We start from the raw sequence: 57,671 nt of genomic DNA, 5'->3' as shown, positions 1-57,671 counted from the left end.
CAATACCCTGATGCATGAACATGCGCAAAAGAGCGAACAGCGCGGCTACGCGGTGCTCTCCTACGTGTACGAGCACGAGAAGCGCGAGCTGGCGAGCCGGCTGATTGCCACCCAGCACCAGCACCACGATCTCTCCGTCGCCACGCTGCACGTGCACATCAGTCACGATGACTGCCTCGAGATTGCGGTACTGAAAGGGGAAATGGGCGAAGTGCAGCACTTCGCCGATGAGGTGATTGCCCAGCGCGGCGTGCGCCACGGGCATTTGCACTGCCTGACCGCGGAGGAGGAGCACGCCCACCCCTAGTCTCGCGCTCGGCGGGAACGCAACGGCGGATCGGTAAACAAAACCACCGCCGTTTATCAACGGTTGATAAACATGTTGAATTATCAATCGGGTTAACTATCTCTTTTCGTGAATAATGGCGCCTCATTTAACGATCTCGTTATGGCGAGGCTCCTGCACAAATATAAGTTACCGCCCTGCTGGTATCGAGAGAGACCACTCAGGGAAATACAGGCATCCATCGAATCAAGGTGTTGCCAAGGTAACTTCTGACGGCACTTACGCCGGACAGATACGTTGTGCAGTGCTAAAACCAGGACGTAGGGATCTGCCCGCAATCTGCCTGTGGTCATCCTGTCTTGTTCGCCCCTATGAGTGATTTTTTATAGGGAATTACACCATGTCATCCATCCAACACTGCGCCACCCATCCGGCTAACGCCGCCTTCGACGGCGATGCTATCGCCCAGTACATGCGTACCGACTTTATGACGCTGCCGGAGCAGCTTAGCGTTCATGAAGCGCGGGAGCGCTTTGTCTCCCAGCTCACCAGCGACGATATCCCAGGCCAGGTTTTCGTCGTCGCCGGCAGGAAGCTTCGCGGCAGCCTGTCGATTAAAAAACTGCTGCAGGAGAGCGATACCACTCAGCCCATTCGCTACTTAATGGACAGCTGCCTGTTCCGCGTAAAGCCCGATGATGAGCGCCAGCAGGTGGTGGCCGAACTGGGTGAACGCGGGCTCGACCTGGTGCCGGTGGTCGAAAAAGGCGAGCTGGTCGGCTGCCTGATGGAGAAGGAGATCGCCCATCTGCTGGAAGATGAGGTCACCGAAGACGCGCATCTGCAGGGCGCGACGCTGCCGCTGGAGAAGCCCTATCTGGAAATAAGCCCGTGGACGCTGTGGAAAAAGCGTTCGGTCTGGCTGCTGCTGCTGTTCGTTGCCGAAGCCTACACCAGCAGCGTTATCCAGCACTTTGAAGAGGCGCTGGAGTCGGCCATTGCGCTGGCCTTCTTTATCCCGCTGCTGATCGGCACCGGCGGCAACAGCGGCACGCAGATCACCTCCACGCTGGTGCGCTCCATGGCGCTGGGCGAAGTGCGGCTGCGCGATATGGGACGGGTTATCCGCAAAGAGGTCTCGACGTCGCTGCTGATCGCTCTCACGCTCGGGCTGGCGGGATGCCTGCGCGCCTGGATGATGGGCATCGGGATGGAAATCACCCTGATCGTCAGCCTGACTCTGGTGTGCATTACGCTATGGAGCGCGCTGGTATCGTCGGTGATCCCGATGGTGATTAAGCGCGTCGGTATCGACCCGGCGGTGGTCTCCGCGCCGTTTATCGCCACGCTGATCGACGGCACCGGGCTGATCATCTACTTCAAAATCGCCCAGTACTTTCTTGGTCTGAACTGATCGGCCAGAGTCAGCCTCCCGCAGCAGGAGGCTGACCTCATCTTACGCCTCTGCCAGCGCCTGCGCGCAGGCCCAGGCGGAGGCCCACGCCCACTGGAAGTTATAGCCGCCGAGCCAGCCGGTGACGTCCATCACTTCGCCGATAAAATAGAGCCCGGGCACTTTCCGCGCTTCCATCGTGCGGGAGGAGAGTTCGTTGGTATCCACGCCGCCGAGGGTCACCTCCGCCGTCCGGTAGCCCTCGGTGCCGTTGGGCTGCACGCGCCATGCGGTCAGCGTCTCCACCAGCGCCTCCTGCTCGCGGAGGTTGAGCTGCTTCAGCGTGACGTCCGGGATTTGCCCCAGTTGCTGCAGGCACTCGACCAGACGCTTCGGCAGCTGCATGGAAAGGGTATTTTTCAGGCTTTGATTCGGATGCTCTGCCCGCTGCTGGTTGAGGAAGTCGTCGAGACTGCAGTCCGGCAGCAGGTTGATGCTGACGAATTCTCCCGCCTGCCAGTAGCTGGAAATTTGCAGCACCGCCGGGCCGGAGAGCCCGCGATGGGTAAACAGCAGATTCTCGCGGAAAACCGTGCCGTCCTCGGCGGTAATGGTCGACGGCACCGACACGCCGGAGAGCACCTGCAGCTGCTCAAGCAGCGGTTTATGCAGGGTAAAAGGCACCAGCCCGGCGCGGGTCGGCAGCACCGTCAGGCCAAACTGTTCGGCCAGCTTGTAGCCGAACGGCGACGCGCCAAGGCCCGGCATCGACAGGCCGCCGGAGGCGACCACCAGCCTGTTCGCCGCCACCGTTTCGCCGTTAAGCTGCAGAGTGAAGCCCGCGTCGTCGCGCTCGACGCTCAGGATCTCCGTGCGCAGGCGGAGCTGCACGCCGCCCTTTTCACATTCGGCCAGCAGCAGGTTGACCACCTGTTCGGCAGAGTCGTCGCAGAACAGCTGGCCGAGCGTCTTCTCATGCCAGGCGATGCCGTGTTTACCCACCAGCTCGATAAAATCCCACTGGGTGTAGCGCGCCAGCGCCGACTTGCAAAAATGCGGGTTCTGGCTGAGATAGGCCGCCGGCTCGATATACATATTGGTAAAATTGCAGCGTCCGCCGCCGGACATCAGGATTTTACGGCCCGGCTTTTTACCATTATCCAGCAGCAGCACGCGCAGCCCCGCCTGGCCCGCCTGTGCTGCACAAAACATTCCCGCCGCTCCGGCGCCGATTACAATGGCATCAAACCTTTCCACACTGCTTTCCTCATGTCCCGATTGTCGGGAATTGTAAATTTTTCACGCTGGTCGCACCAGCGTGAAAAATTAAGTATTTATTTACATCATTGAAATATATAGGATTACTCCCAAGCGCGTCGCACCTGAAGAGCAAGGAAATCAAAAAAAGTCTATATTTCGCTTTGCCCGCGCCGCTAAAGTCACTGATAATGCGCCGCGTTCATGTCCTCAAAATGGCGTAACGTCCTATGCTACATTTATTTGCCGGTCTGGATTTACATACCGGGCTATTACTATTGCTTGCTTTAGCTTTCGTGCTGTTTTACGAAGCGATTAACGGTTTTCATGATACCGCAAACGCTGTTGCAACTGTGATCTACACGCGCGCAATGCGGTCGCAGCTTGCTGTGGCGATGGCGGCTCTCTTTAACTTTTTCGGCGTTCTGTTAGGTGGTCTTAGCGTAGCCTATGCCATTGTGCATATGTTGCCGACCGACCTGCTGCTTAACATGGGTTCTGCACATGGCCTCGCTATGGTGTTCTCCATGCTGCTGGCGGCCATTATCTGGAACCTCGGAACCTGGTACTTCGGCCTTCCGGCCTCCAGTTCGCACACGCTGATCGGCGCCATCATCGGGATTGGTTTAACCAATGCGTTGATGACCGGCACCTCGGTGGTTGACGCGCTGAATATCCCGAAAGTCATCGGTATTTTCGCCTCGCTGATCGTCTCGCCTATCGTGGGCCTGGTGGTGGCGGGCGGCCTGATTTTCATTCTGCGCCGCTACTGGAGCAATACCAAGAAACGCGCCCGTATCCACCTGACGCCTGCTGAACGTGAAAAGAAAGACGGCAAGAAAAAACCGCCGTTCTGGACCCGCATTGCGCTGATTCTGTCAGCCATCGGCGTGTCATTCTCGCACGGCGCGAACGACGGTCAGAAGGGCATTGGCCTGGTGATGCTGGTGCTTATCGGCGTAGCGCCGGCAGGGTTTGTGGTTAACATGAACGCCTCCGGCTACGAAATCACCCGTACCCGCGATGCGGTCAATAACGTGGAAACCTTCTTCGAACAGCGTCCTGAGCTGCTGAAGAAAGCGACCGGCGTTGACCAGCTGATTCCGTCACCGGAAGCCGGTGCGGTCGCCGCGGGCGAGTTCCACTGCCATCCGGCGAACACCGTCAACGCGCTTAGCCGCGTGAAAACGATGCTCACCGGAATCGAAAGCTACGACGCGCTCACTCTCGATCAGCGCAGCCAGATGCGCCGCATTATGCTGTGTATTTCCGACACCACCGACAAAGTCGCGAAGCTGCCGGAAGTGAATGGCGATGACAAGCGTCTGCTGAAGAAGCTTAAAACCGATATGCTGAGCACCATCGAGTACGCGCCAATCTGGATCATTATGGCGGTTGCGCTGGCGTTGGGTATCGGCACCATGATCGGCTGGCGCCGCGTGGCGACCACTATCGGCGAGAAGATCGGTAAGAAAGGCATGACCTACGCACAGGGTATGTCGGCCCAGATGACCGCGGCCGTATCGATTGGTCTGGCGAGCTACACCGGGATGCCGGTTTCCACCACCCACGTGCTCTCCTCCTCGGTGGCGGGGACGATGCTCGTTGACGGCGGCGGACTGCAGAAAAAAACCGTCACCAGTATTCTGATGGCGTGGGTTCTCACCCTCCCGGCGGCGATTCTGCTGTCAGGCGGGCTGTACTGGATAGCGCTGAAGCTTATCTAAGCGGCTAACGGCAGTGATATAACGGGTCAGGAAACTGGCCCGTTTTTTTTTGCGCTAGTGCCAGATAAGCAGCGCAATCATACTCACCACCACCAGGCCACACAGCGCGCTGGTCAAAATAAACTGCCGCCGCACCCGTTCACAGCGGCGAATAAACTCGTCGTCATGATGATCGCGGTAGCGCTGGCCGTAGATATACCAGACCAGCCTCATCTGTTTACCCGGCTGGCCGTGAGAGGTAAAAAACCCTCCGCCATCAACATATTGATACAGCAAGGGATCGCAACCACGTAGCACTACCAATAACGCACGCAACGATGAGAAGTAGCGTGCCATATTCACCACACAAACGATACACAGGGCCCAAAACAGCGCAATCGTGCTGATCATACTTCCTCCCCGGCGACCCGCCCTCGGAGACGTCTCCGGGGCTAGCGCTCCCCAATACCCGACCCATACAATAGAAGAGTGCGATACCAATCACGTTTATTTATTCGATCGGCTCATTAAATAGTGTAGGAGATCAGTTAATTTTTTTACCACAAGGTTAATCGTTATCAATACATAAGACGGATATATTTGTTTAACTATTTGGTGAACCAGGCGCATTGACGGCGCGCGAGGGGCGCTATAAGGTAGAAATATCTTCTACAATTAAGTCCTTAACGGACTGAACCCCCGCGAATTAGCACGCAGGACGCGGGCGAAGCGGCAGCGCTAGCTGTCTGGTCCAACGGTCATCGACAACTTATGGAAGGAGTAACACTATGGCTTACAAACATATTCTTATTGCAGTAGACCTCTCCCCGGAAAGCAAAGTGCTGGTAGAGAAAGCCGTTTCTATGGCACGTCCCTACAATGCCAAGGTTTCCCTGATCCACGTCGATGTGAATTACTCCGACCTCTACACCGGTCTTATCGACGTCAATCTGGGCGATATGCAGAAACGCATTTCTGAAGAGACCCACCACGCGCTGAGCGAACTCTCCGGCAACGCGGGCTATCCGATTACGGAAACCCTGAGCGGCAGCGGCGATCTCGGCCAGGTGCTGGTTGATGCCATTAAAAAATACGATATGGATCTGGTCGTCTGCGGCCACCATCAGGACTTCTGGAGCAAGCTGATGTCCTCCGCGCGCCAGCTGATCAACACCGTGCATGTCGATATGCTGATTGTCCCGCTGCGCGACGAAGAAGACGAATAACGCTTTCGCCTTTCTCAGCATCAGCCTGTCTGCGCCCGCTTATGCGGGCGTTTCTTTACCCGTCCGCGCCGCCATCTCCCGCCCGCTATTATCCCGACTATCCCGAACGGACCGTTATCGCCCGCCGGGATCAACCAGCAGTATATAAATCCACGCATTTAATATCAGTTAGTGTGATCAACCAATTATAAGAAAAAATATCTATATAATAATCTAATCATTAAGCCAATGGCCGCAGTATAGCGCGCCATCATACTTTTTCAGCGCGTTCTGGCATACGCGTTCATACTTTTTTCGGATAGCACTAAAAGGCGAAGGAATATGAAAACAACTGCACCTACGGGCCTGCTGCAGCAACCGCGGCCGTTCTTCATGATCTTTTTTGTAGAGTTATGGGAGCGATTTGGCTATTACGGCGTCCAGGGCATCCTGGCGGTTTTCTTTGTTAAACAGCTCGGATTCTCTCAGGAACAGGCGTTTATTACCTTCGGCGCATTTGCGGCGCTGGTCTACGGCCTGATCTCCATCGGCGGCTACGTCGGCGACCACCTGCTGGGCACCAAACGAACGCTGGTGCTGGGGGCAATTGTGCTGGCGCTCGGCTATTTCATGACCGGGCTGTCGCTCCTGAAACCCGATCTCATTTTTATCGCTCTGGGCACCATCGCCGTCGGCAACGGGCTGTTTAAGGCCAATCCCGCCAGCCTGCTGTCAAAGTGCTATCCCCCGGATGACGCCCGCCTCGACGGGGCGTTCACCCTGTTTTACATGTCGATTAACATCGGCTCCCTGCTGTCGCTATCGCTGGCGCCGGTGATTGCCGAGAAGTTCGGCTATGCCGTCACCTACAACCTGTGCGGGGCGGGGCTGATTATCGCTCTGCTGGTCTACTTCGCCTGCCGTGGGATGGTCAAAGATATCGGTTCGGAGCCCGACCATCGGCCGCTGGTGCTGCGCAACCTGCTGTACGTGCTGGTCGGTACGGTAGCGATGATTTTCCTCTGCGCCTGGCTGATGCATAACGTGGAAATTGCCAACCTGGTACTGATCGTCCTCTCTATCGTGGTGATTATTTTCTTCTTTCGCGAGGCCTTTAAGCTGGATAAAACCGGCCGCAACAGGATGTTTGTCGCCTTTATCCTGATGCTGGAAGCGGTGCTGTTCTACATCCTGTACGCGCAAATGCCCACATCGCTCAACTTTTTTGCCATCAACAACGTGCACCACCAGATCCTTGGCATCACCATTAATCCGGTCAGCTTCCAGGCGCTGAATCCGTTCTGGGTAGTGGTCGCCAGCCCGGTACTGGCGGCAATCTACACCCGCCTCGGCAACAAAGGTCGGGACCTGACCATGCCGATGAAGTTTACCCTTGGGATGTTTTTATGTTCGCTGGGCTTCCTGACCGCCGCCGCCGCCGGCATCTGGTTTGCCGACGCCCAGGGGCTCACCTCGCCGTGGTTTATCGTGCTGGTCTATCTGTTCCAGAGCCTCGGCGAGCTGCTGATTAGCGCGCTCGGCCTGGCGATGGTCGCCGCGCTGGTTCCCCAGCAGCTGATGGGCTTTATCCTCGGGATGTGGTTCCTGACGCAGGCGGCAGCCTTCCTGATGGGGGGATACGTGGCGACCTTCACCGCGGTGCCGGAAAATATCACCGACCCGCTGCAGACCCTGCCGATCTACACCGACGTGTTCGGCAAGATTGGCCTGGTGACCCTGGCGGTGGCGATCGTGATGGCGATTCTGGTGCCGTGGCTCAACCGTATGATTAATACCCCTGCCGACGGCAAATAGCGGCGGCTGGCTGAGGTTAACCCTTGCGAGCGTCAATCCACTCCTGCACTTCAATCACAAACTCATCCGGCGCTTTGCGGTACATCTTACGGGCGAGGTCCAAAATCGTATGCTGCCCGAGCGCCTCTTCCATGCGCTGCTGGGCCATGTCCATTACCGAGCGCACGCCACAAATGCCTTCACAGGCCCACTCCGGCGGCTGCTCGTCAAATACCGCCAGCCGCTGGCGAATTTCACGACACTCGAAAATACGCTTATCGCCATCAATGGCATTGACCACGTCCAGCACCGTGATGTGTTCGGCGGGCTTCGCCAGCTGAAAGCCGCCGCCCTTGCCCTCCATGCTGCGCACCAGCCCTGCCCGGGAGAGGCGGGTAAATATTTTGGCCAGATAGTCGTAGGGCACGCTTTGCAGCTCGGCGATTTCGCGCACGCTCATGTCGCGCGCGTCGCCCTTGCTGTCCACCATGCACATCAGACTATGGATGCCGTACTCAACGCCAGAACTGTAGAACGCCATTCTCTTATCTCAGCCAAAACAAATCTGAGTTATTGTAGCTTTTCCATCTCATCCATACCAGACAGATGCCGTATCAAGCGGCAGGATAAATAATTATTTTAATATTTATCATATGTATACAATCAAAACCCCGCTTTTCACTCTGGCAACAGCACAAATCACGTTGCACTTTATAACTACGACAAATAAAATCCGAGTAAATACATCGTAGCAAACAGTGAGTGAAAGCATAATGGCTAAAAAAATCCTGATCGTCGGCGCGGGCTTTTCCGGAATGTGGGCGGCGCTCAGCGCCGCACGCCTGGCGGATAAGCACCGCGACGAGACCGTGGAAATCACGGTAATTGCCCCGCAGCCCGAGCTGCGGGTACGTCCACGTTTCTATGAGGACGATGTGCCGACGCTGGTCGCCCCGCTACAGCCATTATTTGACGCCACCGGCGTCAGCTTCCTGCGCGGGAGCGTTGAGCGCATCGTGCCTGCCGCCAAAGAAGTGGCGTGGGTCGATGCCTCCGGTAACGCGCAGCGCGCGGGCTACGACCGGCTGATTCTCGCCAGCGGCAGCCGCGTTAACCGTACCCAGGTCGCCGGCGCCGAGGCTCACGCCTTCGACCTCGACCAGCTGGAAAGCGCTACCGTTCTGGAAAACCATCTGAAATCCCTGGCCCACGCCGCGGATAGCGTGGTGCGCAATACGGTCGTCGTCTGCGGCGGCGGCTTTACCGGCATCGAGATGGCGATGGAGCTTCCGGGCAAGCTGCGGGCCATCCTGGGCTCAAATGCTAAGACCAGAGTAGTCGTAGTTGAACGCGGCCCGCAGCCGGGCTCACGCTACAGCGACGCGCTGCGCGAGGTTATCGTTCAGGCCTCCGCAGAGCTCGGCGTTGAGTGGCTGGTGAACGCGGAGGTCGAAAGCATTGACGCATCCGGCGTGACGTTGAAAGACGGGCAGACTATCGCGTCGCAGACCGTTATCTGGACCGTCGGCGTACAGGCCAACGACCTGACGGCGCAGATTGACGCCCCGCGCGATCGCCAGGGCCGCCTGCACGTCAACGGCGATCTTCAGGTGATGGGTCATGATGCGATCTACGCCACCGGGGACGTGGCCTACGCCGCCACCGATGATAAGGGCAACCACGCGCTGATGACCTGCCAGCACGCGATTCTGCTGGGCAAATTTGCCGGCAACAACGCGGCGGCCAGCCTGCTGGAAGTGGCGCCGCTGCCCTATCGTCAGGAAAACTACGTCACCTGTCTGGACCTCGGCGCCTGGGGCGCGGTCTATACCGAAGGCTGGGACCAGCAGGTGAAGCTGACGCGGGAAGAGGCAAAAAAGGTGAAGATCGCGATAACCAGCGAGCTTATCTATCCTCCGAAGGCCGACAGAGCCATCGCCTTTGAGATTGCCGATCCGCTGGCACCGTTCGTCTAACCGCGCACAGGCCGCGCGATGCTTATCCGGGCTACGTAGTCCGGATAAGGCGCGTTGCGCTACCCTGCGGGATATTCGGCGAGAAGGGGTTATTCCGCCGTGCCGGCGTAAATATCAAACCGATGGCCCTTGGTGACCACCGCGTTCGGCGTGGCGACGTCCGCCAGCGGCGGCGCGTAGTCAGGCCGTTTGACCACCACCCGTTTAGTGGCCAGCCGGCGCGCCGGCTCCAGCAGGCCGTCGGCGTCTAAATCTGGCCCCACCAGCGACTGAAAGACGCGCATCTCTTTTTTCACCAGCGCGCTTTTCTGCTTGTGCGGGAACATCGGGTCGAGATAGACCACCTGCGGTCGCGGGGTAATATCGCTCAGCGCCGTCAGGCTTGAGGCGTGAATAAGCTGCAGGCGCTGCTGCAGCCACGGGCCAATTTCCGGGTCGGCATAGCCGCGGGCAAGGCCATCATCAAGCAGCGCCGCCACCACCGGGTTACGTTCCAGCATCCGCACGCGGCAGCCTACGCTGGCGAGCACAAACGCGTCGCGCCCCAGCCCCGCCGTGGCGTCCACCACGTCCGGCAGATAGTCGCCCTTAACGCCCACCGCTTTGGCCACCGCCTCGCCGCGTCCGCCGCCGAACCTGCGCCGATGGGCCATCGCCCCGCCGACAAAATCTACGAAGATGCCGCCAAGCTTCGGCTCGTCGCGCTTGCGCAATTCCAGATGCTCCGGCGTCATCGCCAGCGCCATCAGGTTGTCTTCGTCATGCTCCAGCCCCCAGCGGGCGGCCAGAACAGATAAGGCGCCGTCTCCGGCGCCCGTTTCATCAATTAAGCAGATTTTCACTTCCGCTTTACCCTAAATAATTCGCGTTGCCTCAGGACAACAAGGGAACAAATCCCCGGCAACGAACGCAGCGTACGTTCCCGGGGTGAGTGAGTGCAGTTGCCGCAGGGGCAGCCTGAAGTATGGCGGGTAAATTAGCCCTTAATCCCGTAGTGATCCAGCATCGCGTCCAGCTGCGGCTCACGGCCGCGGAAGCGTTTGAAGAGGATCATCGGCTCTTCAGAACCGCCGCGGCTCAGGATGTTATCGAGGAACGACTGGCCGGTTTCGCGGTTGAAAATCCCCTCTTCCTCAAAGCGGGAGAAGGCATCCGCCGCCAGCACGTCGGCCCACAGGTAGCTGTAGTAGCCCGCCGCGTAGCCGCCGGCAAAAATGTGGCTGAAGGCGTGCGGGAAGCGGCCCCACGACGGGCCAGGCACCACGGCGACCTGCTTTTTGATCTCCGCCAGCGTCTCGAGGATTTTCGCCCCTTGCTCCGGCTGATATTCCGCATGCAGGCGGAAGTCGAACAGGCCGAACTCCAGCTGGCGCAGAATAAACAGCGCGGCCTGGTAATTCTTCGCGGCGAGCATTTTTTCCAGCAGCGCCTGCGGCAGCGGTTCGCCGGTCTCGTAGTGGCCGGAGATAAACGCCAGCGCCTCCGGCTCCCAGCACCAGTTCTCCATAAACTGGCTCGGCAGCTCAACCGCATCCCACGGCACGCCGCTGATGCCGGACACGCCCGGGGTATCGATGCGGGTCAGCATGTGGTGCAGGCCGTGGCCGAATTCGTGGAACAGGGTGATCACTTCATCATGGGTGAACAGCGCCGGCTTGCCGCTAACCGGACGGTTAAAGTTGCAGGTCAGGTAGGCCACCGGTTTCTGCAGCGAGCCGTCCAGCTTGCGCATCTGGCCGACGCAGTCGTCCATCCACGCGCCGCCGCGCTTGTGCTCGCGGGCGTAGAGATCGAGATAGAAGCTGCCGCGCAGCTCGCCTGTATCGTCATACAGCTCGAAGAAGCGCACTTCCGGGTGCCAGACGTCGATATCGGTGCGCTCTTTGGCGCTGATGCCGTAAATGCGCTTAACCACTTCGAACAGGCCGTTAACGGCTCTGTTTTCCGGGAAATAGGGACGCAGCTGCTCATCGCTGATGCTGTAGAGATGCTGCTTCTGCTTTTCGCTGTAGTAAGCGATATCCCACGGCTGCAGCTCCTCAACGCCGAACTCCGTTTTGGCGAAGGCGCGCAGCTGGGCCAGCTCTTTCTCCCCCTGCGGACGGGCGCGTTTCGCCAGGTCGGTCAGGAAGTCGAGCACCTGCTGCGGGTTTTCCGCCATTTTGGTCGACAGCGATTTTGACGCGTAGCTGTCAAAGCCCAGCAGCTGCGCCAGCTCGTGGCGCAGGGCGAGGATCTCGGCCATCACCGGGCTGTTGTCCCATTTGCCGGCGTTCGGCCCCTGGTCAGAAGCGCGGGTGGAGTAGGCGCGATAGAGCTCTTCGCGCAGCGCCTGGTTGTCGCAGTAGGTCATCACCGGCAGGTAGCTCGGGATATCGAGAGTCAGCAGATAGCCTTCCTGCTCTTTAGCCTGCGCCTGGGCCTGAGCCGCGGCCAGCGCGCTCTCCGGCATCCCGGAGAGTTCGGCTTCGTCGGTGACCAGCTTGCTCCAGCCCATGGTGGCGTCGAGCACGTTGTTGCTGTACTGGTTGCCCAGCTCGGAGAGGCGTGCGGCAATTTCGCCGTAGCGCTTCTGCTGCTCTTTTTCGAGGCCAATACCGGAGAGTTCAAAATCACGCAGCGCGTTATCCACCGCTTTTTTCTGGGCGGTGTTAAGGGTGGCGTAGTGGTCGCCGTCGCGCAGGTCGCGATACGCCTGGTACAGGCCTTCGTTCTGGCCCACCCAGGTGCTGTATTCCGACAGCAGCGGCAGGGTTTGTTCGTAGGCTTCACGCAGCTCCGGGCTATTTTTTACCGAGTTCAGATGGCTGACGGGAGAAAAAATACGCCCCAGCACGTCGTCAACTTCCGCCAGCGGCTGGCACAGCGTCTCCCAGCTATAGGGCGCGCCCTGCGCCACGACGCTCTCTACCGCTGCCCGGCAATCGTCCAGCGCTTTGGTGACCGCAGGCACCACATGCTCCGGCTTGATTGCAGAAAAAGGCGGCAACGAAAAAGGCGTCAGTAATGGATTGGTCATATGCGCAGTCCTGTTGAAAAGGGGAAATGAAGCGCGCGTTCCGGCGCTTTAGCATGAGATCTAGAATGGGGGATAGTTGGGTGAATTTCAATGTCGTGCGATGCGCAGAGCCGGGTATTGCTGCAATAAGCCCGGCCGTTGAGCAAAATCCCGGCGGGCGCGCTGCTTCGCCGGGCTGGGTGAGATTAATGCGCCTTCTGCGCCATCTGCCAGGCGGCAGGCAGGTTGAGGCGCTGCCAGAACTGCTGGTCGGCGGTCTCTCCCGACAGCGGATAGCCGGCCGGTAGCGCGCTTTTCACCATCAGCGCCCGACGCTGCGCGGCGGAAAGATGCGGCAAGGCGGCCTCCAGCAGCACCTCGGCCCCTTCGGGCACCTTCAGGGCCGGCTTCTCGCCTTTCTGCTGCGGCAGATCGTAGGTCATGGTGAAGCGATAAAAGGCGTTCATGGCCGGGTCGCGGTACGGATCGTCCTTGCCGGCGCTTTTCGCGCATTCGGCAAGCGAAGTGCCGCACTCTTTCTCCAGCGCGGCGCGCAGCTGGTCGCGCGCCTCGTTAAACAGCGCGCGATATTTCGCATCGTTCAGATAGTGGGCGACGTTACGCTGCGCCACCATCCGCGAGCCCATCACGTCCAGCGGATAGTGCACGCCGAGCACGATCCGCGAGTAGCCGTAGCGCGCGCCGCGGGTCACCAGCGCATCGAAGCGCTCCGGGATCATCTCGGCCATCAGCAGGGCATCGGTATAGCCCGTATTGGTGTGTCCGCTTGGGAAGGAGCCTTCATCGGCGGAATAGGGCTGGTTATCCTTCACCACCACGTCATCGGGCACCATGTGGATGGTGTTGCCCTGAATCAGGAACGGACGCGGGTTATTGAAGTGCTTTTTCGCCGCACCGGTGCTGACTTCGCTGGCCTTAATCAGCGCCGCCGCTTTGCCCAGCTCGCCTTTGTCGTAGGCCGCAAGGAACGCTTTGCCCAGCCGGGGCCCCATCGCATCGCTGAGGAAGTAGAGATAGCTTATCCCCTCGGCATCGGCCAACGCCTGGTGGCGGGTAGCCTGGGTAGCATCGCGGTTAATGGCGGTGACGGTGGCGAGATTATCTTTCACCACCGCATCCGGGAGCTTGCTGAACGCCGAGAGCAGCGCAATTCCCGCCTGCTGGTTCGCTTTAGTCTGAAAATCGTAGCCGCTGGCCTTGAGCCAGGCTTTATCCGCCTGGGTTTTATTCTGTTTCGCGTGCTCCAGCTGGTCGCGGGTGAGGGTTGCGGCATCCCCCTTCAGCGCCTGGCGCAGCGCCGCCAGCGTCTGGCTCTCCAGCGCGTCAAACGCCGGGCTCTGCGCCGCGGGCGTGACGCTGGCGGCGATCGCCGCCGCCTGATTGAGCGGAACGTCTTTGGCCAGAGCCGGCAACGCCAGGATTAGCGCCGACGTCAGAAGTGTGATTTGCAGTTTCATTATTTTTCCTTTTATTCAAACGATTACCTTGCCTGCACGCGACGCTAGCGCGACCGTTTGACGCTTTTATGACACCGTTATGTTTTGCAACGCTTTTGGCACAATTGAAACAGCACGGCGCTACAGCGGTAATCCGTACGGATCTGCGGTAAACTATCGGTTATCTTGTTTAATTCCCGGAATCTCTGCATCCATGCTCAGTTATCGCCACAGCTTTCACGCAGGCAACCACGCCGACGTCCTCAAACACACCGTTCAGAGTCTGATCATTGAATCGCTGAAAGAGAAAGAGAAGCCGTTTCTCTATCTGGACACCCACGCCGGCGCAGGTCGCTACCATCTGAGCAGCGAGCACGCCGAGCGTACCGGTGAGTACATGGAAGGCATCGCCCGCATCTGGCAGCAGGATGACCTGCCGGCCGAGCTGGAGCCCTATATCTCCGTGGTTCAGCACTTCAACCGCAGCGGCCAGCTGCGCTACTATCCGGGCTCCCCGCTGGTTGCCCGCCAGCTGCTGCGCGAGCAGGACAGCCTGCAGCTGACCGAGCTGCACCCGAGCGACTTCCCGCTGCTGCGCGCGGAGTTCCAGAAAGACGAGCGCGCGCGCGTGGAAAAATCCGATGGCTATCAGCAGCTGAAGGCTAAGCTGCCGCCCGTCTCCCGCCGCGGCCTGATTCTGATCGACCCGCCGTACGAAATTAAAAGCGATTACCAGGCGGTGGTGACCGGCATTCACGAAGGCTACAAGCGCTTCGCGACCGGCACCTATGCGCTGTGGTATCCGGTGGTCCTTCGTGCGCAGATCAAACGCATGATCAAAGAGTTAGAAGCAACCGGCATCCGCAAAATCATGCAGATTGAGCTTGCCGTGCGCCCGGACAGCGACCAGCGCGGCATGACCGCGTCGGGGATGATCGTGATCAACCCGCCGTGGAAGCTGGAACAGCAGATGAACAACGTCCTGCCGTGGCTGCACAAAAAGCTGGTTCCGACCGGCAACGGGCACGCAACGGTCAGCTGGATCGTCCCGGAGTAATCGCAGTCATCGGCGGAACCTATTGATTTCCGGTATACAATCGCAGCATTCAGATATTAAGGATATGACTCATGAGCAAACATTATGACTACATTGCTATCGGCGGCGGCAGCGGCGGCATTGCCTCCATCAACCGCGCGGCGATGTACGGCCAGAAGTGCGCCCTGATTGAAGCGAAAGATCTGGGCGGCACCTGCGTTAACGTCGGCTGTGTACCGAAGAAAATAATGTGGCACGCGGCGCAGATCCGCGAAGCGATTCACCTGTACGGCCCGGACTACGGTTTCGACACCACCATTAACCACTTCGACTGGGACCGGCTGGTTGCCAGCCGCAGCGCCTACATCGACCGCATTCATACCTCCTACGACAACGTGCTGGGTAAAAATAAGGTCGATGTGATTAAGGGCTTCGCCCGCTTTATTGACGCCAAAACGGTGGAAGTCAACGGCGAAACCCTGACTGCCGATCATATCCTCATCGCCACCGGCGGCCGTCCGAGCCACCCGTCCATTCCGGGCGTAGAGTACGGCATCGACTCCAACGGCTTCTTCGAGCTGCCGGCGCTGCCGAAGCGCGTGGCGGTTGTCGGCGCGGGCTATATCGCGGTTGAGCTGGCGGGAGTGATTAACGGCCTGGGGGCCGAGACGCATCTGTTCGTGCGCAAGCACGCGCCGCTGCGCAGCTTCGATCCGCTGATTGTCGAGACGCTGGTTGAGGTGATGAACGCCGAAGGCCCGCAGCTGCATACCAACGCCATTCCGCAGTCGGTGGTGAAAAACGCCGACGGCAGCCTGACCCTGACCCTCGAAGATGGCCGCAGCCAGACCGTCGATTGCCTGATTTGGGCCATCGGCCGCCAGCCGGAGACCGATAACTTCAACCTCAAGGCCACCGGGGTGAAGACCAACGACAAAGGCTATATCGTCGTGGATAAATTCCAGAACACCAGCGTGGCGGGGATCTACGCGGTGGGCGATAACACCGGCGCGGTCGAGCTGACGCCGGTCGCCGTTGCCGCCGGCCGCCGCCTCTCCGAGCGTCTGTTCAACAACAAGCCGGAAGAGCATCTGGACTACAGCAACATCCCGACCGTGGTCTTCAGCCACCCGCCGATCGGCACCGTCGGCTTAACCGAGCCGCAGGCCCGCGAGCAGTACGGCGACGAGGCGGTGAAGGTCTATAAATCCTCCTTTACCGCGATGTATACCGCCGTCACCTCGCACCGCCAGCCGTGCCGCATGAAGCTGGTCTGCGTCGGCCCGGAAGAGAAGATTGTCGGTATTCACGGCATCGGCTTCGGCATGGATGAAATGCTGCAGGGCTTTGCGGTCGCGCTGAAGATGGGCGCCACCAAGAAGGACTTCGACAACACCGTGGCGATCCACCCGACCGCCGCGGAAGAGTTCGTGACCATGCGCTAAACGTCAGGGCCCCGTACTCACGGGGCCTTTTTCAACGCCTCATGGCGCAGCCGATAATCCGTTTCCGCCGCCTGATTTTGCAAAATCGCATGCCCGATGTAGTTACTCCAGTTAAAGCTATTTTGCAGCACCACCACCGCATTCTGGTTCGCTTTATCAAAGCCGATATAGCTCGAATAGCCGCCGATGTAGCCCACCTGATAGGTAATCTTCTGCCCGCCGATCGTATCGGTCACCCAGGCAATATTCGCCGCCTCCGTCTGCCGCGGATAGTAGTCGTGGCCAACGTCGGTGAAGGCTTTATCCAGCGCCGAATTGCCGGTCGGTGAAAAATGGGCGCGGGCGTAAGCGATAAGGTCGCGAGCGTCGCTGTACAGGTTTGCCGCCCCCACCATATTGTTGCTGAACTGCCAGTCCGGCGTCAGCGCACCGCGGGTTTTAAATTTCGGCTGATCCCCCGCATGTCCGAGGGCGCGCCGGGAGTATCCGCGCAGCGTTGACGGCACGAAGCTGGTGTTATGCAGGGCCAGCGGCTGGAAAATCATCCGCGATGCCAGCGCCTCAACGGATTCTCCGGTCTGATATTTGAGGATGTAGCCGAGAATGGCGTAGCCGAGATTGGAGTATTCAGGCTCGCGCACCAGCGGCGCGTTGAAGGTGCTGAGATAGCCCAGCGCGCCGTCGCCGTCGAGTTCGTGATAGAAGTTTTCCCCATCGCTCAGGTAGGCCAGCAGATGCTCCAGCGACAGCAGGTTCATTGGCTGACGCGGCAGTCCGGAGGTATGCGTCACCAGCTGCAGGAGAGTAATTTTCCTGGCGTCTGCACTCAGCGGGGTCTGCGGCGGCAGCAGCATGGCGAGCGTATCGTCCCAGTGCAGCCGCCCCTCATTGACCAGCAGGGTTATTACCTCTGCGGTGACCCCTTTGCTCAGCGAGCCGAGGGCAAAGAGCGTATCCGGGGTAATCGGGTAGCGATTTTTGGCATCGGTCACGCCGTAGCAGTGAAATTCCGCCGGGCCGTTATGACGGATCACCGCCACCACCACACCGCTCACCTGCTTGCTCTGCATATAGTGGTTAACGAAGGTATCGACGGAGAGCCGATGCCCGTTTTGCCCTATCTGACTGGTTTCGTCAGAAGGGACACTCATTTGCGAAAGCGTTCCGGAGCATCCGACAAGCAGCGCAGACGCCAGCAACACAGGGCTCAACCGCCTGCTCAAACCATACCTTCCTGCCGTACGCGCTACCGGGTGGATAAAAAAGGGACGCAGATCGTAACGGCAGTCATCGGTGATTGCAAAGCGAATAGGCTGAATTTAACGTCCGCGGCGCGGTCAATCTGGACGTTTTTTTATCCTGCGGTCACGCCATGCCGTTGTTACCGTGGCGCATAAACGCCGGGCGCTGGTTGAGCGCCATATACCAGTGCTCAACCGCCGGCAGTTCCGGGTGGGCAAAAGGGGTCATTTTCCAGCGGTGAACCGACAGGCCGAGCACGATATCCGCCAGCGTAAATTGATTACCCGTCATCCAGGCGCCGGTGCGTTGCAGCTGTGATTCAACGATGTGCACGCAGCGGGTCCATGTGGCAATGCTCTCTTTCAGCGCCGTCGGGTCCTGAAAGCGCGGGTCCTTACGCACTAGCCCCATAAACGCGTAGCGCCAGGCGTTGTTAAACTCCGTGGCCTGCCAGTCCATCCAGTGCTCGACCTCGGCCGCCGCCTGCGGCGCGGCGGGCAGCAGATCCTCCCGCCCGGCCTTGCGCGCCAGGTAGCGACAGATACTGTTCGACTCCCACAGCACAAAGTCGTCATCCAGCAGAACCGGCACCAGGGCGTTCGGATTCAGCGCGCGGAACTCCGCGGTATCAATCGGCTGAAATCCGCTGCCGTAATCTTCCTGCTGATACTCAAGGCCCGCTTCTTCGCAGGTCCACAGCGCTTTACGGACGTTAATTGATGAGCGTTTACCCAGTATTGTTAGCATTGTCAGGGATTCCTTAACCGAAGGGACGTTTTATTCACCATACTCCATCGGCTGCGCGAGTACAGCCAGCAACGGGGCAGACTGCCGGATAATATGTAATGACATGTGCGTTGGCTTTCCTCGCTCGTGCCAGTCACAGACCCGGGAAAGCCCCCGGGAATTCCCTGCGTTGCCGCCTTCCTGCAACGCGAATGATTTAGGGTATAGTTGATGCTTGCCTTTGCTTGCCTTTTTGCCGATACAGGAGCCCGTGATGCTGACCCCCTTTAACGTTTTAACCCCGGGAAATATTCGTTTTGGTCGCGGCCTGGCGCCGAGCGCTGCGCCCTGGCTGGCCCAGCGCAGCGACAAGGTGCTGCTGGTGCACGGCGCCAGCCCGCAGCGGGCCGACTTTCTGCTGGCCGAACTTCGCGCCCACGCGCTGGAGGTGACGACCCTCGCCATCGCCCATGAGCCCGACCTGCAGGCGATCGAGCAGGGCGTGCGCCTGGCGCGCGAAAGGGGCGTCGGGGCGGTGGTGAGCCTCGGGGGCGGCGCAGTGATCGACGCCGGGAAGGCCATCGCCGCACTGGTGCCGGCATCCGGGGAGGTCATCGAATATCTCGAAGTGGTCGGCAGCGGCCGGGTACTGGAAGCGCATCCGCTGCCCTTTGTCGCCATCCCCACCACCTCCGGCACCGGCGCCGAGGTGACGAAAAACGCGGTGATTAACGTCGTGCAGCAGCAGCGTAAGGTCAGCCTGCGCGATGACCGGATGCTGCCGGACCTGGCGATCGTTGACCCGTCGCTTACCGATAACGCGCCGCGGGCGGTGACCCTGGGCTCCGGCCTCGATGCGATCACCCAGCTTATCGAACCCTGGCTGTGCACCCGGGCCAACCCGTTTACCGACGCCCTGTGCCGGGAGGCGATCCCGCGCGGCATCAAGGCGCTGAAAACGCTAATGGCGAAAGAGTGCCCGCAGAGTCGCGATGAGATGGCGTGGGTCAGCCTGTGCGGCGGCCTGGCGCTGGCCAATTCCGGTCTCGGCGTTGTTCACGGCCTGGCGGGGCCGCTGGGCGGCCTGAGCAACGCCTCCCACGGCGCGCTGTGCGGCTGCCTGCTGCCCTTCGGCCTCGCGCTTAACGAATCGCTGGTCACCGATGAAGCCCTGCGCGAGCGCTTTAACGACGTGCGCCGCTGGCTGGCCGACGGGCTCAACGTGCATCCGGATACCGCCTGGGAGAGCCTGCACGAATGGAGCCGCGGCGCCGGGCTCGGCAATCTCAATGACCTTGGCGTGGCGCATCGGGCGCTTGAGCCCGCCGCGCTGGCCGCCAGCGGCTCGTCGTCGATGAAAGCCAACCCGGTCACGCTGAGCAGCGAACAGCTGCTGGAGATGCTGGAAGCGGCGTGGGAGTAATCCCGCGCCTTCGCCATAAAATAAGATTTTGTTGCAAAACGATTGCTCTGAATTTTTCCGCGCGATTCAGAGCACCATCTCATAAATTAACGATAAAAATCAGTTGCTAATAAAAATACCGCCTTCAGGTATTTGCACAGAAGCGTGACCTGCCGCACAGTTTCCCCCACGAAAACCGAAGCGAATGACTAAGCTTAAAAGCCATGCCGGGAATACCCGGCGCCATTAAGCGACGCGATCCGGAGGTCCGTATCACTATGTCCAGCCAGACATTACGCAACGATAATAACGATGAGTTAAAGATCGACGTCGATCTGCGCTACGAAGCCGATCCGTATGAGTTAAAACTGGACGAAATGTTCGACGCCGAGCCGGAGCCAGAAATTATCGAGGGGCTGCCGGCGTCTGACGCCCTGACCCCGGCCGATCGCTACCTGGAGCTGTTCGCGCACGTGCAAAAATCGCGCATTTTCGCCGACAGCAAAACCTTCCCCGACTGCGCGCCGAAGCAGGACCCGCTGGATATTTTAATCCACTACCGGCGGGTGAGGCGCACCCCAGGGTTCGATCTGCGGCAGTTCGTCGAGGATCACTTCTGGCTGCCGGATCATCGCGCGGAAGATTACGTTTCCGATCCTAAGCGATCGCTGAAAGAGCATATCGATCACCTCTGGCCGATCCTCACCCGCGAGCCGCAGGATCATATCCCGTGGTCGTCGCTGCTGGCGCTGCCGCAGTCGTATATTGTGCCCGGCGGCCGCTTTAGCGAGACCTACTACTGGGACTCCTACTTCACGATGCTGGGGCTGGCGGAGAGCGGCCGCGAGGACCTGCTGAAGTGCATGGCGGACAACTTCGCGTGGATGATTGAAACCTACGGCCATATCCCTAACGGCAATCGCACCTACTACCTCAGCCGTTCGCAGCCGCCGGTTTTCGCCCTGATGGTTGAGCTGTTTGAAGAGGACGGCGTGCGCGGCGCTCGCCGCTACCTTGAGCATCTGAAGATGGAGTACCGCTTCTGGATGGACGGCGCCGAGTCGCTGATCCCGAACCAGGCCTATCGCCACGCGGTGCGTATGCCGGACGGTTCGCTGCTCAACCGCTACTGGGACGATCGCGACACCCCGCGCGACGAGTCCTGGCGCGAAGATGTCGAAACGGCAAAGCGCTCCGGCCGCCCGCCCAACGAGGTTTACCGCGACCTGCGCGCCGGCGCCGCCTCCGGCTGGGACTACTCCAGCCGCTGGCTGCGCGATATCACCCGTTTGGCGAGTATTCGCACCACCCAGTTTATCCCCATCGATTTGAACGCCTTCCTGTTCAAGCTCGAAAATACCATCGCCAATCTCTCCGGCGTTGAGGGCGATCGCGAAACGGAAGCCGCGTTTCGCCAGAAGGCCAGCGACCGTCGGGCGGCGGTGACCCGCTATTTGTGGGATGACGACAGCGGCTGCTTCCGCGACTACGACTGGCGCCGCGAGCAGCTGGCGCTCTTTTCGGCCGCCAGCATCGTGCCGCTGTACGTCGGAATGGCCACGCATGAACAGGCGGATCGCCTTGCCGACGCGGTGCGGGCCCGCCTGCTGACCCCTGGCGGCATCATGGCCACCGAGTATGAAAGCGGCGAACAGTGGGATAAGCCTAACGGCTGGGCGCCGCTGCAGTGGATGGCGGTGCAGGGCTTCAAAATGTACGGCCAGGATCCGCTCGGCGATGAGATTGCCCAAAGCTGGCTGCAAACGGTGAACCACTTCTACAAGCAGCATCATAAGCTGATTGAGAAGTACCATATTGCCAGCGGCGTTCCGCAGGAGGGCGGCGGCGGTGAATACCCGCTGCAGGATGGTTTCGGCTGGACCAACGGCGTGGTGCGTCGGCTGATCGGCCTCTACGGCGAGCCATTATAACCAGGTGCTGTTCCGGCGGAGAATGTCCTGCTATGGTCACGCTATCGACCTTTGCAGGAACCCCGATCTATGCCTGAACTGCTTACGCCACGGCTGCGCTGCTCGCCGCTGCAGCTGGATGACTGGTCCTTCTTTTTAGCCCTGCAGCGCGATCCGCAGGTGATGCTCTATATCGCCGATTCGCGGCCGCTCGCCGAGATCCGCGAAGCGTTCGATTCGCGCCTGTCGCCGTGGACGCCGGGCGCCAGGCACTGGTTGTGCCTGATCGTCCGCGACCGACAAACCCACGTGCCGCTCGGCATGACCGGCTACCGGCACCACGAGGACGACTGCGCTGAGGTCGGGTTCCTGTTCACTCCCCAGGCCCAGGGAAAAGGCTACGGCTACGAATCACTGCAGGCGCTGTGCGATTTTGCCTTTTCCGCAGGCGGCGTTCGTCGCCTGACCGCCACCGTCACCGCCGGCAATATCGCCTCAAAAAGCCTGCTGCAGAAAACCGGCTTTCTGCTGGAGGGCGAGCTGCGCGAATGCTACTGGCTCAACGGCCGCTGGCATAACGACTGGCTATTTGGTCTGCTGCCGCGCGATTACCACCGCCCCGCCGCCGCGGCAGGCTAGCGCCACCGGCAGCAGAATACGCCGCCGCGTCCGTTGCCGAGCCAATTGACGCGGCGGCCTCGCCGCTTACAGGAACATGCCGCCGGAAACCTCCACCCGCTGGGCGTTCATCCATTGCAGATCGTCGCTCAGCAGCGCCGCTATCGCATCGCCGATATCGTCCGGCAGCCCTACCCGTCCCAGCGCCGTTTGCGCCGCAATATGCTGGTTTACCTGCGCATTATCGCGCACCACGCCGCCGCCAAAATCCGTCTCGATGGCCCCCGGCGCAATGATGTTCACCGAGATCCCGCGCGCGCCCAGCTCTTTTGCCTGGTAGCGGGTCAGTACCTCCATTGCCCCTTTCATGGAGGCATAGGCGGCGTATCCCGGCAGCGCGAAGCGGGCCAGCCCGCTTGAAACGTTGAGGATCCGCCCGCCGTCCTGCAGCAGCGGCAGCAGGCGCTGGGTCAGAAAGAACGGGCCTTTGAACTGGATATTCATCAGCTCGTCAAACTGCGCTTCGCTGGTCTGCGCAAAGGCGACGTTGATGCCGATCCCGGCGTTGTTTAATAAATAATCAAAGGTGCCGCGCTGCCAGCGCTGCTGCAGCAGCGTCTCCACCTCCTGAGCAAAGCTTTCGAAGCTCGACGTATCGCCGACGTTAAGCGCTAATGCCGCAGCTTTAACCCCTTTTTGCTCGATTTCAGCGACAACTTCCAGCGCCGCCTGCTGGTTGCTGTGGTAGGTGAGGATAATATCGGTTCCCTTCGCCGCCAGCTTCAGCGCCGCGTTTTTTCCCAATCCACGGCTGCCGCCGGTCACTAAAGCAATACGTTGTGTCATCAGAAACCCCTTATCGGTTGCGTTTGCATCGTTAAAGAGCTTATTAGCTGACAGAAAAACAATAAATACGCTAAATTACGTTTTACTGTTTCCCTGGCAACAACAATAGGTCTCGGGTATGGATAAAATTCACGCAATGCAGCTGTTCATTCGCGTGGCGGAGCTGGAGAGCTTTTCCCGCGCCGCCGACACCCTGGGCCTGCCGAAAGGCAGCGTTTCACGCCAGATCCAGGCGCTGGAAAGCCATCTCGGCGCGCGCCTTCTGCACCGCACCACCCGCCGGGTGCAGCTGACGCAGGACGGGATGGTCTACTACGAGCGCGCCAAAGACCTGCTGAGCAACCTCGACGAGCTGGACGGCATATTCCAGCACGATCCCTCCAGCATCAGCGGACGACTGCGGGTAGATATGCCCGTCGGACTGGCGAAAAATTTGATCATTCCGCGGCTGCCGGCCTTTTTGCAGCAGTACCCGGGAATTGAGCTCGAACTGAGCTGCAGCGATCGGCTGGTTGACGTGATCCGCGAAGGCTTCGACTGCGTCGTCCGCGTCGGTACGCTGAAAGATTCCGGCCTGATCGCGCGCCCGCTGGGCAAGCTGACGCAAATTAACTGCGCCAGCCCGCAGTACCTGGCGCGCTTCGGCTATCCGCACTCCCTTGACGATCTCGGCGATCATGCCCTGATCCACTATGCCAGCACCCTTGGCGTTCGCCCGGCGGGTTTTGAGGTCGTCAGCGACGGGGCCGTGCGCCGGGTGAAAACCGGCGGCATACTGACCGTCAATAGCACCGAGACCTACCTGGCCGCCTGCCTCGCCGGGCTGGGCATTATTCAGGTTCCGCGCGTCGGCGTTCGCGACGCGCTGCGCACCGGGGAGCTGATAGAAATTCTGCCGCAATACCGCGCCGAACCGCTGCCTGTCTCGCTTATCTACCCGCATCGGCGCAATCTTTCGCGTCGCGTCCACCTGTTTATGGAGTGGCTGGGCGGCGTGATGAAGGGCTACGTCGATTAGCGCACGGCGGGCCCGTTTCGCCAGAGTCAGGGGGCGGGTTTACCGCTCCGCCGCCGCAACCGGCGTTTTGCGTATATAATTTTTGCTGAATCTCGCTGTAAAAAAAGGAAGAAATAACTGATGACACCGGAAAACGACGCGACACGCCCGACCCAGGATCCGGGCCAGCAGCCGGAAAAGAGTAAAAGCACGCTGGCCGCCATCAACGAATCCGCCGTGGGACAGAAAGCGAACCAGGCGCTGAAAAGCGTGACCGGGACGGCGGAAAAGGTCCAGCGAAATCCGATTATTGCGCACCTTATACGCGCGGCGGAGCGCTTTAACGACCGCCTGGGCAACCAGTTCGGCGCGGCCATCACCTACTTCTCGTTTCTGTCGATGATCCCGATACTGATGGTCTCCTTCGCCGCCGCCGGCTTTGTCCTCACCTGGCATCCGACGCTGCTGCAGGACATCTTCGATAAAATCCTGCTCAACGTCAGCGATCCGACGCTGGCGGCAACGCTGAAGAACACCATCAACACTGCGGTTCAGCAGCGCACCACCGTCGGCCTGGTCGGGCTGCTGGTCGCGCTTTATTCCGGCATTAACTGGATGGGCAACCTGCGGGAAGCCATCCGCGCCCAGTCCCGCGACGTCTGGGAACGTACGCCGCAGGATCAGGAAAAGATCTGGGTAAAATACTTCCGCGACTTTATTTCGCTGATTGGCCTGCTGGTCGCCCTGATTATTACCCTCTCCATTACCTCCATTGCCGGCGCCGCGCAGCAGACCATCATCTCCGCGCTGTATCTCGACAATATTGAGTGGCTAAAACCGGCGTGGCGGCTGATTGGCCTGGCGATCTCGATTTTCGCCAACTATCTGCTGTTTTTCTGGATCTTCTGGCGCCTGCCGCGCCACCGTCCGCGGCGCAAGGCGCTGATACGCGGCACGATGATTGCGGCAATCGGCTTTGAGGTGATTAAAATCGTTATGACCTGGACGCTGCCGGCGCTGGTGAAGTCCCCGTCGGGCGCCGCGTTTGGCTCCGTTTTAGGGCTGATGGCCTTTTTCTATTTCTTCGCGCGCCTGACCCTGTTCTGCGCGGCGTGGATTGCCACCGCCGAGTATAAAGACGACCGCCGGATGCCGGGAAAAACCCACGATTGATGCCGGTTCGGGCTGAACGGAGAGGTATCATTCAGCCCGATCGATCATTTCAGCAGATAAATCCAACGTGTAACTTTTATTTAACCTAAACCTGGTTTTATCTGCCATTGTTTTATTTATGTGAAGCATTTCATAGAAGTTATTTTTCAGGCACGCAAATTATCCGCTTTTTGCCCATTTTTTCGCCTCTCCCGCGCCCTGTTACAGATTGAAATGTCGCTTTTGCTGTGGCTATATGGCTTTTCGTTCGCTAAAAATAAGAAAGATCTATGCAAGCCACAGCCACCACGCTCGACAAGGCGCAGGAAACCGCACCGGTTAACTCGCGCAATAAGGTCGTCGTTGCCTCACTCATCGGTACCGCCATTGAGTTCTTCGACTTCTACATCTACGCCACCGCCGCGGTTATCGTGTTTCCGCATATCTTCTTCCCGCAGGGCGACCCGGCCGCCGCGACGCTACAGTCGCTGGCAACCTTCGCCATTGCCTTCGTCGCGCGTCCGATTGGCTCAGCGCTGTTCGGCCACTTCGGCGATCGCGTCGGTCGTAAGGTGACGCTGGTCGCCTCGCTGCTGACCATGGGGATCTCTACCGTGGTGATCGGCCTGCTGCCCGGCTATGAGAGCATCGGCATTCTGGCGCCGATGCTGCTGGCGCTGGCGCGCTTTGGTCAGGGGCTGGGCCTTGGCGGTGAATGGGGCGGCGCGGCGCTGCTGGCCACCGAGAACGCCCCGCCGCGTAAACGCGCGCTGTACGGCTCCTTCCCGCAGCTGGGCGCGCCGATCGGCTTCTTCTTCGCGAACGGCACCTTCCTGCTGCTCTCCTGGCTGCTGACCGACCAGCAGTTTATGGAATGGGGCTGGCGCGTGCCGTTTATCTTCTCCGCGGTGCTGGTGATTATCGGGCTCTACGTCCGCGTTTCGCTGCATGAAACGCCGGTCTTTGCCAAAATCGCCGCGGCGAAAAAGCAGGTAAAAATCCCGCTGGGGACGCTGCTGACCAAGCACGTGCGGGTCACCGTGCTCGGCACCTTTATCATGCTGGCCACCTATACCCTGTTCTATATCATGACCGTCTACTCCATGACCTTCAGCACCGGCGCTGCGCCAGTGGGCCTCGGTCTGCCGCGTAACGAAGTGCTGTGGATGCTGATGATGGCGGTGATTGGCTTTGGCGTGATGGTGCCGATTGCCGGCCTGCTGGCGGACGCGTTTGGCCGTCGTAAGAGCATGATCGTCATTACCTCAATGATTATTCTCTTTGCCCTGTTCGCCTTTAAGCCGCTGCTGGGTTCCGGTCAGCCGGTGCTGGTCTTCGCGTTTCTGCTGATTGGTTTGAGCCTGATGGGGCTGACCTTCGGTCCGATGGGCGCCCTGCTGCCGGAGCTGTTCCCGACGGAAGTACGCTACACCGGCGCATCGTTCTCTTATAACGTCTCGTCGATTCTTGGCGCCTCCGTCGCGCCGTATATTGCCGCCTGGCTGCAGGGCAACTACGGCCTGACGGCGGTAGGGCTCTACCTGGCGTCGATGGCCGCGCTGACGCTGATTGCGCTGCTGCTGACCCACGAAACTCGCCACCAGTCGCTGTAATCCTTTGCTGCCCGGCGCGTCGCGCCGGGCAGCGCTCCTCTGAATCTACTTTTTCATCTGCGATAAAATCGTCTGACACTGGTTGGCTTCGCCCTCCGCCGGCGATACCAGCGCCAGCAGCGCCGCAGCCGGGGTGACCAGCGTTGCCAGCGCGGCCGCTACCGCACCGCGGGCGATCAGCGGCCCCACCTTCACTCCGGCGTCCGGGGATTTAAACGTGCCGCGCACGTACAGCGGCGAGCGCAGGGTAATAATGCGCAGCCCCTTGCTTTCGGGGTCGATGGTTAAGTCGAGCTGCTCCGAGGCGAAGCTGGCGGTCCCGGTGACGTTAATCAGCGCATTTTCGGTATCAAAGGCAAAGATCTGCGGCCGCGCGACGCCGTTAACCACGTCAACGTTGGCCGCCGCGCAGTTTACCCGCACCTCGTCGTCGCCAAAGATCTGCCCGATAAGATAGTTACCGACGTTCAGCCCCAGAATTTCCATCAGGTTTCGGCTAATCAGACCATCGTTCATCAGCAGCTTGATATTGCCGTTGCTGTTGCCCAGCAGCGCCGCCACCGAGTTACCGGTGCCGCGCAGCTGCATATCGCCGTTCATCTCGCCGAGGGTCTTCTGCATCATCTCCACGTTCGGCATCAGCGCCTTGAGCTTCAGGCGTCTGGCCTGCAGGTTAGCGGTGCCCTGCAGCGGCTTTTTATCGCCCTGCAGATGCAGGCTGCCGGCGATGGTGCCGTTGGCGAGGCCAAAGCGCAGCGGCTGCAGGCGCAGGTCGCCGCGCTCAAGGATAACGTGGGTGCTGAGGTCGCTAATCGGTAACGTGCCGCCGTGCTCAATTCGCCGCCCCTTGAAGCGGACATCGGCATCCATCAGCTGCCACTTGTCGGTCTCAAAGCGATCGTAAGGCAGGACTTTCCCGGCCGGCTGCGGCGTAGCTTCGCCTTTACGCTGCTCGGTTTTGCTCGCCTTACTCCCGGAGTTCACGCCAATCAGCGGCCCGAGGTCCGCCAGGCGCAGCTGGCGGGATTCAACGTCGCCCTCCAGCTTCGGCCGCGGCTTGCCGGTGGCGTAGGTCAGGGAGCCGTGTATGTCGCTTTCGCCGATCCGACCGTTGAAATCGCGATAGCTAAAGCGCGACCCGCCCTGCTGATTGAAGGTCGCCCGCAGGCGCCCGTCGGTGGAAAACGCCGGCGTATCCGGCAGAACGATTCCGGTGAGATCGTATAAATCCCCCAGCGAATCGCCGGAGAACTTCAGGCGTAAATCGACACCGCCCAGGCTCAGCGGATCGCTCACCGTCCCGCTAAAGGCCACCCGGGTATTGCCGGAGCGGAAGTCGCCCTGCAGCGGGAACGGCGTCCCTTCGCTGCGCAGCGCCAGCATGCCGCCAATTTTACCGCTGCCGGAGAGCGGCTGGTCACGATAGCTCCCCTTAGCCGTCAGCCCAAAAACGTAGTCCGCCACCCTCTTTGGCGCCTCTTTGCCTTCCGTGCCGGTGACTTCGCTAAACGGCAGCGGTTTGCCCAGCGGATCGACCGTCAGGGTAATATCGGCGCGCGTCACCTTGTCGATAATAGCGATCCGTCCACGATCGAAGAGGATGTTATCCAGCCGGAAAGACCAGTCGGACGGCGCGGCCTGGCTGGCCGCAGCGTCGTCCGACCCGAGGGTAAAGGTCCAGTTATTGGTTTTCTCGGAGAGCCTGATCAGCCGGGCATCGGGCTGCTGCAGCTTAATCCACGGCAGATAGACCGTTTTGCTCAGCAGCGACAGCGGCGCCAGCGTGGCTTCGACGCGCGGCAGGTGCACCATCGTAACCTGGGGGATATCAGGCGGGTTGCCGAGGACGATATCTTCGGCATGGACGTGGGGCCAGGGCACCCAGCTCCGCCAGCCCCGCTCGTCGCGCTGGCGCTCCCAGACCACGCCGAGGTCGCCGCGAATGGCAAATGGCCGGTTCAGCTCGGCGGACACCTTCTGGTTAATCGTGGGCTTCAGGCGATTCCAGTCAAATGTCGCCAGTACGATGAAAAACAGAACGATAAGTAAGACTATCGTTCCCGAGATAATGGCAATCGTTTTGCGGGTTGTGGTCATACCCTCTCAGCTCCTTTGCGCCTCGTCAGTCCTGAATATAGTTGAAAAGCGCATCTTTCTCCGACAAATGCGTCTTTCGTCACATAACGTGCCTGATGTCAAAAAAATAATGGAACGATGTTTTAATATGATTGACCATAAAAACGACGCGGCGCACACTAGCGCTAATTCCGATTCAATCCCAGGTCATGATGATGTCTAAAAAAATTGCCGTTATCGGCGAATGTATGATTGAGCTGTCAGAGAAAAACGCGGCGGTAAACCGTGGATTTGGCGGCGATACCTTAAATACCTCGGTCTACATTGCGCGTCAGACCGACGCCAGCGCGCTCGCCGTGCACTACGTTACCGCGCTTGGGACGGACGCCTTCAGCCAGCAGATGCTGGAATCCTGGCAGGCCGAGGAGGTCAAAACCGATCTTATCCAGCGTATGGCCGATCGTTTGCCGGGGCTCTACTACATCGAAACCGACGATACCGGCGAGCGGACGTTTTACTACTGGCGCAACGAAGCGGCGGCAAAATTCTGGCTGGAGAGCGAGCAGTCTGCCGCGATCTGCGAAGAGCTGGCGACCTTCGACTACCTCTATCTCAGCGGAATTAGCCTCGCCATTCTCAGCCCGCAGAGCCGCGAGATGCTGCTGACGCTGCTGCGCGAATGTCGCGCTAACGGCGGGCAGGTGATTTTCGACAACAACTACCGCCCGCGCCTGTGGGCCAGCAAAGAAGAGACGCAGCAGGTTTATCAGCAAATGCTGACCTGCACCGATATCGCCTTCCTGACGCTGGACGACGAAGATGCGCTATGGGGTGAAAAACCGGTAGCAGAAGTGATTGCCCGCACGCATGCCGTCGGCGTCAAAGAGGTGGTGGTAAAACGCGGGGCCGACTCGTGCCTGGTGTCGATTGTCGGCGAGCCGCAGCAGGAGATCCCTGCCGTCAAGCTGCCGAAAGAGAAGGTGGTTGATACCACTGCCGCCGGCGATTCGTTCAGCGCCGGCTACCTCGCCGTGCGCCTGACCGGCGGTGACGCCCGGTCCGCCGCCGTCCGCGGGCACCTGACCGCCAGCACGGTCATTCAGTATCGCGGAGCGATTATTCCGCGCGACGCGATGCCGCAGTAACCTTCGACCGGGCTGCGCCATCAGCGCCGCAGCCCGGGAAGAGCCTCGTCAACCGGGCCTACTGGGCGGGGGGAATATCCGTCGCGTCGCTGCGCACCTCGGCAGCCTCTCCGCTTCCGGCCGTCGTCGTCGCCGTTGGCGCAGGCACCATCAGCTTCTCCCACGTCGCCTTCAGATCCTTCATGTTATATTCCGGCTCGCCCTGCGGCTGCTGCAGCACCAGCGCCATATCCTGCGACAGCTGCTGACGCAGATACTGATTCAGCATATCGACGGTCAGAGAATCAAGAAACTCCTGACGCAGCTTCTGATACTGCTCCGGCGCGATATCCACCACCTGATTCTGCAGCGAGCGGATGCGCTGGCTGATCAGAATATCGGTATCGGTACGCGCGTAGGTGGCGAAGAGCTTTTGCAGCTCGAGCTTTTTCTGCGCAATCAGGGTATCGAACTCATCCTGCGGTAAGCCGTTATCGCGGACCTTCGCCAGCTCGCGGGACACCGCAATCAGGTTCGCATTGAGCTTGTTGCCCGGCGATTCAATGTTGATCGCGCACTGGGCGCGCTGGTACAGCACCCGGCAATCAAAGCCGAGGTTCACGTCTTTGATGTTGTTTTTGCTCAGGTTCTGCTGCACGTGCCAGAACAGCGCCTCGCGGGCCAGATCGTCGCGCCAGTAGTGCTGCAGCGCCACCGAATCGCGAATAGGCTGCCACGGAGCGTCCCACATGATCGACAGCTTATCCTGACGCACGGTATCGGTCATGATGCTCACCGGCGTCGTCGGCAGCGGAGCCAGCGTCGGCACCGCGGCCGGCGTTTCTCGTTTGCCCTTCATCTCGCCGAAGTTTTTGCCGATCTGCTCCACCACGTTACGGCTATCAACGTTACCCACGACGATCAGCGTCATGGCGTCCGGGGTGTACCATTTCTGATAAAACTCTTTCAGCTGCGCAACGTCGACCGGGGTTTTCAGCGGCGCGGCGGGGTCATGCCCCAGCATGGTGGAACCTTTCAGCCGGTAGCGCCACCAGCCCTCTTTGGTATCCAGCGGCCAGGTCGCGACCATGTCGCCACCCTGCAGGGCGTGATTCACCGCTTCAGGCGTCACCGTTAGCTTCCCGCTGGCGTCGGCCAGCCAGCTCAGCGCCTCTTTCAGCAGGTCGTTGCGGTTATTCGGCAGGCTGAGGTTAAACATGGTGTAGCTATAGGAGACGATCGCCGGCGGTAGCGGACGATTCGGATCGATGCTCTGCTGCCACAGGGAGCGCGCCTGCATCGTCGCAAGGCTGCCGCTCTGCGTTAAGGCCAGGCGGGGAATAAAGTGGCTAAAACCGCTCTGCTGAGTGCTTTCACTCAGCGAGCCAATATTGACGAACAGGCGGACTTCAATACGATCGCTAGGACGCTGCGGAGTGGCTAAGACCTGCCACTGAAGTCCGTTGGCGAGAGTCCCCTGTTGCCAGGCCGGGTCCGGCTGGAGCGCTTCTGCTTGCACATAACCGGCCGCTGCCATCATCAGCAAACCACCCGTTAAGAGTTGAATTTTTGTGCCCTGCATGTGAACCCCTGATGAACATTCCTGGTTACAAAAGCAGCCCGCTGGAGGGCTGCCAAAAAATATGGTGAGTAAGTACGTCGGTTAGACCACGCGGAGAGGAAAATGTCGCACGGAGACGTAAAATAATCATTTAGTATCACTCCCCAACCCCGGGGAGCGATACCTAATTATGCGCAGGAGCCCGGAGTCCAGCAAGGGACAACGGCCTAACAGATGGATTTAAGAGGATAATTCGTGCGATTTGTTCGCCGGAGTACGGTTATTGAGGACATCATCCAGCTGCTGGGTATCCAGCTCTTTCACCCATTTCGCCACCACGATAGTCGCCACGCCGTTGCCTACGAGGTTGGTCAGCGCCCGCGCCTCGGACATAAAGCGGTCGATACCGAGGATCAGCGCCAGGCCGGCAACCGGTAAATGGCCCACGGCAGAAATGGTGGCTGCCAGGACGATAAAACCGCTGCCGGTGACGCCGGCGGCGCCTTTCGAGGAGAGCAGCAGCACCACCAGCAGCGTTATCTGGTGGAAAATATCCATATGGCTGTTGGTCGCCTGGGCGATAAATACCGCCGCCATCGTCAGGTAGATGGAGGTGCCGTCAAGGTTGAACGAGTAGCCGGTGGGGATCACCAGACCCACTACCGATTTGCGACAGCCCAGCTTCTCCATCTTATCCAGCATGCGCGGCAGCGCCGATTCGGACGAGGAGGTCCCGAGAACAATCAGCAGCTCTTCGCGGATATAGCGAATGAATTTAAAGATGCTAAAGCCGGTGATCCGCGCGATGGTGCCCAGCACCACCACCACAAACAGAATACAGGTAATGTAGAAGCAGACGATCAGCTGGCCCAGCTGCACGAGGGTGCCGACGCCGTATTTACCGATGGTAAAGGCCATGGCCCCGAAGGCGCCGATCGGCGCGAGGCGCATAATCATGTTGATGATGCCGAAGATCACCTGCGAGAAGCTTTCGATAACGTTAAAAATCAGCTGGCCCTTGCTGCCCAGGCGGTGCAGGGCAAAACCAAACAGCACCGCAAACATCAGCACCTGCAGGATGTTACCGCTGGCGAAAGCGCCGATCACGCTGCCGGGAATAATATCCAGCAGGAAGGCGACAATGCCCTGATCTTTTGCCTGCTCGGCGTAGACCGCCACCGCCTTCGCATCCAGGGTGGCCGGATCGACGTTCATGCCACCGCCGGGTTGCACCACGTTGACGATGATAAGCCCAATAATCAGCGCGATAGTACTGACGACTTCAAAATAGAGCAGCGCGACCGCACCGGTACGGCCGACGGCCTTCATGCTTTCCATCCCGGCAATCCCCGTCACGACGGTGCAGAAGATAACCGGTGCAATAACCATTTTAATCAGCTTAACGAAGGCGTCGCCGAGGGGTTTCATCTGCGCGCCCAGTTCCGGGTAAAAATGGCCCAGCAGAATACCGATCGCAATGGCCGACAAAACCTGAAAATAGAGGCTTTTGAAGAGAGAGGTTTTCATAGGGTGTCCTTTGGGTATAACCACAGACCTGGAAGGGTTATAGGTCGTCTGTGGCTTAAAAGTAACACCCGGGAAACATTTCAGAAATAACTAAGCGCGAAATTGCAACGGAATTGTTAAAAACTTAGAGCTGACTCGCACAAGTCAGCCTCCCGTTACAGGCTTGCACCCTCTTCATTCACCGACAAAAACTGCGCCGCAAACGCCTCCTGCGGTAAGGCGCAACCGAAGAGGTAGCCCTGGCCGATATCGACGCCGGCCTCCTGCAGCCACCGGTGCTGCTCCTCTCTCTCAACGCCTTCCGCCACGATGCGCAGGTTAAGGCCGCGCGCCAGCTGAATAATCGCCGGCACCATGCTGGTATCTTCGGGCAGCATGTCGATGAAGGCCTTATCGATTTTCAGGATATCGACCGGCAGCGACTTCATATGCTGGAGCTGGCGCAACCCGGCATAACCCATGCCAAAATCATCGAGGGCGATGCGCACCCCCGCTTCGCGCAGCGGGCGCAGCAGGGAGACGACCATCCGCGGATCGTCCAGCCGGCGGCTTTCGGTAATTTCGACGATCAGCGTGCCCGGCGCAATGCGGTAGCGCGAGAGCAGGGTCAGCATCTCTGCGCCCCGGTCGTGATGCAGCAGCTGCAGCAGCGACACGTTCACCGATAGCGGCAGCATAATGCCCTGGCTTTGCCATGCCGCAAGCTGGCGACAGGCCTCTTCCATCACCCAGTAGCCGACCGGGACAATCAGCCCGCAGGCCTCAATGCGTTCAATCAGATCCGGCGGCAGCAGCCAGCTGCCGTCCTCCTGGCGCTGGCGCAGCAGAACCTCCGCGCCGCACACTTCGCCGCTGGCGATATTCACCTGCGGCTGCAGCCAGATGGCGAAGCGCTGATTATCCAGCGCCGCCAGAATATCGTGCTCTTCCATCAGCCGGCGCTGGGCCTTCTCCATCTGCTGCGGATCGAAGAACTCAATCTGGTTTTTACCTTTGCGCCGCGCGGCGACGGCGGCGGAAACCGCGCGTCGGTAGAGCTGCTCCGCGCTCAGCTCGCCGTTAAACATCGCAATTCCGACGCTGGCGCAGGGGCGAAGCTGGATGCCGTGCAGCGGCAGACGCTCGCTGATTGCAGTGAGCACTTGCTTACTTAACGTCACCGCCTGCCAGGGCTCGGTAATACCGTTGGCCAGAATCGCAAAGTCATAGCCGCTGACCTGCGCCAGCACCATACGCGAGGGGATGATTGCCCGCAGCTTTTCCACCAGAGTCAGCAGCAGTATTTCGCGCTGGGCCTCCTTCAGGACACCGGCGGTGTCCTGCAGCGTTTCGCAGGCGACCACCAGCAGCGCCGAGGTTTGCGGGCGAGCCACCGCCTGCTCGAGCAGCGCCATCAGGAAGGCCTTATTCGGCAGGTCGGAGACCGGGAAGCGGGTGGACTGTAAAGAGAGCTCATCGTGCCGGCGCAGCAGGGTTTGCTGGTTGCGATTGTAGCTGCGCACCAGCATGCCTATCTCATCATCGTGATGCAGCCGCGGCAGGGTCAGCTGATGCCCGAGACGCTCCTGCTGCGGAACGTCGTTAAGATCGCGCGCCACCTTACGCAGCGGACGGACGATCAGTCGATTAATGCACCAGGTGATCGCCACCGTCAGAACCAGCACCAGCAGAAAGTAAGCAGTCACTAACGTAGAAAGCGTACTCATCACGAATTTATACATCTGGTATGAGTCGGCCTGCAGCACCAGATAGGCAAGCGGCTGCGGGTTCGCGGGGCGTTCCTGGGAGTAGATCGGCAGCGATATCTGTACCGGCAGCTCAAACATGCGGGTAATCATCACCGGAACCGGGCGCTCGGGGATAAAGCGCATTCGCAGCGCCTGGAACTGATTCGGCAGCACCACGTCCGCCCGGCTGACGATGCCGGCGGGCTGGATACGCCCGAGAATGGCTTCCGCCTCAGGAATATCCGCCTTCAGGATCGCCGCAGAGAGCGGCTCGCGAACGGAACGGGCGATGCTTTCTAACTGCGTGGCCGTAGTAAAGCGACTCTGTTGCACAAAGTGAAAGAGTAAAATAGAGCAAAAGACCAATACAAATGCCATGGACACGCCTGCGACCATCGCCATCTGTTTAATTGTAAGTGAGCGGCTGACGCGCAACTGTGTTCTCCACTAATACTGAATACTGTCCGGATTTCGTCCATCAACGCCGGTATTTTGCGGCTGATTGTCTCTGCGAAATAGCGCGTAAACGCCCGGCAGAGAGCGCCAAACGGGTCACCAGAACGGGTGCCAGGCACCGCCCCCGGGCTTGCGGACACGCCGGGCCGGCGTCGCGATTAGCGCAGCGCGAACGGGGGGATGCCCCCCGCGGCGCGAAGTACGACGAGTATACGCGAACACGGGGGTGGAGTGACGGTTGATCGCGTAATTCAGCCTATTCTGCTACCAATCAGCGTAGGGAACCAGCGGCTGCGGCGGCATATTCATATCGCCCTGCCAGCCGGAGGCCGAGTAGCGAACGTAGAGCAGCGCGTGGCTCGGGGTGTAGTCCTTGGCCTGCTGGATATCAACCGCCGCGCCCACGAACCAGTTGCCGGTCACCCGCCGTTCGACCAGCGCCCGGGCGGTGTAGCCGAAGCCCTGGCTGCTGCTGCCCTCCTCGCTAAACTGGCTGGCATAGGTGCGATACCCGGAGGGAATGAGGTTCAACAGCGGGTAGCGCGCCTGGGTTTTCGTCCGCGAGTGTGACCAGGAGACGGAGCCGCCAAGCTCCCACGACCAGTTTTCGGTACGCTGGCGCCAGGTCACCGGCACGGCGAAAGAGACGTACTCCTGCGGGCTATAGTAGCCGCCCTGTCCCAGAGTATAACCGCTGAGATCCTTGTCATAGTGCCAGAGCATATTGCTCAGGCCGACCGTCACGCGGCGGTTATCTTCGTTGATAACTTTATAGTAGTAGCCGGTCATCCAGCGCACGCGCCAGTTGTCGGCGACGTTTTTGCCGGTGAGCTGGTCGGCCCCCAGCGAAGACCAAACGCCGTTGGCTTCCCCTTTGTCGTAGCTCAGGCTGATGCCGCCGCCGTCGGCGCGCACCCCGCCCCAGGTTTTACCGGTATGGCTGGGGCTGTCCTTCTGCCCGCCAAACGCCAGCAGGGAGCTGGAAATCGGCCGACGGTGCAGATTGAGGGTGTAGCCCAGCGGGCCAAGATCGTCGCTGTAGCTCAGGCCGCCGACGACATCGACGACGTTAAAGCCCATCGGCGTGGTGCCGATGTCGCCGCTCCAGGTGTCGTTCTTCCACCCGACCGCCACGCTCGCCCCGCCGTCGCTCTGGTGAAGGCTACCGCCGGTGCAGGCAATCTCGCCGCAGGTGCCCCAGCTCGGCGAATAGCTGCCGTCGCCGTTGGTTGAGAAGCTGCCGGCGTTCATATTGACCAAATCGGTGCGGAAGAACATCCGGCCGTCGGCCAGCGGCGCATCCACGTGCAGCATCGTCGTCTGGGCTTTTAAATCGGAATAGCCGCCGGTACCGCTGGATCCCCAGTAATCATGCTCCAGCGTGACGTTAAGATCCTGCTGGCGATAAAGATCCGCCGCGTCGCTGCGGATCCCGCGCTTAAGCCAGTCGTCCTTCGCGTCGTTGCGGGTGAGGCGGGTGAAAGCGTCGTTATTCTGCGGACGGACCGCGGCCACGCCGGAAGCCACCATCGCGTCTTTATAGCTTTCCAGCGCCTGCTGCGGCTGGCCGTTTTGCGCCTGAAACCGTGCCGCATCGCGCAGCACCAGCGCGCTCTCCATCGACGGCGGCTGCGCTTTCGCCTGGGTGGCGATACGGCTAAAGATCTGCTGCGCCTGCGCCGCGTTGCCCAGCCCGGCCTCGGCCAGCGCAACTCGCCGCTGCATATTGATCGATTCGGCGTCCTCGCCCTTCAGCTGCGCGACCTGCCCGTGGGCGGCGTTTTTGTCGCCCTCGGCAAGGTAGACTTCCGCCAGCCCCAGGCGCGCGTCGCCGTTGTTGGCCTCTTTGCTCAAGGCCGCGTTGTACTGGAGGATCGCCGTCTGCGCGTCGCCGCGCTGCTGCGCCCAGTCGGCGAGGGTCAGATCGTAGCGCACCGACGCGGGCTGCTGCTTAATCAGCGCTATCGCCTGCTCTTCCTCGCCCGCCTCGCGCAGCCCGTTGGCCTGACGCAGAATATTGTCGCTCTGCAGGCGCGCCTCAAGCTCGCGAATATTATCGCTCCACTGGCTACGCGGCAGCGCGTTAATCTGCGCGAGGGCCATATCGTCCTGGCCGTTGCCGGATAGATAAAGGCCCCAGGCGTAGACCCGATCGGCGTCGCCGGGCTTACGGTTGACCATCGTGCGCATCAGCGTATCCGCCTCGGCCCGCTCGCCTGCGCTCACTAAATCTCGCGACAGCCGCCAGGTTATCCAGACGCTATCGGGGTCGAGCGCCAGACGTCGACGCTGCACTTCCGCAGCCTGCGCCCAGTTGCCCTGGCTCTCCAGCGCTTCAGCCTGCTTTTCCAGACGTTCGTTAGCCAGGCTGCGCTCAATATCGTCAATGCTGCGCCGCTGAGCGGGCGTCAGCCCGGCGATAAAGGCGCTGGCTTTTTCCGCCGACTCCGCACGATAGAGGTTCGCCAGCCCGCGTACCGCCAGGCTGTTGTCGCGATCCATGCGCAGCGCGCGCTGATAGTAGCTCTGCGCCGCGGCGCTCTCTTTACGCGCGGCGGCCACGTCGCCGAGACCAAGAACCGCGTAGCTGTCGGTGCGATCCACCCGCTGCGCCTGTGCGTAGGCGCTTTGCGCCTGCGCCAGCTGCCCGGCCTTCAGCGCGCTGTCGCCCTGCTTAATCAGCAGCCAGTAGCGGTTGGTCTGCAACAGGCTGCGCCATTTGTCGCGATTCGGGCTATTCGGGTCCATGGCGAGCGCTTTATTCAGCTGCGCCACGGCGCGGGCGCGATCCCCGCGCTGCGAATAGGCCTGGCCCAGCGCGCCCACGGCGTCGCTGTCCCTGGCATCCGCGCGAACGGCCTGCTGTAAATCCGCCACCGCCTGAGCCGGTTTATCGCTTTTAACCGCCGCCAGCCCTTCGGAGCGGGCGCGGAAGGTTGGGTCTTTGAGCTGCCCCTGCTGCTGCTCGAGCAGCACCCGGGCATTGGCCGCCGATTCGCCGGTGGCGAAGAGCAGCAGAAAGCGCTGCAGCGCCTGCACGCTGGCGCGGCTGACCGGCATATCTTTTATTTTGTCGAACCACATCGAGGCGGCGGTGCTGCGCCCGGCGGCCGAGCGCGACATCTGCTCTAGCCAGGCAAAACCTTCATCCGGCTTATTGTCGGCAAACATCAGCTTAGCCAGCGCGGTTTGCAGGGCGACGTTGCCCGGAGATCTGGCGTTAATTTTTTTCAGCTCAAGGACGGCTTCGTTATGCCGCGCCGGCAGCCGCGCGACCAGCGACCAGTACTCAATGGCGAGCGTTTCATCCGGCGGCACGCCGCCGAACAGCTTTTCAAATGCGGCCACGCCCTCTTCTACATGCCCCGACACGCCCAGCAGACGCGCCTGCTGCAGCGCCTGGCGCCCGTCGCCGGTGCTGAGATTCATTTCGCTGCGCGAGGATTTCAGGGCGGTCGAATCCGGAGCCAGCTTCGACAGGCGATCGAGCTGTTTCTTTGCCCCATCGGTATCGCCCTGGCGCAGCAGATAGCGCATCCGCGCGGAGATAACGTCCGGGTTATTCGGGTCAATCAGCTCCAGCCGGTACAGCGATTGACGCACCAGATCTTCACGATTGCTCGCTTCCCCCAGCCGCACCTGTTCCAGCAGATGGTCCTGAGCAGGCGTGGTCGCGGCCTGCGCCAGCGGCAGAAGCGCAGCCCCCAGGGCCAGGGTGATAAACGTTAGTGAGAACTTGCGCATTCCTGGTTCCAGTCAGGTTGTAATTCGCCATCGGCGGTAAAGCGAAAACGATGTTGATCCCATCCCTGGCCAAAAAGGGTCAGGACCGCGCTATAGTACGCGTCCGCGCCGGGATAGTTGTCGCTGACGCGCTGGCGCTGAACGGCCCGGGCATCCTCATTTTGTAAAAACGGCAGCAGCGCGGCCGAGAAGCCCACCGGGCCGTTTCCTGCGGTCTTCGCCGTGGCGATATTCACCTTTTCCGGCGGCAGGCCCTGGCTGAGGGTCTGCTGCGCCATCGGTTTAAAATGGGCCAGCAGGCGCGCCTTCTGCTTATCGCCGTCGTTGAGCATGCCGACCCACAGATAGACGCGGATCGCATCGTAGCTGCCGATAATCGGTTTATCCGCCTTCAGCTCCCAGCCCTTACCCTTCTCGTAGCGTACCCAGTCAGGGGAGAAGCCCTTGGGCGCCGTCTCCAGCAGCAGGCGGATATTGCCGTCGCGCAGCTTCGGCCACGGGGCGCCGTAGCGGACAAAATAGTTCGCCAGCTGCGGCGGGAGATAGCTGGGGTTGAAGCGCCAGCCTTTATCGTCAGCAAAGCCGACCTTCCCCGGCAGCACCAGCGGCCCCAGCCCCGGCACGTCCGCCACCTCTTCTTGCGCAATCCGCGACAGCAGCGCTTTACCTACCTCGGCGTACTGCGGCATCTGCCACAGGCGACCGGCCTCCAGCAGCGACCAGGCTATCCACAGGTCCGAATCGGAGGCCGAGTTGCTGTCCAGCATCGTCCACTCGCTGTCGCTCTTTTTGCCCCACAGCCAGCCGGGCAGGCGCGCGCGCAGGTCGCCCTCGGCAAGGTTGTTTTGCGTCCACTGCAGCAGCTTGCCGAACGCATCGCGATCGTTGGCCGCCAGGGCAAAGAACAAGCCGTAGCTCTGCCCTTCCGAAGTGGTGATTTTCCGCGGATCGCTGGGGTCAACGACGCGCCCTTCGGTGCTGACGTACTCTTTTCTGAACTGATCCCAGGCCGGCCACCGGCAGGCGGCGCTGACCTGCGCCGCCGCCAGCATCAATACCAATGTCACCCCTGTGCGTAGCGCATTCATCATGGGTTACTCGTCATCCAGGTGCAGGCGACGACGGCTGACGATACGCAGCATGCGCCACAGTACCCACGCCAGCAGCACGATGCTGACCGCCGCCAGAATAGCCAGCAGCACCGGGTGGCTGGAGAGCGCAAACCAGATGCGTTCAAACCACGGCAGATGCCCGACATAATAGACGTCGCCCACCCGCAGGCTGTTGACGCCGGATTCACGCACCACCACCGCTGAACCAAACATCGCCGCTCGCTTACCGCTGTCGTTCAGCGCATCGTTGAGCAGTTCGTTGCCGCGGGTGCTGTCCGCCAGCAGCGCCACGACGCTGCGCTGGTCGTGATACGGCGACTGGAAGCCAATAATGGCCGCCATCGGTCCGGAAGAGGTGATGTCCGCGCGCGTGTTCGGCGTCCGGGCTTCATCATCGGGATAAATGCTCGGCAGCTCGTAGTGGCGCATCGGCATTTTCACCCAGCTTTTCGTCGCCTCAACCAGCAGGTTAATTCGCGTATCGTCCTTCAGCGCCGGTGGAATCGAGCCGATCAGCAGCAGGTCGGCGTCTTTGCCCTTAACCTGACTACCGTCATCGGTGACCTGGATATTGATCGCCGCCAGGCCGGTCTGGGCGCTGATGCCGCCAACGGACTCCAGCAGGGTGGCAACCTGGCCCTGAGTTGGCGTTTTCGGCACCACCACCAGGGTTTCGGCGAGGTCGGCCATCCGGCTATACGGGAAGCCCGAGTTGGCAAAGACCCGCAGGTCCGGCATGGTGATAAAGTGGTAATACTTCGAGAAATCAATCGTCGAGTCGTCGCCGATCACCGCGTGGTTCTGTACCGGCTGGAAGGTAATACAGTTATCAATTGAGCCGCCCGGCATCGGGTTCATGTACTGGAAATCAAAGCGCAGCTGGTTCATGGCGCCCAGGCGCAGCGCCGGAATGGTCACCGCGGAGTTACCGTCCAGCAGCCCCTGCAGCACCGGCAGACGGAGTATCAGCTTGTTGACGTCCTGAGAGCTGTTGAGGCTGAAGGACTGCAGGAACTGGTCATTCAGGCTGATGTCCATGCGAGAGCTATCTTTGACCGGCGGCATGGTGTAGCGATATTTCAGATTCATATCAATGCCGTTGGCGCGCAGCAGATAGAGATCCGGCGGCAGGTTGAGCGCCACGTTAATCGAGTCCGGCACCAGCCCGCTGGACTGCAGCTGCTGCTCGTAGGTTTTCAGCTCCGCAAAGGTCACCGCGCGATCGGTCCGCACCCAGTTTGGCGCATCGTAAGGTTTACGCGCCTGCAGCTGCTTCACGTCGTCCACCACCACGCTGTTACCGCGGAACAGGATATTGCCCTGCGCAATGCCCTTCGCCGCCAGCAGCAGATCCTTATCGTCACGGCCCAGCACCACCAGCAGCTTGACGTACGGGTTGTCCGGATGGTCAACCATTTCGATGGTCGGCGCGTTCACCGGCGGATGCTCGCGCAGGAAATCCGGGCGCCTGTCGTTGGTGGCAAAAACGATGGCGTTGCGATCCGGCAGCGCGTTGAAATAGACCGGGAACTGCTGGCCGCGCCAGCCGGCCTTGCTGCCAAACCAGGAGGCGACAATCGCCGCCGCCTGCTGCTGCCGCGCGTCCGGCGCGGAGGCGAAAACCATAGGTAAAGTCAGCGGGCGGTTATCCCGGGAGTCATAGAATGGCACCGGGAAATGGGAGAGATCGTTGCGCACCTTCAGCGACTGATAGGTCAGGTCCAGGTTGCTGTCGCGCCCGACGTCCAGCCACAGCGTGCTGCTGGCCGGGTTCTCACAAACGTCGCGATAGTGGCCGACAAACTCGAGGCGTACGCGGTTAAAGTCGGTGATATACAGCGGATCGATGGGGATCTGCGCGTGGACCTTTTTACCCAGCTGCTCTTTGGTGACCGGCAGAACGCCCATCAGCTCATCGTTGAGGTAGACCTTGAGCTGCGACTGCACCGGCAGCAGCGACGGCGACGGCGTATAGTCGAGATTCAGCAGCGCCTTAGCCACCACCTCGTCGCTGCGCATGCCGAATTCCACCGAGCCATCGGGACGCGCGCCGCGCAGCACCATGCTGCCCGGCGCCGGGGCGATTTTAGCAAAGCTCAGCTTGACGTCGCGGGTCGGGATATTTTCCGCCACCACCACCGGCGCGGCCGGATCGACGACGGTCGCCGTCGGCTGGTCTTGCGCAAGAGTGGGTTCAGGCGCGGCTAGCGGCGCGGCAGCGGTCGGCGCCGCAGTCATGGCCGCCGTGGGTTCCGGGTAAGACGCGAAGGGGTACCAGCCAGCCATTCCCACCGCCACTGCACAAATCAAGGAGAGTTTTCTTTTCATCGCATTATCATCATTGTTGAGCCATTTCTGGTTCCGAAGTTAGTATCGCCGCGGCGCGTTCGGGACGACGGGGAATAAACGAGACTATCCAGGCAACCAGCAGGGTAAGCGAGCGGAAAATAACCTTCACCGACGGCGGGGAGAACTCCGCCAGGTGACGATATCCACGGAACCCCAGTTTCAGGATATCCAGCAGGCTTTCCATCGGTTTATCTTCCGGGAAGCTGTCCTGCCAAAGCGCCCACGTATCGGCGCGGGCAAACGTACACTGCACAAAATCGATATGCTGCTTGTTGCTCAACGGCAGCAGCTGCAGGCCGACTTCACTGTCGTTCACGCGGGCTACCCGCGTCGGGAAGACGTACTCCTGCTGCCCGCGTTTAAGCAGCAGGTTGACCTTCTGCCCTTCCAGGACCTGCGCTTTACCGTGAATTTTGATCCCTATCCCACCGTCAGAATAGTCGTGGACGGTGCAGGAGAAGAGGTGGCCATCTTCGCGGGCAATCGCCGCCGGCATGTTCATTTCCACGCGGTGCGAGCGGCGGACCTGCTTGCTTTCCACCGACACCGCCACCGCGCCGCCGAGAATAATCAGGTTATAAAACACCCACACAATGCTGACCCACACGGTCAATATTTCATTTTCCGGGCCGTAGAAGTGGCGCCAGATACCGGCCGCAACGCCAACCAGGTTAAGCAGCACGAGATAGATGTAGGGACGAGAGATCACCCAGTCGACGTACTCGTCCTCTACCAGGCCGCCCTTCGCGGTAACGTTGAACTTGCCCTTATGCGGGTTAATCAGCGCGACGAAGGTCGGCGGCGCAATATACCAGGCCAGCACCGTTTCGTAGATTTCACTCCAGAAGGAGTGGCGATATTTACCCTGAATCTTCGAGTTGGTCAGGCTGGCGTGAATCATATGCGGCAGCACAAAGAGCGCGATCATCAGCGCGGGCGCATAGATGATATAGGCGTGCAGCAGTAAAAAGGCCAGCGGCGCGGTCAGGAAGATCAGCCGCGGAATACCGGACAGGAAGTGCATCATCGCATTGACGTAGCACAGCCGCTGCGCCAGCTTCAGCCCTTTACCGAACAGCGGGTTGTCGAGACGGAAAATCTGCACCATCCCGCGCGCCCAGCGGATACGCTGGCCGATATGCGCCGACAGGCTTTCGGTCGCCAGCCCGGCGGCCTGCGGAATACGCATATAGGCGGAGGTATGGCCCCGGCGGTGCAGGCGCAGGGAGGTATGCGCATCTTCGGTCACCGTTTCGACGGCAATACCGCCGATCTCATCCAGCGGGCCGCGGCGGATCACCGCGCAGGAGCCGCAGAAGAAGGTGGCGTCCCACATATCGTTGCCGTCCTGCACGAGGCCATAAAACAGGGTGCCCTCGTTCGGGGTTTTACGAAAACGCCCGAGGTTGCGTTCAAACGGGTCCGGAGAGAAAAAGTGGTGCGGCGTCTGCATCATCGCCAGCTTTTTCTCCTTCAGGAACCAGCCCATGGTCATCTGCAGGAAAGAGCGCGTCGGCACGTGGTCGCAGTCGAAAATAGAGACGAACTCGCCGTTGGCATACTTCAGCGCGTTGTTGATGTTGCCGGCCTTCGCGTGCTCGTGCGTCTCACGGGCGATGTAGTGCACTCCCACGTCTTTGGCAAACTGGCGAAACTCTTCCCGCCCGCCGTCATCGAGGATCCAGATATTCAGCTTGTCCTTCGGCCAGTCGATGCCCTGAGAGGCGTAAATGGTGTTTTTCACCACGCTGAGGTCTTCGTTATAGGTCGGCACAAAAATATCGACCGTCGGCCACTCGGCCATATCTTCAGGCAGCGGCACCGGCTGACGGTTGAGCGGCCAGATCACCTGGAAATACCCCAGCACCAGCACCAGCCAGGCGTAGGTTTCAGCGAACAGCAGCACCAGGCCGCACACCAGGCTGACGGGATCGTCCCAGTTCAGCGTCGAGGTATAGCGCCACCAGATATAGCGACAGGAGACGGTGAGCGAGAGCACGATGAGCATCAGCGCCGAGAAGCGCCCCGGAATGCGCCGCACCAGCAGCGCCACGCCCCACAGCAGCAGCAGGAAGATAAACTGCGAAATCGGGTTAAACGGCTGGGTGATGCAGAGCAGCGCCAGGATCAGCGAAAAACCCACCACCACGCTGAGGATCGCCCTGCGCAGCTTTGGATTGAGATGCGCCAGCTCTTTGTATTTATCCAGATGACCGGTGCGGGTGTTTACCCGCTCCGGGAGCCGGTCCAGCCACTGGGCATAGCGGCCGTGCACGCCTTCAAGGGCCACCAGCGAGCGCCAGTTGACCTTTTTCTCAGGCTCAGGCACTCGGGTCACCAGCAGCCATACCGACTGCAGCAGGTAGCGCAGCGGATCGAGCGGCCGCGGCCGATGGGGATGAATATGCGGGAAATAGTCGCCGTGCCTGGCAAGGATCGCCTGCCAGCGCGGCGTTTCCAGCGGCATCAGCGCCCACGCCAAGGCCGCCCACAGGCAGCCCAGCGTCGCCGCTAGCCACGAGGCGCCATGCTGGCGGTAGTCGGCGTAGCGTTCGCTCAGGCGTTCGGCAACCGGAGGAGCCAGCAGCAGCGTGCTCAGGCGCATCATTGCGCCTCCCGGGCGGAGGAGTAGTGCAGCAGGCACCAGTTGGCAAGGGTCAGGATCTCTTCTGCCGCCAGAGAGTCCTGCCGATACTCACCCAGCGGCTGCTTCGCCGCCAGACACTCCGCCATCGCCTCATCGCGATGGATGGCGATCGGCAGAATGCGCCGCTGGCTCTCCAGCCAGAGCTGATATAAATCTTCCTGCAGCTGGCTGCCCACCCGCAGATCGTTGATCAGAATATCGCGATTCGCCGCTAGCGCCTGCTGATGCAGGCGAATATGGCTGTTGCCGTCCGGATGCACCACCACCAGCGTACGGTCGCAGACGTCGAGCAGCGAGCGGGTCAGCGGGGAAAAATCGGCGGGTAAATCGAGCAGCACCCAGCGACGATCGCCCTGCTGGTCGAGCTGCTGCACGATAGCGGCCAGGGGATCCAGCGTCGGGTAGAGCCTGTCGAGGTGCTCTCTTTCACCCGGCGTCAGCTGACCAAAGGGCAAAATATCAATATGGGAGGTGTAGCGCATGCCGGCATCGCGCCAGTCGCCGCCGTCAATTAAGGAGCGCGCCCACCCTTCACGATGGCCGGCATCGACGTTGAAAAAAAAGCGCAGCATGTTATCCGGGCTGGCATCAACCACCAGTACCCTTTCCCCCAGCAGCTGTAGCGCCCAGGCGAGCGACGCGGCAATCGACGTTGTGCCCACGCCGCCACGGATGCCCTGTAATCCAAGAATAGCCATCGACGGCGTCCTTACTTTTTACTTTTTCTCTGCTAATTCTGCCAGTAGTGGCCAGCGTTTCAGCGCCGCAGCTAGCTGCTCGCGTCGGGAAATGTCGTGGTAATCAATTTCAGGCAGGGAAAATGCCCGGCTTAGCGCCAGGAAATCATTTTGAAAGGTATAACCCAGCGTTGCATCTGAGGGCACTACAGGCTCTTTTCCTGGCATTTCACTGTCCATTCAAACAACACATAAATAATAACCGAAGTGTACAAGGCCATTCTTAAATGGCCCTATATGCTAAGACCGATGCTCTTTAATTTCAATGTTAGGTTTACTCTGCCGCTTTCGCTAGTAAACTAATCCAGTATAAATCAGGGCTCGCGAGGGGCGTCGTGGATATCGTATATACTTTGGGTATTTCGTCATTATGGGACGAGGTCAGCCATATGCCCGTTGGCGGGGTATGGTGGCTCAACGTTGACCGCTATGTTGATGCGGTAAGTCTGCTCAACCATACGCTGGCCGCACAGGCTAAAGACGGCAAGGTTGCAGCGATCGTAATGGGTGAGAAACCAGGTAAAATCATTTCATTAGAAAATAACAGCGGCCCGGAAAAAATCGTGTTATTTACCCTGCCGAACCTGACGGCAGGGTTAGAAGAAATGCACCGTGATATACTCTGTTCGCTGGAACCTGGCAATTATCTATTTATTCTGCTATGCGCTGAAAATGCCTGGCAAAATATTAAAAGTGAACAATTATGCAAGTGGGTAGAGAAATCAGCGCGATGGACTAAATATCACAATTGCTCTTTATTAGTGCTTAATTCTGGTAACAATAATGATAAGCAGCTGTCCCCGCTATTATATCAGTATCGTTCTCTTTCCGGTCTCGCCAGCATCCGCTATCAGGGCGATAACTTCCTGTTCGATATTGCCTGGTGGGGCAGTGAAAAAGGAATAAGCGCGCAGCAGCAGCTGGTTGTTTTACAAGACGAAGCCGGATGGCGGCTGGCGCAGGAAGAAGAAACGATCGTCCAGCCGCGCAGCGATGAAAAGGTCGTATTAAGCAATTTACGCGTCCTTGAGGGCGCCCCGGCGCTGTCGGAATACTGGACGCTGTTTGATACCAACGACGCCGTGTTCAACGCCGCCAGAACGGCGCAGGCGGCAACTCTGCTGTTCAGCGTAACGCAAAATGTACAGATCGAGCAGCTGGGGCGCCATATTCACACCCTGCGCCGCCAGCGCGGAAGTGCATTAAAAATCATTGTTCGCGAACAGACACCCAGCCTGCGCGCCACCGATGAACGCCTGCTGCTCAGCAGCGGCGCGAATATGGTGATCCCCAGCGGCGCGCCGCTGTCGCGCTGCCTGACGCTCATTGAGAGCGTTCAGAAACAGAAGTTTAGCCGCCATATTCCGGAAGACTACGCCACCCTTATAGCCTGGAGCCAGCCGCTCAAGCTGCGCGGCTATCAGAAGTGGGACGACTTTTGCTCCGCGGTCTATAACATCATGGCCAACACCATGCTGCCTGCGGACAGCAAAGGCGTGATGGTCGCGCTACGTCCGGCGCCGGGCCTGCGCGTTGAGCAGGCGTTGACGCTCTGCAAGCCCAACCGCATGGGCGATATCATGACCATCGGCAACAACCGGCTGGTGCTGTTTCTCTCATTTTGTCGCGTCAACGATCTGGATACGGCGCTGAACCATATTTTCCCGCTTCCTACCGGCGACATATTCTCTAACCGCATGATTTGGTTTGAAGATAAACAAATCACGGCGGAGATTTTGCTGATGCGCGGCCTCACGGCGGATAAATGGAACACGCCGCTGCCTATTACGGTAGGCAAAAACGAGGCGATCAACGCCACCCACGACGGGCGCAGCTGGCGCCGGATACCTGAGCCGCACCGGCTGTCCACCGACGTGGAGCAAAAATCATGATGTCTCTTAGCGATATTATTCAGCTGGTGGTGCTCTGCGCGCTGCTGTTTTTCCCGTTAGGTTACCTTACGCGCCACTACCAGCGCCGTATCCGCACCACCTTACGATTGATGTTCTTTAAACCCCGTTATGTTAAACCGGCTGGCGTACTGCGCCGGGATGCGACGGCTAAGCAAGGCAAAGTGAATAAATGACCAATCCAAAAACTACCGCAACGCCGCTTCCGCTCTGGCAATACTGGCGCGGCCTTGCCGGGTGGAATTTCTACTTTCTGGTGAAGTTTGCTCTGCTGTGGGCGGGATATCTTAATTTCCACCCGCTGCTTAACCTGGTGTTTCTCGCCTTTTTGCTGGTGCCGCTGCCGAAATATAGGCTGCACCGCCTGCGCCACCTGGTCGCGATCCCCTTCGGTATCGCGCTGTTCTGGCACGACACCTGGCTGCCCGGCCCGGAGAGTATTTTCAGCCAGGGCTCCCAGCTTGCCGGCTTTAGCGCGGATTATATCTGGGACCTGGTGACCCGCTTTATTAACTGGAATATGGTCGGCGCCTTCTTTGTGCTGCTGGTCCTGTGGCTGTTTATCAGCCAGTGGCTGCGCGTCACGGTGCTGGTCTCGGCGATGATGATATGGCTCGCCGTCAGCCCGCTGCTCCCCTCCTTTACCCTGTGGCCGGCCGGCCAGCCGACGACGGCGGCGGCAACCACCGCAGTCATCACCGCCACCAACGCCGGGGGAACGGCGGCGGGCACTGCTTCCGCTAACGGCGATATTCCGCCGCAGACCGAACCGCCCACGTCCGCCAACCTCACCAGCTGGCTGAATGCGTTCTATGCCTCGGAGCAGAAGCGTAAGACGCCGTTCCCGCAGCAGCTGCCGGCGGACGCCCAGCCCTTTGATCTGCTGGTGATTAATATCTGCTCCCTGTCATGGTCCGATATCGAAGCCGCAGGGCTGATGGACCATCCGCTGTGGAAGCACTTTGATATCGTGTTCAAAAACTTTAATTCGGCGACCTCCTACAGCGGCCCGGCGGCGGTTCGCCTGCTCCGCGCCAGCTGCGGCCAGCTGTCGCACTCCAATCTGTATCAGCCGTCGGGCAGCGAGTGCTACCTGTTTGAAAATCTGGCGAAGCTCGGCTTCAACCAGCAGCTGATGCTGGGCCACAACGGCCTGTTTGGCGACTTCCTGAAAGAGCTGCGCAGCCTGGGCGGCATGCAAAGCCCGCTGATGGACCAGAAAGGTCTGCCGGTCAGCCTGCAGGCCTTCGACGGCTCGCCGGTGTATGACGATCTGGCGACCCTGAACCGCTGGCTGGAAACGGAAGATAAGCAGGGCGATGCGCGCACCGCGACCTTCTACAACATTCTGCCGCTCCACGACGGCAACCACTTCCCGGGCCAGAGCAAAACGGCCGATTACAAGGTGCGCGCCCAGAAGCTCTTTGATGAACTGGACAACTTCTTTACCGAGCTGGAAAAGTCGGGTCGTAAAGTTATGGTGGTGGTGGTGCCGGAGCACGGCGGGGCGCTGAAGGGCGATAAAATGCAGGTCTCCGGCCTGCGCGATATCCCAAGCCCGTCGATCACTAACGTGCCGGCGGCGGTGAAGTTCTTCGGTATGAAGGAACCGCGCCAGGGCGCGCCGCTGGTTATCGACCAGCCGAGCAGCTATCTGGCGATCTCCGAGCTGGTGGTTCGCGCCCTCGACGGCAAAATGTTTACCCAGGATAACGTGAACTGGCCGCAGTACACCGCCAACCTGCCGCAGAGCGCCGCAGTATCGGAGAACGCCAACGCCATCGTCATTCAGTATCAGGGGAAACCTTACGTCCAGCTGAACGGCGGAAGCTGGGTTCCGTACCCGCAGTAAAACGAAAAGGCCGCAGGGTTTCACCCCCGCGGCCCGTTCAGCCGCCGGTCGTTGCCTGGCGGCGGTCGTTCTTCGCCAGCCAGACCAGCATCTTCAGGCTGGCGGAGTAATAGTCATCCTGCGCGCTAAGCTGCGGATCGTCCTGCGCTTCACCGGTGGTCAGGTCGCGAACGGCCAGCAGGCCGCCGGTCATAAACCACGGGGCGACGTCGTTGGTATTGACGTTAACCCACGCCGGAGTCTGCAGCCGCGGATAGCTCTGAAACCAGCTTTTCCACGGCGTCAGCAGGGCGCTTTGCGGATCGGCCCAGTAGAGATAAAGCGGGATGCGAATCGCGTCGTAGCTCATCCGGGGCGGCCACTCCTTCGCCGGCTCCATTCTGCCGTCCGCTCTCAGCGCCACCCAGTCGCTGGGCAGCTGCGCCTTACCCCACGCCATTTTACCCAGCAGCGCCTTCCCGTCGCTCTGCAGCTTACGCCACGCCGTCAGGTGCGTACGCGCGGCAAAGGCCTGCCATGCTGGGAAAATAAAGTAGGAGGGATTGAGGTTGACGTGATCGTTGCGGTTGAAGCCCTTCGCACCGGGCAGCATCACCTGATGACCGGCAAAGGTGATGACCGTAGACTTCAGCAGCGACGCGGTGATGGCATCTGAAGCGATGCCGTAGGATTTATCACCCCACTGCTGCTGGGCGCGCAGCAGCGCCCACGCGATCAGGGTATCGCCGTCGGTCGCATCGTTTTTATCCGCAATAGGGTCCGGCGCGACGGGGTTGTAGCGCCAGTAAAACAGCCCATTGTCTTTATTACGCAGCGTTTTATCCGTCCACTGCCACAGCTTATCAAAGGCAGAGCGATCGTTTTTGGCGACCGCCAGCAGCATGGCGAACCCCTGCCCTTCGGTATGGGAAACGTTGCCGTTGCCGGTATCAACGATTCGCCCATCGGCCATCATAAAACGGGATTTATAGCTTTCCCAGGCGGTATCTGCCCACGCGCGGGGAAGCACCATCATCGTCGTCGTAACCATGACTGCGACTAAAGCACGCAAGGACATAAGTGCACTCGTTATGGATGAAAGTAGAGAAACTGAACGTCAGACACAGAAAACAGCCGCTCACGCTGTAACACAACGTGCGCGCCGCCGCCCTGCCCCCTCAGCCAGCGGGAATAAAGCCCTTCGAGTATGGCACAGAATGCATTACACCAGCGCACGCGACGCGCTTCGTCGCGGCTGACCGGCATCGCCCGATGGCGCAGCCGCAGCCCGTCGTCGCCGACGTCAACGCTGACTACTCCCCACTTGAAGCGGCTCAGCAGCTGGTTGATATTGGCCTCCAGCTGGCCGACCGTCTCCGATTCCGGCAGAGGATAGTTGTCCGCCAGCTCCTCACCCATCTGGCGCAGAAAGGGCTGACTCTCCAGCTCGCCCGCGTTGCTGAGCATGCCATCCACCATCACGATCAATAGATCGAACCATCCGGCAGGCGTCTGCTGCTGCTGAAACCAGGCCAGCGCCTCCGCGTTATTATTTTCCGTCATGATCAGTTATCTCCTAACATATAGCGGATATAAAGACCGGCGGTGCTTTCGTTGTAATCGCCGAAGGTGTCATAGCCTACCTGGCCGCCAAGCGTCATCTGTTTGTTTACCTTGTAATCCGCGCCGGCTCGCAGGGTGTAGCCAATCCCGCTCTTCGAGGTTGCCGAGTAGTAAGCTTCTTTGGCGAACCCGTCCGTTACCGCGGTTTCCAGCGTCCGCTGCCACTCGGAGTTGGTCGGGAAGTAGGCGCTCTTATCCTGGCTATAGGACTGGTAGCCCACCGAACCGCCCAGCTTCATCGTCCAGTTATCGTATTTCTCCGTCAGGTTGACCGGCAGCGAGACGCTCACGTAGTTTTGCGGGCTGAAATAGCCCCCCTGACCGTAGGTGAAGTAGCTCAGGTTTTTCGAGTAGTCCATGTAGCTCATGCTCAGGCCGGTCTGCAGCTGCCGATACTCGTCGTGGTAAGGCCGCAGATAGACCCCGGCGTTGGCGTTAACGCTGGTGTTGCTGGCGACATTTTCGCCGAGGTAGCTATAGCCCCCGCCGCCGACGTAGAAACCGGCGTCGCCGTCATCGTAGCTCAGCTGCAGGGTTCCGCCGTTTTTGGTCACCCTTCCCCAACTTTTACCGGAGTAGGAATCTTTCAGACCAACGTATGAAAGCAAACTATCCGTTATCGCCCGACGCTCACCGGTGAAAACCAGTGATAAATAGTTGGTTAATTTCGGTGACCATTTGACGCCACCGACGAGCGTGCTCAGATCCTGGCCCAGTGGCGTACTACCGATATCTACCCGATAGCGATCCCCACTCAACGCCATATTAAGCTCGACACCATTCGCATTTTGCGAATTCGTTGATCCGCTGGCCTGATCCACGCTGGGTTTCAGGCTGGAGGCCGTCAGGTATTCATAAACCTGTCCGGAATCATAGGCTTTCAGCTTCGCCAAATTCTCCATACCGCTGCCGGTCGTCGGATTGTAGTCCGACGCGCTTAGCGTCCCCATGCCGTTTAGCGTTTCAGCCCCCGGATAGCTGGCATAGAGCGTCTCTTTCTCAGTATCGGTCATTGCCGCGATCGCGGCTTGTTCACTGGTAGCAGTGGAGATCATATTCGACACCGCGTTCGCCAGCGGGTTACTGCCATAGCGTCGCCATGCATCTCCCGTTGCTGCACCGGCATTCAGCGTGATCGGCGTGACCGTGAAATCAAAGCGCGAATCGCCAAACGGCGACGAGGACCAGGTCAGCGGCGTTTTCATTTCCGTCAGCTTGCTGGTACCGGATTCGCCATCGCGCCCGCGCACCTCCATCCCGCCCTGCAGCCAGGTACCGGTTTTTTCCTGCAGCGACTCCATCATGGTATCCACCTGGCGGAGCGTGCGAGTCTGCGCGGTCTCTACCGGCAGATCGGGACGCTGGATCCCCGGCAGCGAGGTTCCGTCTCCCGTCGACACCTGCGCGACCTGCCACGGCATATACTGCCCGTAGGTGGAGGCCGTGCGCGTCGCCGTCGGGGTGCGGGAGACGCCCACGAAAGGGTTATCCGCCGCCAGCACGCCGCCAACGGTCGGCGTTTGCGCGCTGTTGCTGCTCTGTAAGCCCAGCAGCTTGCCGCGCGCGCTGCGCAGATAGGTCATCGCCTGCTGATGGTTACCCTGCGCCTCTTCGACCCGCGCCAGCAGCAGCAGGCGGTCCGGCGAATTATCCTGACGCAGGCCGCCGGCGAGCTGCTCCGCTCGGCCGCTGTCGCCGGACGAGAGCGCAACGTCAATCGCCCCGCTGCGCGCCGCCTGATCCGGCGTATCGCGGGTCATCAGGTAGTCGTAAACCACCCCGGCTTCTTTGTTCATTTTGCCGCTCTGGTAGAGGCGCGCCATCGCGAACATCAGGTCGGTATTTTGCGGGTCGCTTTGCATCGCGCCCATCAGCTTGTCGTACGCCGCGGCGTAGTTCCCCTGCTCGCGCAGATGATCCGCTTCGTTAATCACATAGCCATTACGAATGCTCGCCAGCTGCGTCGGCGTACTGCTGGCCTGCAGCTGCGGGTTGCTCAGCAGATTCTGCGCTTCGCGGGTCAGACCCGCCTGATTCAGCACCGTCACCTGATCGGCATAATCGCCGGCGTTGCCCGAGATCCCGCCGCTGATGTTGTTGCGTACCAGCGAGACGGCGGTCGTGACATCGCCGCTCTGCGCCAGCAGACGCGCCAGCTTGCCGACGTCCGCCGGCGATTTCGGCGGCGTAGCGGCCATCGCCCGCAGGGTGTTGGAGGCGGCAACCGTATTGCCCTGCGCCAGGTAGTTTTGCGCCGTCACCAGCTGCAGGTTGTAGTTCACCCGCTGATGGAGATCGCGCATCTGGCTGGTCTGGCTGGCGGCGGGAATACGCCCCAGCAGCGTTTGCGCCTGCTGCCAGCCGCCGTTTTCACTGGCATAAAGCGCCGCGGCGTACAGCGAGGTGCTGCTGGCGCCGGGACGCCAGGCCGCCGCCATCGTCGAGGCGGCCTCGCTCTCGTTGCCCGATTTTTGCAGCAGCCGGGCTAAATCAAGCCGCATCCAGGCGTCATCCGGGTAGCGGGATACGCCCTGGCGCAGCAGCGCGATGGCGCCGCTCACGTTGCCGCTGCTGGCCTGCTCCTGCGCCTGCCGGCGCAGCGAATCCCCCGGCATGCCGGTCACCACGCGCGGCTGCAGTTTTTGCTGCAGGCTCTCCGGCAGCGTGCGCAGCATCGCCTGCGCCTCCGCCGTTTTATTCTGCTCGCGCAGAACGTAATAGAGGCTCTCCCGCGCCGGGCCGTTTTGCGGCTGCTCGTTGAGCAGCGAACGCAGCGTCTGCTCGGCCTGCGGCAGGTCTTTGTTATGCCGCAGAACGTCGGCGCGGAACAGCTTCGCCGAGGTGCCTCGCGTCCCGCTCTGCTGGGCCAGCGGAGCGGAAAGCGCCAGCGCCTGGCTGATATTGCCCTGCTTATAGGCCTGCTGCGCCTGGGCCAGCTGGCCGTAGAACAGCGCATCGGCAGCCTGCTGGCGCCGCGCGGCAGAATCATCGCCGCCGAGATCCGCCGCCCGGGTCAAATACTGCGATGCCGCCTGGAAATCGCCGTTACGCTGCGCGATGTAGCCCATGCCGGCCAGCGCATCCGCATCCTGCGGGTTGGTTTGCAGCACCTGTTCAAACTGCTGCTTCGCGGCGGTGGTATTGCCGCTGTTGAGGTTGGCATACCCTTCCCCGCGCGCCTGGCCGCTGAGCCGCTGGCGATAGTAGTTCTGCACCTCGGTGTCCTGCGGGTGGCGCTGCATCCAGGTGTCGTAAAACTGCTGGTCGCCGGACTGCGGCCCCAGCCACAGCAGCGCCTGGCGCAGCCCGCTGTCGGCATCTTTGCTGCCGCTGGCCATCGGCTCCAGCATCGCAATCCCTTCCCGGCGGGTATCCTCACGCCAGGTCAGCGCTTTACCCAGCGCCACGCGCGGCGCGTTCTCCTGCGGATGCTGCGCCACGTACTGGCGCAGTTCGCCGATCGCCTGCGCATAGAGCGCTTTATCGCTGGCCATCGTCATGTAGTATTCGGCCGCCAGTCCCGACGGTGGGACGTTGCCGTTAAACATGCTGCGCCAGGTGGCGAGGGCGGCGGGCACGTTGCCGCTGCGCGCCTGCTGCCTGGCGAGACTCAGCTGCCCCTGCGGCACCTGGGTCATTTTTTTGGCATTGTCGAGCTCCTGCAGGCTGGCGCTGTTCGGCGAGGGTTTCGCCAGCCGCGCCCGCCACTGCGCCGCCGCCTGAAGATCGCCGCCCTGCTGCGCCCAGAGCGCCATCAGGTACAGGGCCTGGGTGTTGTTGGCATCCACCAGCAGCACCTTTTGCAGCGACTCCATCGCCAGCTCGTCGTGGGATTTTTCATGCCAGTAGTTGGCCTGAGCAAAAAGCGCCTGCAGCGCGGCATCGTTGCTCGCGGCAAGGGCATCGCCGAATGCGCCCAGCGTCAGCGCGCCTGACAGGCAGAAGGTCGATAGTCTGCGGGTTGCCCTGCTATTCATTTTGATCGCTCGTTTCATTGGCCATCCCCCGAACTCAAACGCTTGCGAGCATGCCGTTTAAACATGGCGGTTAACGCCAGGCCGATTATCGATGTGGCGAGAAGCCCGAGGATCGCCAGCAGGCCGGAATGCTGGTTAGCGTACCAGATAGCCATCATGTACCAGGGCATCTGCCCGCTTGGGAACGGCGTGCTGACCTGGAAGCTGCGTACGCCGTTATCGCTGGTGATCACCGCCGTATCGCCCCGAATGCCGGCGTTGATCCGCGGCGAGTCGAGGTCGCTTTTCAGCCTCGCGAGCTGATCGTCATTGCTGGCCATCGCCACCACCACCGTACGCCGGGAATTCCACGGCGAACGGTAGCTGATAAAGCCGCGCCAGGCGCTGCTGGAGGAGAAGTAGCGGTCGGCATCGACGCTGGCGGAGGTCCAGTCGCCGGTCAGCCAGCGCTGCACCTTCGCCCAGCCTCCCGACTCGCGGACGCTGAGCTGGTTATCCACCGGACTGTACGGAGAGTCCGCCAGCAGGCGCTGGTTAAAGGTTTTCTGGTCCAGGGCGCTGACCGCCAGCACGTCGCGATCCCGCAGGTACTGCAGGCCCGCGCCGCCCTCAGGAACCCCCAGCACTACCCGGTTGTTGGCCAGCGCCGTGCCGGTGGCGTTACCCGAACGCGCGGCCAGGTTTAACAGGGTCGCCACCTGCGTATCCGACGGCTGCTCCGGCAGCAGCAGCACGGTTTGCGAGTAGTCCGCCAGCCGCGAGAACGGGAACGAGGCGCCGACGAAATAGGAGAGGTTCGGCAGCAGCGAGAAGTGTCGCGTGCTGCTCAAATCAATCCATGAGTCGTCGGTAATGCGGCTCTTGATGTTGTTATTCAGCAGCACCGAGCAGGGGGCGTTATCCTTCGGCACCACGTTGAAGTAGAGCGAGAGCTGGTTATCCCCGTAGATCAGGTAAGGCGCCAGCGGGATGGTAAAGCGCTCCTGGCGGGCATCGCCGCCCAGGTGACGCCACAGCTTCTCCAGCGGCCCCTGCTTGTTCATCGGCAAGTTGTTCAGGAAGGTGTTGTTCAGCGTGACGCTCAGCAGCGACTTGTCTTCGTTGATCCAGCTTTCGGACGGGAAGCGGTAGCTAATCTGCAGGGGAATGGTTTCGCCATCCCACAGGTAGAGATCCGGCGCCGCGCGGAAAGCGACGCGCAGCGGTTCATGCCACACTCCGCTCACCGTCGTGCTTTGATCTTTACGCAGCAGCTCGCTGATTTTGACCGGCCGATCGGTTGGGATCCAGCGCGGGGCGTCGTACGGTTTACCCAGCGGAATAGCCTGCGGCTCCACCGTCATGCTCGCGGTCTGCGGCGCAATATTGCCGCGGGTCAGCCGCCAGGCCGCCGCGCGCAGCGCCGCATCGTTCTGCCCGACGATCAGCAGCAGCTTGTAGCTCGGGTTGCCGGGGTTATCAACAACCTGCAGCAGCGGCCTGTCGGTTTGCGGCAGGGTCAAACCGCCCACCTGGTCGCCCGGATGGCCGATGATAATGCCGTTTCGCTCCGGCAAACGGTCGCGCAGGGCGTTGAAGGCAATCCCGCGATAGTCCGCCTGAATACCCAGCCATGACGACAGCAGCGCCGCCGTGCTGAAGATATCCGCACCCGCGTTTTGCGGGTAGGCGACCGCGATATCCGCCGGGGTCATCTGCATGCTGTCGAAGAACGGCCGCGGGAAGAAGCTCAGGTCGTTGCTGATATTCAGCGGCTGGCTTTCCCAGCTAAAGCGCGAGGCGGGTAAAACGGTGATGCCGGAGGCGTCGCGCGCGTTGAGCAGACACTGCATGGCGTCGCCGTCGTTCACCTTAAAGCTTAAATTATTGCTCGAGACCATCAGCGCGGCCGGGATATCGAGCTGGAAGTGCGAGATATCCGCACCGTCCGTACCCAGCGGTACCGTCCCCAGCGGCTGGCCGTTGAGCATCAGCTGCAGGGTGGCGTTGCGGGCGGCCATCTCCGGAGAAACCCGGACGTCCAGCATCAGCTCAGCGTGGGTGACCACCTGATCGGAGGGCAGCGTAAAGCTCGCGCCGCCCTGCAGCTGGCCGCCGCTCAGCGTAATGCCGTCCGGCATCCCCATTTGCGCCAGATTCAGGCTGCCGCCGACGATCGGCGTTAGCGGCACCACTTCCGGGGCGGGGTTGCTGACCGGCGGCAGCCTGAAT

General features: G+C 60.3%; 41 protein-coding genes and 1 riboswitch (1 of these 42 running past the window's edge). Of the genes, 18 read left to right on the top strand and 23 right to left on the bottom strand.

The features are described 5' to 3' along the window. Positions 1 to 307, top strand: partial view of a nickel-responsive transcriptional regulator NikR gene (gene nikR / locus PFH44_RS03745; RefSeq protein WP_045853958.1) — the 3' portion only. 110 nt of this gene lie to the left of the window's left edge; only the last 307 of its 417 coding nucleotides appear in the window; its start codon lies beyond the left edge, outside the window; it ends in the stop codon at positions 305 to 307. Positions 308 to 435: 128 nt separating this feature from the next. After that, positions 436 to 619: riboswitch (M-box (ykoK) riboswitch) on the top strand. A 67-nt stretch (positions 620 to 686) separates the two neighbouring features. Then, complete coding sequence (locus PFH44_RS03740; protein WP_045853957.1) at positions 687 to 1,700, top strand: magnesium transporter; 1,014 nt, start codon at positions 687 to 689, stop codon at positions 1,698 to 1,700. Positions 1,701 to 1,742: 42 nt separating this feature from the next. Here PFH44_RS03740 and PFH44_RS03735 read toward each other — a convergent pair whose 3' ends face one another. Further along, complete coding sequence (locus PFH44_RS03735; protein ID WP_283824325.1) at positions 1,743 to 2,936, bottom strand: BaiN/RdsA family NAD(P)/FAD-dependent oxidoreductase; 1,194 nt, start codon at positions 2,934 to 2,936, stop codon at positions 1,743 to 1,745. Between the two features lie 230 nt (positions 2,937 to 3,166). Between PFH44_RS03735 and pitA the strand changes: the two genes are divergently transcribed. Next, a complete protein-coding gene (gene pitA, locus PFH44_RS03730; protein ID WP_045853955.1) occupies positions 3,167 to 4,663 on the top strand; it encodes an inorganic phosphate transporter PitA in 1,497 nt (498 codons plus the stop codon). Positions 4,664 to 4,717: 54 nt separating this feature from the next. Here the strand turns inward: pitA and uspB are convergent, their stop codons facing one another. Then, positions 4,718 to 5,053 carry a universal stress protein UspB gene (gene uspB / locus PFH44_RS03725; RefSeq protein WP_045853954.1) on the bottom strand — a complete coding sequence of 112 codons (336 nt, stop codon included), beginning with the start codon at positions 5,051 to 5,053 and terminating at the stop codon, positions 4,718 to 4,720. A 377-nt stretch (positions 5,054 to 5,430) separates the two neighbouring features. Between uspB and uspA the strand changes: the two genes are divergently transcribed. Both uspA and dtpB read left to right on the top strand, forming a co-directional pair. Beyond that, entirely contained in the window at positions 5,431 to 5,868 is a 438-nt protein-coding gene (gene uspA / locus PFH44_RS03720) for a universal stress protein UspA (protein ID WP_041143102.1), read from the top strand. 321 nt (positions 5,869 to 6,189) lie between these two features. Further along, entirely contained in the window at positions 6,190 to 7,662 is a 1,473-nt protein-coding gene (gene dtpB / locus PFH44_RS03715) for a dipeptide/tripeptide permease DtpB (RefSeq protein ID WP_283824324.1), read from the top strand. 16 nt (positions 7,663 to 7,678) lie between these two features. Here dtpB and PFH44_RS03710 read toward each other — a convergent pair whose 3' ends face one another. Further along, a complete protein-coding gene (locus PFH44_RS03710; RefSeq protein WP_045853952.1) occupies positions 7,679 to 8,182 on the bottom strand; it encodes an RrF2 family transcriptional regulator in 504 nt (167 codons plus the stop codon). A 232-nt stretch (positions 8,183 to 8,414) separates the two neighbouring features. Here PFH44_RS03710 and PFH44_RS03705 point away from each other — a divergent pair, with 232 nt between their 5' ends. Further along, positions 8,415 to 9,617, top strand: coding sequence for an NAD(P)/FAD-dependent oxidoreductase (locus PFH44_RS03705; protein ID WP_283824323.1), 1,203 nt, complete (start codon positions 8,415 to 8,417; stop codon positions 9,615 to 9,617). An 89-nt stretch (positions 9,618 to 9,706) separates the two neighbouring features. On the opposite strand, the gene rsmJ is transcribed toward PFH44_RS03705, so the two are convergent. The 3 genes from rsmJ to PFH44_RS03690 all read right to left on the bottom strand — a co-directional run bounded on the left by rsmJ (position 9,707) and on the right by PFH44_RS03690 (position 14,093). Further along, entirely contained in the window at positions 9,707 to 10,459 is a 753-nt protein-coding gene (gene rsmJ, locus PFH44_RS03700) for a 16S rRNA (guanine(1516)-N(2))-methyltransferase RsmJ (RefSeq protein ID WP_283824322.1), read from the bottom strand. A gap of 134 nt (positions 10,460 to 10,593) precedes the next feature. Continuing rightward, positions 10,594 to 12,636: an oligopeptidase A gene (gene prlC / locus PFH44_RS03695; RefSeq protein WP_283824321.1), complete on the bottom strand. Its 2,043-nt coding sequence runs from the start codon at positions 12,634 to 12,636 to the stop codon at positions 10,594 to 10,596. Positions 12,637 to 12,821: 185 nt separating this feature from the next. Next, positions 12,822 to 14,093 carry an acid phosphatase gene (locus PFH44_RS03690; RefSeq protein ID WP_283824320.1) on the bottom strand — a complete coding sequence of 424 codons (1,272 nt, stop codon included), beginning with the start codon at positions 14,091 to 14,093 and terminating at the stop codon, positions 12,822 to 12,824. Between the two features lie 193 nt (positions 14,094 to 14,286). On the opposite strand from PFH44_RS03690, the gene PFH44_RS03685 reads away from it, so the two are divergent. Together PFH44_RS03685 and gorA are read left to right on the top strand one after the other, a co-directional pair. Next, on the top strand, positions 14,287 to 15,129 hold the full coding sequence (locus PFH44_RS03685) for a 23S rRNA (adenine(2030)-N(6))-methyltransferase RlmJ (protein WP_045853947.1): 843 nt from the start codon (positions 14,287 to 14,289) through the stop codon (positions 15,127 to 15,129). Between the two features lie 71 nt (positions 15,130 to 15,200). Next, positions 15,201 to 16,553, top strand: coding sequence for a glutathione-disulfide reductase (gene gorA / locus PFH44_RS03680; protein ID WP_045853946.1), 1,353 nt, complete (start codon positions 15,201 to 15,203; stop codon positions 16,551 to 16,553). A gap of 17 nt (positions 16,554 to 16,570) precedes the next feature. On the opposite strand, the gene PFH44_RS03675 is transcribed toward gorA, so the two are convergent. Together PFH44_RS03675 and PFH44_RS03670 are read right to left on the bottom strand one after the other, a co-directional pair. Then, positions 16,571 to 17,704 carry a serine hydrolase domain-containing protein gene (locus PFH44_RS03675; protein ID WP_283824319.1) on the bottom strand — a complete coding sequence of 378 codons (1,134 nt, stop codon included), beginning with the start codon at positions 17,702 to 17,704 and terminating at the stop codon, positions 16,571 to 16,573. 214 nt (positions 17,705 to 17,918) lie between these two features. After that, complete coding sequence (locus PFH44_RS03670) at positions 17,919 to 18,542, bottom strand: glutathione S-transferase family protein (RefSeq protein WP_283824318.1); 624 nt, start codon at positions 18,540 to 18,542, stop codon at positions 17,919 to 17,921. 253 nt (positions 18,543 to 18,795) lie between these two features. Here PFH44_RS03670 and PFH44_RS03665 point away from each other — a divergent pair, with 253 nt between their 5' ends. From PFH44_RS03665 to PFH44_RS03655, 3 genes are all read left to right on the top strand, one after another. After that, positions 18,796 to 19,944, top strand: coding sequence for an iron-containing alcohol dehydrogenase (locus tag PFH44_RS03665; RefSeq protein ID WP_283824317.1), 1,149 nt, complete (start codon positions 18,796 to 18,798; stop codon positions 19,942 to 19,944). A 257-nt stretch (positions 19,945 to 20,201) separates the two neighbouring features. Next, complete coding sequence (locus PFH44_RS03660; RefSeq protein ID WP_283824316.1) at positions 20,202 to 21,854, top strand: alpha,alpha-trehalase; 1,653 nt, start codon at positions 20,202 to 20,204, stop codon at positions 21,852 to 21,854. Positions 21,855 to 21,923: 69 nt separating this feature from the next. After that, positions 21,924 to 22,472 (top strand): GNAT family N-acetyltransferase, encoded by a 549-nt coding sequence (locus tag PFH44_RS03655; RefSeq protein WP_045853941.1) that lies wholly within the window; start codon positions 21,924 to 21,926, stop codon positions 22,470 to 22,472. Positions 22,473 to 22,538: 66 nt separating this feature from the next. Here the strand turns inward: PFH44_RS03655 and PFH44_RS03650 are convergent, their stop codons facing one another. Further along, positions 22,539 to 23,297, bottom strand: a complete 759-nt coding sequence (locus tag PFH44_RS03650) for an SDR family NAD(P)-dependent oxidoreductase (protein ID WP_283824315.1) — start codon at positions 23,295 to 23,297, stop codon at positions 22,539 to 22,541. 118 nt (positions 23,298 to 23,415) lie between these two features. Here PFH44_RS03650 and PFH44_RS03645 point away from each other — a divergent pair, with 118 nt between their 5' ends. The 3 genes from PFH44_RS03645 (at position 23,416) to PFH44_RS03635 (ending at position 27,059) form a co-directional block, all read left to right on the top strand. After that, positions 23,416 to 24,315, top strand: coding sequence for a LysR family transcriptional regulator (locus PFH44_RS03645; RefSeq protein WP_283824314.1), 900 nt, complete (start codon positions 23,416 to 23,418; stop codon positions 24,313 to 24,315). 120 nt (positions 24,316 to 24,435) lie between these two features. Next, positions 24,436 to 25,467: an inner membrane protein YhjD gene (yhjD, locus tag PFH44_RS03640; protein WP_128876951.1), complete on the top strand. Its 1,032-nt coding sequence runs from the start codon at positions 24,436 to 24,438 to the stop codon at positions 25,465 to 25,467. 269 nt (positions 25,468 to 25,736) lie between these two features. Continuing rightward, positions 25,737 to 27,059 carry an MFS transporter gene (locus PFH44_RS03635; RefSeq protein WP_045853937.1) on the top strand — a complete coding sequence of 441 codons (1,323 nt, stop codon included), beginning with the start codon at positions 25,737 to 25,739 and terminating at the stop codon, positions 27,057 to 27,059. 45 nt (positions 27,060 to 27,104) lie between these two features. Here the strand turns inward: PFH44_RS03635 and PFH44_RS03630 are convergent, their stop codons facing one another. Continuing rightward, positions 27,105 to 29,156, bottom strand: a complete 2,052-nt coding sequence (locus PFH44_RS03630; RefSeq protein WP_283824313.1) for an AsmA family protein — start codon at positions 29,154 to 29,156, stop codon at positions 27,105 to 27,107. A 194-nt stretch (positions 29,157 to 29,350) separates the two neighbouring features. On the opposite strand from PFH44_RS03630, the gene kdgK reads away from it, so the two are divergent. Next, positions 29,351 to 30,280: a 2-dehydro-3-deoxygluconokinase gene (gene kdgK / locus PFH44_RS03625; RefSeq protein ID WP_045853935.1), complete on the top strand. Its 930-nt coding sequence runs from the start codon at positions 29,351 to 29,353 to the stop codon at positions 30,278 to 30,280. A gap of 58 nt (positions 30,281 to 30,338) precedes the next feature. On the opposite strand, the gene PFH44_RS03620 is transcribed toward kdgK, so the two are convergent. The 9 genes from PFH44_RS03620 to bcsR form a co-directional block, all read right to left on the bottom strand. After that, a complete protein-coding gene (locus PFH44_RS03620; RefSeq protein ID WP_283824312.1) occupies positions 30,339 to 31,841 on the bottom strand; it encodes a M16 family metallopeptidase in 1,503 nt (500 codons plus the stop codon). Between the two features lie 219 nt (positions 31,842 to 32,060). Continuing rightward, positions 32,061 to 33,347 (bottom strand): dicarboxylate/amino acid:cation symporter, encoded by a 1,287-nt coding sequence (locus PFH44_RS03615; RefSeq protein ID WP_045853933.1) that lies wholly within the window; start codon positions 33,345 to 33,347, stop codon positions 32,061 to 32,063. Between the two features lie 155 nt (positions 33,348 to 33,502). Continuing rightward, positions 33,503 to 35,509 carry a biofilm formation regulator HmsP gene (gene hmsP / locus PFH44_RS03610; protein ID WP_045853932.1) on the bottom strand — a complete coding sequence of 669 codons (2,007 nt, stop codon included), beginning with the start codon at positions 35,507 to 35,509 and terminating at the stop codon, positions 33,503 to 33,505. 285 nt (positions 35,510 to 35,794) lie between these two features. Further along, entirely contained in the window at positions 35,795 to 39,274 is a 3,480-nt protein-coding gene (bcsC, locus tag PFH44_RS03605; protein ID WP_045853931.1) for a cellulose synthase complex outer membrane protein BcsC, read from the bottom strand. Further along, positions 39,256 to 40,365: a cellulose synthase complex periplasmic endoglucanase BcsZ gene (gene bcsZ / locus PFH44_RS03600; protein ID WP_045853930.1), complete on the bottom strand. Its 1,110-nt coding sequence runs from the start codon at positions 40,363 to 40,365 to the stop codon at positions 39,256 to 39,258. The genes bcsC and bcsZ overlap by 19 nt, the downstream gene beginning before the upstream one ends. A gap of 3 nt (positions 40,366 to 40,368) precedes the next feature. Further along, positions 40,369 to 42,714: a cellulose biosynthesis cyclic di-GMP-binding regulatory protein BcsB gene (gene bcsB, locus PFH44_RS03595; protein WP_045853929.1), complete on the bottom strand. Its 2,346-nt coding sequence runs from the start codon at positions 42,712 to 42,714 to the stop codon at positions 40,369 to 40,371. A gap of 10 nt (positions 42,715 to 42,724) precedes the next feature. Continuing rightward, positions 42,725 to 45,343 carry a UDP-forming cellulose synthase catalytic subunit gene (gene bcsA, locus PFH44_RS03590; protein ID WP_283824311.1) on the bottom strand — a complete coding sequence of 873 codons (2,619 nt, stop codon included), beginning with the start codon at positions 45,341 to 45,343 and terminating at the stop codon, positions 42,725 to 42,727. Beyond that, complete coding sequence (bcsQ, locus tag PFH44_RS03585) at positions 45,340 to 46,080, bottom strand: cellulose biosynthesis protein BcsQ (RefSeq protein WP_045853927.1); 741 nt, start codon at positions 46,078 to 46,080, stop codon at positions 45,340 to 45,342. Before bcsQ ends, bcsA begins: the two co-directional genes overlap by 4 nt. Before the next feature lie 18 nt (positions 46,081 to 46,098). Continuing rightward, positions 46,099 to 46,287, bottom strand: coding sequence for a cellulose biosynthesis protein BcsR (bcsR, locus tag PFH44_RS03580; protein WP_071844861.1), 189 nt, complete (start codon positions 46,285 to 46,287; stop codon positions 46,099 to 46,101). Positions 46,288 to 46,454: 167 nt separating this feature from the next. Between bcsR and bcsE the strand changes: the two genes are divergently transcribed. From bcsE to bcsG, 3 genes are read left to right on the top strand one after another with little or no spacing between them, the layout of a single operon-like run. Then, complete coding sequence (gene bcsE, locus PFH44_RS03575) at positions 46,455 to 48,011, top strand: cellulose biosynthesis protein BcsE (protein ID WP_283824310.1); 1,557 nt, start codon at positions 46,455 to 46,457, stop codon at positions 48,009 to 48,011. Further along, on the top strand, positions 48,008 to 48,205 hold the full coding sequence (gene bcsF, locus PFH44_RS03570) for a cellulose biosynthesis protein BcsF (protein ID WP_041143129.1): 198 nt from the start codon (positions 48,008 to 48,010) through the stop codon (positions 48,203 to 48,205). The genes bcsE and bcsF overlap by 4 nt, the downstream gene beginning before the upstream one ends. After that, complete coding sequence (bcsG, locus tag PFH44_RS03565) at positions 48,202 to 49,881, top strand: cellulose biosynthesis protein BcsG (RefSeq protein WP_283824309.1); 1,680 nt, start codon at positions 48,202 to 48,204, stop codon at positions 49,879 to 49,881. The genes bcsF and bcsG overlap by 4 nt, the downstream gene beginning before the upstream one ends. Positions 49,882 to 49,918: 37 nt before the next feature. Here bcsG and PFH44_RS03560 read toward each other — a convergent pair whose 3' ends face one another. From PFH44_RS03560 to bcsB (PFH44_RS03545), 4 genes are all read right to left on the bottom strand, one after another. Next, positions 49,919 to 50,938 (bottom strand): glycosyl hydrolase family 8, encoded by a 1,020-nt coding sequence (locus PFH44_RS03560; protein WP_045853924.1) that lies wholly within the window; start codon positions 50,936 to 50,938, stop codon positions 49,919 to 49,921. 11 nt (positions 50,939 to 50,949) lie between these two features. Beyond that, a complete protein-coding gene (bcsD, locus tag PFH44_RS03555) occupies positions 50,950 to 51,426 on the bottom strand; it encodes a cellulose biosynthesis protein BcsD (protein WP_161795662.1) in 477 nt (158 codons plus the stop codon). Then, positions 51,426 to 55,478: a cellulose biosynthesis protein BcsC gene (locus tag PFH44_RS03550; protein WP_283824308.1), complete on the bottom strand. Its 4,053-nt coding sequence runs from the start codon at positions 55,476 to 55,478 to the stop codon at positions 51,426 to 51,428. The genes bcsD and PFH44_RS03550 overlap by 1 nt, the downstream gene beginning before the upstream one ends. Then, the coding region (bcsB, locus tag PFH44_RS03545; RefSeq protein ID WP_283824307.1) for a cellulose biosynthesis cyclic di-GMP-binding regulatory protein BcsB at positions 55,475 to 57,671 on the bottom strand (2,197 nt) is incomplete at its 5' end. The genes bcsB (PFH44_RS03545) and PFH44_RS03550, both read right to left, overlap by 4 nt.

It is taken from the genome of Klebsiella sp. Ech2A (assembly GCF_030078455.1).
GTDB lineage: Bacteria > Pseudomonadota > Gammaproteobacteria > Enterobacterales > Enterobacteriaceae > Klebsiella > Klebsiella terrigena.
Note: the sequence above shows the minus strand (reverse complement) of the source record. Positions and strands in the feature narration are given on the sequence as shown.

What these genes read in the sequence shown, in the direction of transcription:
- kdgK (WP_045853935.1), top strand. Translation starts at nt 29,351, where the DNA reads ATGTCTAAAAAAATTGCCGTTATCGGCGAATGTATGATTGAGCTGTCA.
- bcsC (WP_045853931.1), bottom strand. Translation starts at nt 39,274, where the DNA reads ATGCGCAAGTTCTCACTAACGTTTATCACCCTGGCCCTGGGGGCTGCG.
- PFH44_RS03550 (WP_283824308.1), bottom strand. Translation starts at nt 55,478, where the DNA reads ATGAAACGAGCGATCAAAATGAATAGCAGGGCAACCCGCAGACTATCG.
- PFH44_RS03690 (WP_283824320.1), bottom strand. Translation starts at nt 14,093, where the DNA reads ATGAAACTGCAAATCACACTTCTGACGTCGGCGCTAATCCTGGCGTTG.
- bcsF (WP_041143129.1), top strand. Translation starts at nt 48,008, where the DNA reads ATGATGTCTCTTAGCGATATTATTCAGCTGGTGGTGCTCTGCGCGCTG.
- dtpB (WP_283824324.1), top strand. Translation starts at nt 6,190, where the DNA reads ATGAAAACAACTGCACCTACGGGCCTGCTGCAGCAACCGCGGCCGTTC.
- bcsQ (WP_045853927.1), bottom strand. Translation starts at nt 46,080, where the DNA reads ATGGCTATTCTTGGATTACAGGGCATCCGTGGCGGCGTGGGCACAACG.
- PFH44_RS03655 (WP_045853941.1), top strand. Translation starts at nt 21,924, where the DNA reads ATGCCTGAACTGCTTACGCCACGGCTGCGCTGCTCGCCGCTGCAGCTG.
- uspA (WP_041143102.1), top strand. Translation starts at nt 5,431, where the DNA reads ATGGCTTACAAACATATTCTTATTGCAGTAGACCTCTCCCCGGAAAGC.
- PFH44_RS03705 (WP_283824323.1), top strand. Translation starts at nt 8,415, where the DNA reads ATGGCTAAAAAAATCCTGATCGTCGGCGCGGGCTTTTCCGGAATGTGG.
- PFH44_RS03670 (WP_283824318.1), bottom strand. Translation starts at nt 18,542, where the DNA reads ATGCTAACAATACTGGGTAAACGCTCATCAATTAACGTCCGTAAAGCG.
- PFH44_RS03675 (WP_283824319.1), bottom strand. Translation starts at nt 17,704, where the DNA reads ATGAGTGTCCCTTCTGACGAAACCAGTCAGATAGGGCAAAACGGGCAT.
- gorA (WP_045853946.1), top strand. Translation starts at nt 15,201, where the DNA reads ATGAGCAAACATTATGACTACATTGCTATCGGCGGCGGCAGCGGCGGC.
- bcsR (WP_071844861.1), bottom strand. Translation starts at nt 46,287, where the DNA reads ATGCCAGGAAAAGAGCCTGTAGTGCCCTCAGATGCAACGCTGGGTTAT.
- PFH44_RS03560 (WP_045853924.1), bottom strand. Translation starts at nt 50,938, where the DNA reads ATGTCCTTGCGTGCTTTAGTCGCAGTCATGGTTACGACGACGATGATG.
- bcsA (WP_283824311.1), bottom strand. Translation starts at nt 45,343, where the DNA reads ATGATGCGCCTGAGCACGCTGCTGCTGGCTCCTCCGGTTGCCGAACGC.
- bcsG (WP_283824309.1), top strand. Translation starts at nt 48,202, where the DNA reads ATGACCAATCCAAAAACTACCGCAACGCCGCTTCCGCTCTGGCAATAC.
- PFH44_RS03740 (WP_045853957.1), top strand. Translation starts at nt 687, where the DNA reads ATGTCATCCATCCAACACTGCGCCACCCATCCGGCTAACGCCGCCTTC.
- PFH44_RS03660 (WP_283824316.1), top strand. Translation starts at nt 20,202, where the DNA reads ATGTCCAGCCAGACATTACGCAACGATAATAACGATGAGTTAAAGATC.
- PFH44_RS03615 (WP_045853933.1), bottom strand. Translation starts at nt 33,347, where the DNA reads ATGAAAACCTCTCTCTTCAAAAGCCTCTATTTTCAGGTTTTGTCGGCC.
- PFH44_RS03685 (WP_045853947.1), top strand. Translation starts at nt 14,287, where the DNA reads ATGCTCAGTTATCGCCACAGCTTTCACGCAGGCAACCACGCCGACGTC.
- pitA (WP_045853955.1), top strand. Translation starts at nt 3,167, where the DNA reads ATGCTACATTTATTTGCCGGTCTGGATTTACATACCGGGCTATTACTA.
- yhjD (WP_128876951.1), top strand. Translation starts at nt 24,436, where the DNA reads ATGACACCGGAAAACGACGCGACACGCCCGACCCAGGATCCGGGCCAG.
- PFH44_RS03650 (WP_283824315.1), bottom strand. Translation starts at nt 23,297, where the DNA reads ATGACACAACGTATTGCTTTAGTGACCGGCGGCAGCCGTGGATTGGGA.
- bcsB (WP_045853929.1), bottom strand. Translation starts at nt 42,714, where the DNA reads ATGAAAAGAAAACTCTCCTTGATTTGTGCAGTGGCGGTGGGAATGGCT.
- PFH44_RS03620 (WP_283824312.1), bottom strand. Translation starts at nt 31,841, where the DNA reads ATGCAGGGCACAAAAATTCAACTCTTAACGGGTGGTTTGCTGATGATG.
- PFH44_RS03645 (WP_283824314.1), top strand. Translation starts at nt 23,416, where the DNA reads ATGGATAAAATTCACGCAATGCAGCTGTTCATTCGCGTGGCGGAGCTG.
- PFH44_RS03630 (WP_283824313.1), bottom strand. Translation starts at nt 29,156, where the DNA reads ATGACCACAACCCGCAAAACGATTGCCATTATCTCGGGAACGATAGTC.
- PFH44_RS03665 (WP_283824317.1), top strand. Translation starts at nt 18,796, where the DNA reads ATGCTGACCCCCTTTAACGTTTTAACCCCGGGAAATATTCGTTTTGGT.
- PFH44_RS03710 (WP_045853952.1), bottom strand. Translation starts at nt 8,182, where the DNA reads ATGGCGTTCTACAGTTCTGGCGTTGAGTACGGCATCCATAGTCTGATG.
- bcsZ (WP_045853930.1), bottom strand. Translation starts at nt 40,365, where the DNA reads ATGATGAATGCGCTACGCACAGGGGTGACATTGGTATTGATGCTGGCG.
- uspB (WP_045853954.1), bottom strand. Translation starts at nt 5,053, where the DNA reads ATGATCAGCACGATTGCGCTGTTTTGGGCCCTGTGTATCGTTTGTGTG.
- PFH44_RS03635 (WP_045853937.1), top strand. Translation starts at nt 25,737, where the DNA reads ATGCAAGCCACAGCCACCACGCTCGACAAGGCGCAGGAAACCGCACCG.
- prlC (WP_283824321.1), bottom strand. Translation starts at nt 12,636, where the DNA reads ATGACCAATCCATTACTGACGCCTTTTTCGTTGCCGCCTTTTTCTGCA.